26 protein-coding genes and 4 pseudogenes (1 of these 30 running past the window's edge) are annotated in these 57,671 nt (G+C 72.3%); 20 read left to right on the top strand and 10 right to left on the bottom strand.

Annotation, left to right across the window (positions count from 1 at the left end; genetic code table 11):
- The 4 genes and pseudogenes from ACTG9Q_RS27380 to ACTG9Q_RS27365 all read right to left on the bottom strand — a co-directional run.
- Positions 1-271 carry the beginning of a type I polyketide synthase gene (locus ACTG9Q_RS27380; protein ID WP_455575795.1) on the bottom strand. It extends 14,213 nt beyond the left edge of the window, so only the first 271 of its 14,484 coding nucleotides appear in the window; the start codon lies at positions 269-271; its stop codon lies off the left edge, out of view.
- A pseudogene (locus tag ACTG9Q_RS27375) lies at positions 268-14,121 on the bottom strand (type I polyketide synthase); the annotation flags it as partial. The pseudogene ACTG9Q_RS27375 and the gene ACTG9Q_RS27380, both read right to left, overlap by 4 nt.
- 14 nt (positions 14,122-14,135) lie before the next feature.
- Complete coding sequence (locus ACTG9Q_RS27370) at positions 14,136-21,965, bottom strand: type I polyketide synthase (RefSeq protein ID WP_455575794.1); 7,830 nt, start codon at positions 21,963-21,965, stop codon at positions 14,136-14,138.
- Positions 21,966-22,109: 144 nt separating this feature from the next.
- A pseudogene (locus ACTG9Q_RS27365) lies at positions 22,110-22,379 on the bottom strand (sensor histidine kinase); the annotation flags it as partial.
- Between the two features lie 336 nt (positions 22,380-22,715).
- Between ACTG9Q_RS27365 and ACTG9Q_RS27360 the strand changes: the two are divergent.
- Positions 22,716-22,868: pseudogene (locus ACTG9Q_RS27360) on the top strand (ROK family transcriptional regulator); the annotation flags it as partial.
- A gap of 45 nt (positions 22,869-22,913) precedes the next feature.
- On the opposite strand, the gene ACTG9Q_RS27355 reads toward ACTG9Q_RS27360, so the two are convergent.
- Together ACTG9Q_RS27355 and ACTG9Q_RS27350 are read right to left on the bottom strand one after the other, a co-directional pair.
- Positions 22,914-24,047: an ROK family protein gene (locus ACTG9Q_RS27355; RefSeq protein WP_455575793.1), complete on the bottom strand. Its 1,134-nt coding sequence runs from the start codon at positions 24,045-24,047 to the stop codon at positions 22,914-22,916.
- Between the two features lie 365 nt (positions 24,048-24,412).
- The gene (locus ACTG9Q_RS27350) at positions 24,413-25,825 is read right to left on the bottom strand and encodes a glycosyl hydrolase (protein ID WP_455575792.1); all 1,413 of its coding nucleotides are present in this window, start codon (positions 25,823-25,825) and stop codon (positions 24,413-24,415) included.
- A 484-nt stretch (positions 25,826-26,309) separates the two neighbouring features.
- On the opposite strand from ACTG9Q_RS27350, the gene ACTG9Q_RS27345 reads away from it, so the two are divergent.
- Positions 26,310-27,029, top strand: a complete 720-nt coding sequence (locus ACTG9Q_RS27345) for a Calx-beta domain-containing protein (protein WP_455575791.1) — start codon at positions 26,310-26,312, stop codon at positions 27,027-27,029.
- Positions 27,030-27,081: 52 nt separating this feature from the next.
- Here the strand turns inward: ACTG9Q_RS27345 and ACTG9Q_RS27340 are convergent, their stop codons facing one another.
- Positions 27,082-30,087 carry a BTAD domain-containing putative transcriptional regulator gene (locus ACTG9Q_RS27340; protein ID WP_455575790.1) on the bottom strand — a complete coding sequence of 1,002 codons (3,006 nt, stop codon included), beginning with the start codon at positions 30,085-30,087 and terminating at the stop codon, positions 27,082-27,084.
- A gap of 118 nt (positions 30,088-30,205) precedes the next feature.
- Between ACTG9Q_RS27340 and ACTG9Q_RS27335 the strand changes: the two genes are divergently transcribed.
- The 3 genes from ACTG9Q_RS27335 to ACTG9Q_RS27325 all read left to right on the top strand — a co-directional run bounded on the left by ACTG9Q_RS27335 (position 30,206) and on the right by ACTG9Q_RS27325 (position 33,205).
- Entirely contained in the window at positions 30,206-31,444 is a 1,239-nt protein-coding gene (locus tag ACTG9Q_RS27335) for a hypothetical protein (RefSeq protein ID WP_455575789.1), read from the top strand.
- A 178-nt stretch (positions 31,445-31,622) separates the two neighbouring features.
- Positions 31,623-32,246 carry a hypothetical protein gene (locus ACTG9Q_RS27330; protein WP_455575788.1) on the top strand — a complete coding sequence of 208 codons (624 nt, stop codon included), beginning with the start codon at positions 31,623-31,625 and terminating at the stop codon, positions 32,244-32,246.
- Positions 32,247-32,407: 161 nt separating this feature from the next.
- On the top strand, positions 32,408-33,205 hold the full coding sequence (locus ACTG9Q_RS27325; protein WP_455575787.1) for a hypothetical protein: 798 nt from the start codon (positions 32,408-32,410) through the stop codon (positions 33,203-33,205).
- 162 nt (positions 33,206-33,367) lie between these two features.
- Here ACTG9Q_RS27325 and ACTG9Q_RS27320 read toward each other — a convergent pair whose 3' ends face one another.
- Positions 33,368-36,736, bottom strand: a complete 3,369-nt coding sequence (locus tag ACTG9Q_RS27320; RefSeq protein ID WP_455575786.1) for a phosphodiester glycosidase family protein — start codon at positions 36,734-36,736, stop codon at positions 33,368-33,370.
- Between the two features lie 314 nt (positions 36,737-37,050).
- Between ACTG9Q_RS27320 and ACTG9Q_RS27315 the strand changes: the two are divergent.
- Positions 37,051-37,524: pseudogene (locus ACTG9Q_RS27315) on the top strand (PAS domain-containing protein); the annotation flags it as partial.
- 353 nt (positions 37,525-37,877) lie between these two features.
- Here ACTG9Q_RS27315 and ACTG9Q_RS27310 read toward each other — a convergent pair.
- Positions 37,878-38,969: a DNA glycosylase AlkZ-like family protein gene (locus tag ACTG9Q_RS27310; protein ID WP_455575785.1), complete on the bottom strand. Its 1,092-nt coding sequence runs from the start codon at positions 38,967-38,969 to the stop codon at positions 37,878-37,880.
- 214 nt (positions 38,970-39,183) lie between these two features.
- Here ACTG9Q_RS27310 and ACTG9Q_RS27305 point away from each other — a divergent pair, with 214 nt between their 5' ends.
- From ACTG9Q_RS27305 to ACTG9Q_RS27275, 7 genes are all read left to right on the top strand, one after another.
- Entirely contained in the window at positions 39,184-41,754 is a 2,571-nt protein-coding gene (locus ACTG9Q_RS27305) for a M14 family zinc carboxypeptidase (RefSeq protein ID WP_455575784.1), read from the top strand.
- A 48-nt stretch (positions 41,755-41,802) separates the two neighbouring features.
- Positions 41,803-43,380 (top strand): AAA family ATPase, encoded by a 1,578-nt coding sequence (locus tag ACTG9Q_RS27300; RefSeq protein WP_455575783.1) that lies wholly within the window; start codon positions 41,803-41,805, stop codon positions 43,378-43,380.
- Positions 43,381-43,627: 247 nt separating this feature from the next.
- Complete coding sequence (locus tag ACTG9Q_RS27295) at positions 43,628-44,884, top strand: MFS transporter (protein WP_455575888.1); 1,257 nt, start codon at positions 43,628-43,630, stop codon at positions 44,882-44,884.
- A gap of 37 nt (positions 44,885-44,921) precedes the next feature.
- Positions 44,922-46,187, top strand: coding sequence for a D-arabinono-1,4-lactone oxidase (locus ACTG9Q_RS27290; protein ID WP_455575782.1), 1,266 nt, complete (start codon positions 44,922-44,924; stop codon positions 46,185-46,187).
- A gap of 4 nt (positions 46,188-46,191) precedes the next feature.
- On the top strand, positions 46,192-46,908 hold the full coding sequence (locus ACTG9Q_RS27285; RefSeq protein ID WP_455575781.1) for a transaldolase: 717 nt from the start codon (positions 46,192-46,194) through the stop codon (positions 46,906-46,908).
- 57 nt (positions 46,909-46,965) lie between these two features.
- On the top strand, positions 46,966-47,625 hold the full coding sequence (gene hxpB, locus ACTG9Q_RS27280; protein WP_455575780.1) for a hexitol phosphatase HxpB: 660 nt from the start codon (positions 46,966-46,968) through the stop codon (positions 47,623-47,625).
- Between the two features lie 164 nt (positions 47,626-47,789).
- On the top strand, positions 47,790-49,463 hold the full coding sequence (locus tag ACTG9Q_RS27275) for a discoidin domain-containing protein (RefSeq protein WP_455575779.1): 1,674 nt from the start codon (positions 47,790-47,792) through the stop codon (positions 49,461-49,463).
- A gap of 226 nt (positions 49,464-49,689) precedes the next feature.
- Here ACTG9Q_RS27275 and ACTG9Q_RS27270 read toward each other — a convergent pair whose 3' ends face one another.
- Positions 49,690-50,787: a DUF3103 family protein gene (locus ACTG9Q_RS27270; RefSeq protein WP_455575778.1), complete on the bottom strand. Its 1,098-nt coding sequence runs from the start codon at positions 50,785-50,787 to the stop codon at positions 49,690-49,692.
- Positions 50,788-51,207: 420 nt separating this feature from the next.
- Here ACTG9Q_RS27270 and ACTG9Q_RS27265 point away from each other — a divergent pair, with 420 nt between their 5' ends.
- From ACTG9Q_RS27265 to ACTG9Q_RS27235, 7 genes are all read left to right on the top strand, one after another.
- Complete coding sequence (locus tag ACTG9Q_RS27265; protein ID WP_455575777.1) at positions 51,208-52,056, top strand: hypothetical protein; 849 nt, start codon at positions 51,208-51,210, stop codon at positions 52,054-52,056.
- Between the two features lie 220 nt (positions 52,057-52,276).
- Entirely contained in the window at positions 52,277-53,413 is a 1,137-nt protein-coding gene (locus tag ACTG9Q_RS27260; RefSeq protein ID WP_455575776.1) for an NAD(P)/FAD-dependent oxidoreductase, read from the top strand.
- A gap of 16 nt (positions 53,414-53,429) precedes the next feature.
- Positions 53,430-54,005, top strand: a complete 576-nt coding sequence (locus tag ACTG9Q_RS27255; protein ID WP_455575775.1) for a hypothetical protein — start codon at positions 53,430-53,432, stop codon at positions 54,003-54,005.
- 36 nt (positions 54,006-54,041) lie between these two features.
- Positions 54,042-54,125, top strand: a complete 84-nt coding sequence (locus ACTG9Q_RS27250; RefSeq protein WP_378248678.1) for a cittilin family RiPP precursor — start codon at positions 54,042-54,044, stop codon at positions 54,123-54,125.
- 71 nt (positions 54,126-54,196) lie between these two features.
- Positions 54,197-55,417: a cytochrome P450 gene (locus tag ACTG9Q_RS27245; protein WP_455575774.1), complete on the top strand. Its 1,221-nt coding sequence runs from the start codon at positions 54,197-54,199 to the stop codon at positions 55,415-55,417.
- Positions 55,414-56,571 (top strand): MFS transporter, encoded by a 1,158-nt coding sequence (locus tag ACTG9Q_RS27240; RefSeq protein WP_455575773.1) that lies wholly within the window; start codon positions 55,414-55,416, stop codon positions 56,569-56,571. The genes ACTG9Q_RS27245 and ACTG9Q_RS27240 overlap by 4 nt, the downstream gene beginning before the upstream one ends.
- A complete protein-coding gene (locus tag ACTG9Q_RS27235; RefSeq protein WP_455575772.1) occupies positions 56,568-57,554 on the top strand; it encodes a glycosyltransferase in 987 nt (328 codons plus the stop codon). The genes ACTG9Q_RS27240 and ACTG9Q_RS27235 overlap by 4 nt, the downstream gene beginning before the upstream one ends.
- The last annotated feature ends 117 nt before the right edge of the window (positions 57,555-57,671 follow it).

Below are 57,671 nucleotides of genomic sequence, written 5' to 3'. Positions count from 1 at the left end.
GGTCGTCGTCGAACAGCGCGTCGAGGTCCCAGCCCCGGTCGGCGGGGAAGTCCGAGAGCGCGTCGCCCCCGGAGGCGACCAGCCGCCACAGGTCGTCGGGCGTGCGCACGTCACCCGCGAAGCGGCACGCCATGCCGACGACGGCGATGGGTTCCCTGGCCGCCGTCTCGACCTCGTCCAGCCTGCGCCGCGCCTTGCGCAGGTCGGCGGTGACGCCCTTGAGGTAGTGGCGGAGCTTGTCCTCGTTGGCCATTGCCGCGTCCTTGGTCATGAGATGCCGAACTCCTTGCCGATGAGGTCGAACATCTCGTCGTCGGTGGCGTCGTCGAGGCTGTCGGTCCGCTCGTCGTCCGGCTCGGGACCGCCTTCCCCGAGGTTCCAGAGGATCTCCTGCAGGCGGGCGGCCATCCGGGTGCGCGCGGCGTCGGTCAGCGGGCCCGAGGTGATCAGCGCGTCGAGCCTGGCCAGCTCGGCGAAGCCCGCGTCGGCACCGCTGGGGTCCACGACCAGCTCCTGGAGCAGGTGGTCGGCGAGCGCGGCGGGGGTCGGGTGGTCGAACACGAGCGTGGCGGGCAGCGCGGCGCCGGTGGCCCTGGTGAGCCGGTTGCGCAGTTCCACCGCGGTCAGCGAGTCGAAGCCGAGGCCGCGGAACGCCTGGTCGTCCGGGACGGTGTCGGCCCCGGTGTGGCCGAGCACCGCGGCGGCGTGCGACCGGACCAGGTCGAGCACCAGGTCCCGCTGTTCGGGCCGGGGCACGGCGGCCAGCCGTCTCACCAGGTCGCCCGGCTCACCCTCGGTGCCGGGGTCCGTCCGGTCGGCGAGGTCGGCGAGCAGCGGGCTGGGGCGGGCGGAGGTGAACCCGGCGGCGAACCGCGTCCAGTCGACGTCGGCGACGGTCACGCAGGTCTCGCTCCCGGCGACGGCCCGGTGCACGGCGGTGACGGCCAGGGCCGGGTCCATGGCCGCGACGCCGGTCCGGGTGAGCCGCTGCTCCACCTGCGGGTCGGTGGCGAGCCCCGCGTCGGCCCACGCGCCCCAGGCGATGGACGTGGCGGGCAGACCGGCGTCCCGGCGACGGCGGGCCAAGGCGTCGAGGAAGGCGTTGGCCGCGGCGTAGTTGCCCTGCCCCGCGCTGCCGGTGACGCCCGCGAGCGAGGAGAACAGCACGAACGCGGACAGGTCGAGGTCGCGGGTCAGCTCGTGGAGGTTGACCGCGCCGGTGACCTTGGGGCGCAGCACCCGCGCCAGCCGGTCCGGGGTCAGCGACTCGACCACCCCGTCATCGAGGACGCCCGCCGCGTGCACGACCGCGGTCAGCGGGAACTCCTCGGGGATGCCCGCGAGCACGGCGGCCAGGGCGTCCCGGTCGGCGGCGTCGCAGGCGGCGACCGTGGTCTTGGTCCCCAGCTCGGAGAGGTCGGCGGCCAGCTCCTGGGCGCCGGTGGTCTCCAGCCCGCGCCTGCCGAGCAGCACGACGTGGGGCGCGCCGCGTTCGGCTGCCCACCGGGCGAACCGGGCGCCGAGCGCGCCGAGGCCGCCGGTGATCAGCACGGTTCCGCGCGACCACGGGCCGTCGCCGGGGGCGGTGGGCAGTGGGGCCCGGACGAGCCTGCGGGCGAGGGCCCCGGACGGCCGGATCGCGACCTGGTCCTCGGTCCCGGCCAGCACGCCCGCCAGTCGGGCCAGCAGGCGGGGGTCGAGCTGGGCGGGCAGGTCGACCAGCCCGCCCCACAGCCGCGGCTGTTCGAGCGCCACGACCCGTCCGAGGCCCCAGACCATCGGACCGGCGGCGCCGTCGACGGGGTCGCCGGGGGCGGTGGAGACGGCGTTGCGGGTGACCGACCACACGCGGGCGGTGGTGCCGCGCTCCAGCAGCGTCCGGACCAGTGCGAGGGTGTGCGTCACGCCCGCGGGGACATCGGGTTCGCCGTCGGTGGGCTCCTCGGCCAGGCCGAGCAGGGACACCACTCCCGCCAGCCCGGCCGGGTCGGCCTCGGCGGCGGTTCCGGTCAGGTGGACGTCGGCGCCGTGGTCGGTGAGGGCGGTGACCAGCTGGGACACCCACGGGTCGTCGGTGTGCCCGTCGGGGGCGACGACGAGCCACCGCCCGGACAGCGCCGGGGCGGGTGCCGCGGTCACCGGGTTCCAGGTGACGCGGTAGCTCCAGGAGTCCACCGCCGACTCGTCGCGGCGGTGCCGCCGCCAGGAGGACAGGACCGGCAGCACCGACTCCCACGTCGCGCCCTCGGCCACACCGAGGCTCGCGGCCAGGGCCGCGGTGTCCTGGCGCTCCACCAGGTCCCAGAACTCCCCGGTGTCCTGGTCCTCGCGCTTCGCGGGCTGGGCGCGGAGCCAGTACCGCTGGTGGTCGAACGCGTACGTGGGCAGGTCGAGCGGGTGCGCGGCGGGGATGACCTGGTGCCAGTCGACGGGGAGGCCGTGGACGTGCGCGTCGGCGAGGCAGCGCGACATCCGCTGGGGTCCATCCTCCCCCCGCCGCAGGGAAGCCACCGTTGCCACCGCGCCGATCTCCTCGACAGCGGGAAGCATGATCGGGTGCGGGCTGGCCTCCAGGAACGCGGCGTGACCATCACCGAGAAGGGCCTGGACCGCCTCCTCGAACCGCACGGTCTGCCGCAGGTTCTCCACCCAGTAGGCGGCGTCCATCGGCCGATCCAACAACCGGCCGGTCAACGTCGAATACACCGGAACCCGCCCAGACCCAGGAGAAACGTCGGCCAACAGCTCCAGCAACGGTTCGCGCAACAACTCCACCTGAGCTGAATGCGACGCGTAATCCACCGCGACCCGCTTCACCCGCACACCATCGGACTCACACGAAACGATCAACTCATCCAACGCGGCGTCCTCCCCCGACACCACCACCGAACCCGGACCGTTCACCGCGGCGACGGACAGACCCTCCCACCGCGACAGCCGGTCGGCGATGTCCTCGGCCCCCAGCGAGACCGACACCATGCCGCCCAGGCCGGACAGCCGTTCCCCGATGAGCTTGCTGCGCAACGCCACGACACGAGCGGCATCGCGCGGGGACAGCACGCCCGCGACGCAGGCCGCCGCGATTTCCCCTTGCGAATGGCCCACCACCGCGACCGGCTCGACACCGTGCGCGCGCCACCACTGCGCCAACGACACCATCACCGCCCACAACACAGGCTGCACCACATCAACCCGCTGAAGGGCTTCCTCATCAGCGAGAACGGACAGCAGGTCCCACTCCACGAACTCCGACAGCGCCGCACCGCACCGCGCCATCGACTCGGCGAAGGCAGAGGAGGACTCGATCAGCTCCAAACCCATGCCCACCCACTGCGAACCCTGCCCGGGGAACACGAACACCGCACCCGAGTTCGCGGCGGAGCCGGTGACGGCCGCCGCGTGGGGCTGGTCGCGCCACAGGGCGTCCAGTGCGTCCCGGTCACCGGCGAGGACGACGGCCCGGTGCTTGAAGGACGAGCGGGCCAGCAGTGACCGCGCCACCCCGGCCGCACCCGCTCCGGGGTGGGAGTCGAGGTAACCGGCCAGCCGGGCGGCCTGCGCCCGCAGGGCGGCCGGTGTCCTCGCCGAGAGCAGCCATGGCGCGGGGTCGGTTTCCTCGGACTCGGTGGCGTGATCAGGCCCCTGCTCCAGCACCACGTGGGCGTTGGTCCCACTCGCACCGAACGACGACACACCAGCCCGACGCGGCCGATCAGCCCGCCATTCCCGTGTCTCGGTCAGCAGCTCCACTCGACCAGCGGACCAGTCCACATGCGACGAGGGCTCATCCACGTGCAGGGTCCTCGGCAACACACCATGTCGCATCGCCTGCACCATCTTGATCACCCCGGCCACCCCGGCCGCAGCCTGTGTGTGCCCCAGATTCGACTTCACCGAACCAAGCCACAACGGAACATCCCGACCCTGCCCATACGTCGCCAACAACGCCTGCGCCTCGATCGGATCACCAAGCGTCGTCCCCGTCCCGTGCGCCTCCACAGCGTCCACATCGGACGCTGACAGCCCGGCGCTCGCCAGCGCTTGGCGGATCACCCGCTGCTGGGAGGGGCCGTTCGGCGCGGTCAAGCCGTTCGACGCGCCGTCCTGGTTGACGGCCGAACCGCGCACCACCGCCAGTACCCGGTGGCCGTTGCGCCGCGCATCGGACAACCGCTCCAGCACCACGACACCGACACCCTCGCCCCACCCCGTGCCGTCGGCGGCATCGGCGAACGCCTTGCACCGGCCGTCCGATGAGAGGCCGCGCTGGCGGGAGAACTCCACGAAGACCTGCGGGGTCGCCATCACGGTCACCCCACCGGCCAGTGCCAGCGAGCACTCGCCCGAGCGCAGGGAACCGGCGGCCATGTGGATCGCCACGAGCGATGAGGAGCACGCCGTGTCGACGGTGATGGCGGGACCCTCGAACCCGAAGGCGTAGGACACCCGCCCGGAGGCCGCGCTGCCCGCGTTGCCGGTGCCCAGCAGTCCTTCCAGCTCCTCAGGGACGCTCGGCAGACCCGCGGCGTAGTCGTGGTACATGACGCCCGCGAACACGCCGGTCCGGGAGCCCCGCAGCGCGGCCGGGTCGACCCCGGCGTGTTCGACCGCCTCCCACGAGGTTTCCAGCAGCAGCCGCTGCTGCGGGTCCATCGCCAACGCCTCGCGCGGGCTGATCCCGAAGAACCCGGCGTCGAACTCGCCCGCTCCGGAGAGGAACGCGCCCTGCCGGGTGTAGGACGTGCCGGGGTGGGCCGGGTCGGGGTGGTACAGCGCGTCGAGGTCCCAGCCGCGGTCCGCGGGGAAGGCGGACACGACGTCGGTACCCGCGGACACCAGGTCCCACAGGGCGGCCGGGGAGTCGACGCCACCCGGGTACCGGCACGCCATGCCGACAATGGCGATCGGGTCGTCGTCCACCGCGGGCGGGGCGGGCACCGGGTCCGCGGTCCCGGGTTCGGCGCCCGCGAGCAGATCCACCAGGTGCGCGGCCAGGTCCGCCGGGGTCGGGTGGTCGAACACCAGCGTGGCGGGCAGCCGCAGGCCGGTCGCGCCGGTGAGCTGGTTGCGCAGCCGCAGCGCGGTGAGCGAGTCGAAGCCCAACCGGGTGAAGGGCTGGTCGTCCCGGATCTCCCGGGCGTCGGCGTGGCCGAGGACGGCGGCGGCGTGCGACCGGACCAGCCCGGCCACCGCTCGGGCCTGGTCGGCGCGGGGAAGCGCGGCCAGGTCGGGTGATCCCGCTGCGGCGACCGAACGCCTGCCTGCGGATCGAACGAGCCCTCGCCACAGCGCGGGCACCGGCCCGGCCTGGCCGCGCAGCGCGGCCAGGTCCGGCCGCACGGGGACCACGACCGGACGGCCCGCCACGAGCGCGTCGTCGAACAGCCGCAGCCCTTGTGCCCTGGTCAGCGGTGCGATGCCCATGGCGGACATGCGGGCCACGTCGGCGGAGGACAGGTGCGCGGTCATCGCGCTGCGCTGCTCCCAGAAGCCCCACGCCAGCGACAGCGCGGGCGAGCCCGCCTCCCACCGCTGCCGCGCCAGCGCGTCGAGGAAGCCGTTGGCCGCCGCGTAGTTGCCCTGCCCCGCCGCCCCCAGCGTGCCCGCGGCTGAGGAGAACAGCACCAGCGGCGCGTCGGCCGGGATCAGCTCGTGCAGGGTGACCGCGCCGTCGACCTTGGGCCGGAACACCGCCGCCAGGCGCTGCGGGTCCAGTGAATCGACCAACCCGTCATCGAGCACGCCCGCCGCGTGGACAACCGCGGTCACCGACCTGGTGGCGAGCAGTTCGACGACCGCGGCCCGGTCCGCCACGTCACAGGCCACCACCTCGACGGTGGCACCCGCGCCGGTCAACTCGGCCGCCAGGTCGCCCGCCGGGTCGACACCCCGACGAGAGGCGAGCACGAGGTTCCGGACACCGTGCTCGGCCACCAGGTGCCGGGCGAACTCGGCGCCAAGCCCACCCGTCCCACCGGTGATCAGCACCGTGTCGTCCGCGCCGAAGCTGATCGGGGCCGCCAACCGGGCGAGCCCGGACTCCCCTGCCGGGACGGCCGGGTGGCGCTCGGCGCTGACGGCCGGGACGGGCTGGGCCTGCGGGGAATCCGCGTCAGTGCCGGGCTGGGCGGTGCGGACTCGGGCGAGTCTGGGCGCCCACGCCCTGCCTGCCCGGACCGCGAGCTGGGGTTCGTCCCCCGTGACCAGGCCGGGCAGCGCGTCCGCGGAGTCCGGGTGGCCGTCGACGTCGACCAGCACGACGCGGTTCGGGTGTTCGGCCTGGGCGGATCGAACCAGGCCGGCGGCGGTGGCCGCGGCGGGGTTGGTCAGCCGGTCGCCGTCGGCGGTGACCACAGCGCCGCGGGTCACCACCGCCAGCCGGGAGCCTGCGAAGCGGTCGTCGGCCAGCCAGGTTCGCAGCAGCGCGAGGACCTGCGCGGTGACGCCGAGCGGGTCGCCATCGGGTACGGGGGCCAGGACGACCTCCGGGATCTCCGGGAGGTCAAGGTCGAACCGGTGGGGGTCGAGGGTCGCCACGCCGCTCGGGGCGCGGGCCGGGACGGACAAGGGGGTCCAGACCTGCTCGAACAGGGCGTCGGGCGAGGCGGGCGCCAGGCTCGCGGGGGCGGGGCGGGTGATCAGGGACGCGATCTCGGCGACCGGGAGACCGGCTGGGTCGGTGATGCGGACCTGGAGACCGTCGGTGTCGAGGGGGGTTATCCGGACCCGCACCCGGGTGGCGCCGACGGCTCGCACGACCACGCCGGTCCAGGCGAACGGCAAGCGCGGCGCGGTGTCGCCGTCGGCTGCGGGGTGCAGGGCCGCGTCGAGCAGGGCGGGGTGCAGGCAGAAGCCCGCTGCCTCGGCGGGCAGTTCGACGTCGGCGAACAGCTCGTCCCCCGCGCGCCACACGGCCCGCACGCCGTGGAACACCGGGCCGTAGCCGTAGCCCGCCGCCGCGAAGCGGTCGTAGAGGCCGTCGACCGGGACGGGGGTCGCGCCGGACGGCGGCCAGGGCGTGGCGGGTGCCGAGGTCGCGTCGACGGGGGTGGCCGTGGTCAGGAGCCCGGTGGCGTGCCGCTGCCAACCCTGGCCGTCGGTGCGGGAGTGAATCTCGATCGGGTGGGCGCCGGTCTCGTCGGCGGGACCGACGGCCACCCGCAGGGCCACCGCGCCCGTGAGCACGAGCGGGTGTTCCAGGGTGAGTTCCTCGACGCGGTCGCAGCCGACCTCGTCACCAGCCCGGACCGCGAGCTCCACGAAACCCGTGCCGGGGAACAACACCGTGCCGTTCACCGCGTGATCGGCCAACCAGGGGTGCGACGACAGCGAGATCCTGCCGGTCAGCACGATCCCCCCATCGCCCGGCAGCTCCACCGCGGCGCCCAGCAGCGGGTGCCCGGCCGGGGTCTGGCCCGCGGCGGCCACGTCAGCGTCCCGCGAGGACGGCTCCGGCCAGTAGCGCCGGTGCTCGAACGGGTATCCCGGCAGCTCCACGCGGCCCGCGTCCGGAATGACCTGGTGCCAGTCGACGGTGAGGCCGTGGACGTGCGCGTCGGCAAGGCAGCGCAGCACCCGCTGGGGCCCGTCCTCCCCGCGCCGCAGGGAAGCGACCGTCGCCACCGCGCCGATCTCCTCCACCGCCGGGAGCATGATCGGGTGCGGGCTGGCCTCCAGGAACGCGGCGTGGCCGTCGCTGAGGAGCCCTCGGACCGCGTCCTCGAACCGGACAGTCTGCCGCAGGTTCTCCACCCAATAAGCCGCGTCCATCGGCCGGTCCAGCAGCCCCCCGGTCAACGTCGAATACACCGGAACCTGCCCAGGCCCGGAAGACACCTCGGCCAACAACTCCAACAACGGCTCGCGCAACAACTCCACCTGAGCAGAATGCGACGCGTAATCCACCGCGACCCGCTTCGCCCGCACACCATCGGACTCACAAGAAGCGATCAACTCATCCAACGCGGTGTCCTCTCCGGACACCACCACCGAGCCAGGGCCGTTCACCGCCGCCAGGGACACCCGGCCCGCCCAGCGGCCCAACCGCTCCACCGCATCGGCTGCGCCGAGCGAGACCGACACCATGCCGCCGAGACCCGACAACCGCTCCCCGATCAACCTGCTCCGCAACGCCACCACCCGCGCGGCATCACGCAGCGACAACACCCCAGCCACACAGGCGGCAGCGATCTCGCCCTGCGAATGGCCCACGACCGCCACCGGCTCCACACCATGCGCACGCCACCACTGCGCCAACGACACCATCACCGCCCACAACACAGGCTGCACCACATCAACCCGCCGAAGAGCTTCCTCATCACCCAGAACAGACAACAGATCCCACTCCACAAACTCCGACAAAGCCACACCACACCGCGCCATCGACTCAGCGAAGACCGGGGAAACCCCGACCAGCTCCAAACCCATGCCCACCCACTGCGAACCCTGCCCAGGGAACACGAACACCGCACCTGAATTCGCGGCGGAGCCGGTGGTCACACCCGCGTGCGGCTCTCCCCGGCCCAGTGCCGCCATCGCGTCGCCACCGAGCACCACGGCGCGGTGGTCGAAGAGCGAGCGGCCCAGCAGCGTCCGCGCGACCGCGGCGGCATCCAGGTCGGGGTGGGCGTCGAGGTGGTCCGCCAGGCGCGCCGCCTGCGCCCGCAGGGCGGTGTCCGTCTTGGCCGACAGCAGCCAGGGGATGGCTCCGCGCACCTGCTCAGCGCTCGTGTCGACCGGTGGCGCCTGTTCCAGCACCACGTGCGCGTTGGTGCCGCTCACCCCGAACGACGACACCCCAGCCCGACGCGGCCGATCACCCGACCACTCCCGTGCCTCGGTCAACAGCTCCACCCGACCCGCCGACCAGTCCACATGCGACGACGGCTCATCCACGTGCAACGTCCGCGGCAAAACACCATGCCGCATCGCCTGCACCATCTTGATCACACCAGCAACACCCGCAGCAGCCTGCGTATGACCGAGATTCGACTTCACCGAACCAAGCCACAACGGGATATCCCGACCCTGCCCATACGTCGCCAACAACGCCTGCGCCTCGATCGGGTCACCCAAGGTCGTCCCGGTCCCGTGCGCCTCAACGGCGTCCACATCGGACGCCGAGAGACCGGAGTTCGCCAGCGCCTGCTTGATGACCCGCTGCTGAGACGGCCCGTTCGGCGCGGTCAGGCCGTTCGACGCGCCGTCGGAGTTCACCGCGGAACCCCGCAGCACGGCGACGATCGGGTGACCGGCGCGCTGGGCGTCGGACAGCCGCTCCAGGACCAGCACGCCGACGCCCTCGCTCCAGCCGGTGCCGTCGGCGGCGTCGGCGAACGCCTTGCACCGGCCGTCCCCGGACAGGCCGCGCTGGCGGGAGAACTCGACGAAGATCTGCGGAGTCGCCATCACCGTCACCCCACCGGCCAGCGCCAGCGAGCACTCGCCGGAGCGCAGGGACTGGGCCGCCCAGTGCATGGCCACCAGCGACGACGAGCACGCCGTGTCGACCGTGACCGCGGGGCCCTCGAACCCGAAGGTGTACGACACCCGCCCCGACAGCACGCTGCTCGCGCTGCCGATCAGCACCGTGCCCTCCAGATCGGCGGACGACGCCCCGGCCAGCGGGGAGTAGTCCTGGCCGTTGGAGCCGACGAACACCCCGGTCCGGGTGCCCCGCAGCGCGGCCGGGTCGATCCCGCTGTGCTCCAGCGCCTCCCACGAGGTCTCCAGCAGCACCCGCTGCTGCGGGTCCATGCCGACGGCCTCGCGGGGGCTGATCCCGAAGAACGCGGCGTCGAAGCCCGTGGCCCCGGCGAGGAACCCGCCGCGGCGGGTGTAGCTGGTGCCGTGGTGGTCCGGGTCGTCGTCGAACAGCGCGCCGAGGTCCCAGCCCCGGTCGGCGGGGAACTCCGACAGGACGTCCCCGCCCTCGGCGACCACCCGCCACAGGTCCTCCGCCGAACCGATCCCGCCGGGGAACCGGCAGGCCATGCCCACGATGGCGATGGGCTCGTCGGCACCGGTGACGGCGGCGGCGGGCGCGTCGGTGACCGTGTCGGCACCGAGCAGTTCCGCGCCGAGCGCCGAGGCGAGCGCGGTCGGGGTGGGGTGGTCGAACACCAGCGTGGCGGGCAGCCGCAGCCCGGTGCGCGCGGCGAGGCGGTTCCGCAGCTCGATCGCGGTGAGCGAGTCGAACCCGAGCTGGGTGAACGCGTGGTCGGGATCGATCGCCTGGCCGCCGGTGTGGCCGAGGACCGAGGCGACCGCGCCGCGCACGAGGTCGACCAGCAGCCGGGCCCGCTCGGCCGCACCCGCACCGCGGAGCCGCCGCGGCAGGTCGCCCGTGCCGGTGTCGCCGGGCGTGCCGAAGCGGTCCCAGTCGACGTCGGCGACCACCACGCACGTCTCGCCGCCCTCGACGGCCTGGCGCATGGCGGCCAGCGCCCGGTCCGGGTCCATCGCGCCGATGCCCCGACGGCGCAGCTGCTCCTCGGCGACGCCCGCTGCCGCCATGCCGGTGTCGGCCCACGCCCCCCAGGCGATGGAGGTGGCGGGCAGCCCCTCCGCGCGCCGCTGGTGGGCGAGAGCGTCGAGGTAGGCGTTGGCCGCGGCGTAGTTGCCCTGCCCGGCGTTGCCGGTGACCCCGGTGATGGACGAGAACAGCACGAACGCGGCCGGGTCGAGGTCGCGGGTCAGCTCGTGCAGGGCGACGGCCGCGGCCACCTTGGGCCGCACCACCCGGGCCAGCCGCTCGGCGGTCAGCGAGGTGATCACGGCGTCGTCGAGCACGCCCGCCGCGTGCACCACGGCGCTGAGCGGGAACCGCTCCGGGATCGCGGCCAGCACGGCGGCCAGGGAGTCCCGGTCGGCCGCGTCGCAGGCGGCGACGGTCACCTCGGCCCCCAGGTCGGCCAGCTCGGCGACGAGTTCCGGCACACCCTCGGCGTCCGGCCCGCGCCTGCTGCACAGCACCAGGTGCGGCGCGCCCCGCTGGGCCGTCCACCGGGCGACGTGCCTGCCGAGGGCCCCGGTGCCACCGGTCACGAGGACGGTGCCGCGCAGCCACGCGCCGTCGCCCGCGGGCGGGGGCGCCGCTGGGCCGAGCCTGCGGCCGAACACGCCCCCGGGGCGCACCGCGACCTGCCGTTCGCCGCCTGCCAGGGCGCCGACCAGCCGGGCTCCCACCCGGTGCCCGGGGTCCGGGGGCAGGTCGACCAGCCCGCCCCACAGCTCGGGGTGCTCCAGGCCGACGACGCGGCCGAGGCCCCACACCATCGCGCCCGCCGGATCGCCGATCGGGTCGTCCTGGGCGATCGGCACCGCTCCCCTGGTCGCGCACCACAGCGGCGCGGTCACTCCCGCCTCTAGCAGCGCCCGCACGAGCGCCAGGCAGTCCTCGACGTCCACGAACGCCAGCACCCGGTCGACCGGGCCCACCGCCCGCAGCGCGTCGGGACCGGTGCCGCCGTCGGGCCGGACGACCTCGACGCCGTGCTCGGCGAGTTCGGCGACCACCGGGTCGTCGCCGACGACCAGCCACCGGCCGCCCCGCACCGGTCCGACGCCGACCGGCTGCCACGTGACCCGGTACCGCCAGGGCTCGGCCGTGGCCTCCTCGGCGTCGAGCCAGTACCGCTGCCGGTCGAAGGCGTAGGTGGGCAGGTCCACCGCCCGCGCGCCTGCCCCGGCGAACGCCGCTGCCCAGTCCACGTCGACCCCGGCGGTGTGCAGCGACGCCAGCGCGGTGAGCACAGCGGTCTCATCGTCCCGGTCCTTGCGCAGCATCGGGAACGACGGCGCCGACATCACCCCGGACAGCGCACCCGGCCCCAGCTCCAGGGCGACTGTGATGCCCTCGACGGCGTCCGCGAATCGCACGGTGTCACGGATATTCCGAACCCAACGCTCAGGATCGTCCGACACCGACGCCGCGACAGCCCGGAACTCCTCGACCATCGGGTCCATCAAGTACGAGTGGAAGGCGTGCGACACCCGCAACCGCGTCGACCGCCGCTCCCCCAACGCCGCCACAACCCCAGCGACCGCAGCGTCATCACCCGCGATCACCACCGAGTCACGAGCATTGACCGCAGCCAACGAAACCCGCTCAGTCAACAGGGGCGTGACCTCATCCTCGGTCGCCTGCACAGCAACCATCGACCCACCCGCAGGAAGCATCTCCATCAACGACGCCCGCGCCGACACCAAACGACACGCAGCCTCCAAACCCAACTCACCAATCACATGAGCAGCAGCAATCTCCCCCACCGAATGCCCCACCACAACATCCGGACGAACACCAAACGACTCCACCAAGCGGTAAAGGGCCACCTCAACGGCGAACAACGCGGGCTGCGCCCACCCAGTCCGGTCCAGCAAACCCTGATCCCCACCCCACATCACCTCACGAAGACCAGGGGCAAGGTACGCGCACACCTCATCAAAAGCCTTGGCAAACACCGGGAAACGCCCATACAACCCCCGACCCATACCCAACCGCTGCGCACCCTGACCCGGGAACACCACACCCAACCGACCCGACGACACCACACCCCGCGCCACCTCGACACCGTCCAACAACACCGCCCGGTGCGGGAAACACGGACGATTCGCCAACGCGGCCGCCACGTCGACCGGTGCGGCGTCCACTCCCCGGAGCCGCTCCAGCTGAGCGTCCAGGGATGGCTCCGACATCGCCGACACCACCCACGGCACCACCCCGCCGAACTCACCTGGGGCAGGCTCCTCATCCGGCGCCTGCTCCACGATCACGTGCGCGTTCGTCCCGCTGATCCCGAACGACGACACCCCCGCCCGGCGCGGCCGACCGGCGTCCACCCACGGCCGCGCCTCGGTCAGCAGCTCCACCTGGCCCGCCGACCAGTCCACGTGCGGTGACGGCTCGTCCACGTGCAGGGTCCGCGGCATCGTCGCGTGCCGCATCGCCTGCACCACTTTGATCACCCCGCCGACACCGGCCGCCGCCTGGCTGTGGCCGATATTCGACTTGAGCGAGCCCAGCCACAGCGGTTCGTCCCGGTCCTGGCCGTAGGTCGCCAGGATCGCCTCCGCCTCGATCGGGTCGCCGAGCGCCGTGCCGGTGCCGTGCGCCTCCACGAGGTCCACATCGGACGGGCGCAGTCCGGACGCCTCCAGCGCCTCCTCGATGACCCGCCGCTGCGCCGGGCCGCTCGGCGCGGTCAGGCCGTTGGTGGTGCCGTCCTGGTTCACCCCGCTGCCGCGCACCACGGCCAGCACCCGGTGGCCGTGGCGACGCGCGTCCGACAGCCGCTCCAGCAGCAGCACGCCCGCGCCCTCGGCCCACGCGGTGCCGTCGGCCGACGCGGCGAACGAGCGGCACCGGCCGTCCGGCGACAGCGCCCGCTGCCTGCTGAACTCCACGAAGCTGCGCGGGGTGGCCATCACGGTGACCCCGCCCGCGAGCGCCAGCGCGCTCTCCCCGCGCCGCAGCGACTGGCAGGCCAGGTGCAGCGCCACCAGCGACGACGAGCACGCCGTGTCGACGGTGACCGCCGGGCCCTCGAAGCCGAAGGTGTAGGCGATCCGGCCGGAGGCGACGCTGCCCGCGCTGCCGGTGGTGATGTACCCCTCGAACTCCTCCGGCACGACCCGCAGGCGGGTGCCGTAGTCGTCGTACATGACGCCCGCGAACACCCCGGTGCGGCGCGCGCCCGGCGCCCGCGGGTCCAGCCCGGCCCGTTCGAACGCCTCCCAGGCCGTCTCCAGCAGCAACCGCTGCTGCGGGTCCATCGCCTGCGCCTCGCGGGGCGCGATCCCGAAGAACGCCGGGTCGAACTCGGCGGCGTCGTGGAGGAACCCGGACTCGCGGGCGTAGCACGTGCCAGGCTCGTCCGGGTCGTCCGAGTGCAGCCGGTCCAGGTCCCAGCCCCGGTCGGTGGGGAACCCGGAGACCGCGTCCGTGCCGGAGCCGACCAGCTCCCACAGCTCCTCCGGGGAGGCCGCGCCACCGGGGTAGCGGCAGGCCATGCCGATGATCGCGATGGGCTCGCTCTCCCTGGCCCGCACCTCGCGCAGCTCCCGCTCGGCCCGTTTCAGGCCCGCGGTGGCGCGCTTGAGGTAGTCCCGCAGCTTGTCCTCAGTGGACTGGGGTGTCATGACGCACCGAGCTCCTTGTCGATGAACTCGAACAGGTCCTCGTCGGTGGCGGTGTCCAGCTCGTCGTCGTCCCCGCTGCCCGCGGGGACGGCGTGCAGGGCCGTCTCGCCCTGGCGCAGCAGCGCCCGCAGCCGCGCGACGACCGCCCTGCGGTCCGCGGCGCCCATGCCGGGCAGCGCGGCTTCCAGCTCATCCAGCCCGTGCGCGCCGATGCCTGCCGAGGGGCCGCGCAGCCGTCCCGCCAGGTGCTCGGCCAGCCGCCCGGGTGTGGGGTGGTCGAACACGAGCGTCACCGGCAGCCGCAGGCCGGTGGCGGACGCGAGCCGGTTGCGCAGCTCCACCGAGGTGAGGGAGTCGAACCCGAGCTCCTTGAAGGGGTTCGCCGCGCTGACCGCGGCCGGGTCGTCGTGGCCGAGCGCCTCGGCGGTCTGGGCGCGCACCACCTCCAGCAGCGCGCGACCCCGCTCGTCGTCGGACAGCCCGCCGAGGCGCGCGGCGAGCCCGGCGTCCTGGCGCGCGGCGGGGCGCTGGCCTCGGGTGCGGGGCAGGGTGAGGTCGGCGGGCACGAGCAGCGGGAGGTCGGTGGCCAGCGCCGCGTCGAAGAGCCGCAGGCCGTCCGCCGACGACATCGGGTTCATGCCCGAGCGGCGCATCCGCTCGACGTCGACGTCGGCGAGGCCGCCGGAGATGCCACCCGGCTCGGCCCACAGGCCCCAGGCCAGCGACTGGGCGGGCAGCCCCCGGGCCCGTCGGTGGACGGCCAGGGCGTCGAGGTAGGCGTTGGCGGCCGCGTAGCTCGCCTGGCCCGGACCGCCGGTGATGCCCATGATCGACGAGAACAGGACGAACGCGGTGAGGTCGTGGCTCGCGGTGAGCTCGTGCAGGTGCCAGGCGGCGTCCACCTTGGGGCGCAGCACGGTGTCCAGCCGGTCGGGGGTCAGCGACCGGACCACCCCGTCATCGAGCACGCCCGCCGCGTGGACCACCGCGCTGAGCCGTGCTCCGGCCAGCGCGCCGGCCAGCGCGGCGCGGTCGGACACGTCGACCGCGACCCCGGTCACCTCCGCGCCCAGGCCGGTCAGCTCCGCGGCCAGGTCGGGCGGACAGCCCCTCCTGCTCAGCAGCAGCAGCCTGCGCACACCGTGCTCGGTCACCAGGTGCCGGGCGAGCAGCCCGCCGAGCGCGCCGCTCGCGCCGGTGATCAGCACGCTGCCGCCGTCGAGGTCGGGGCGGGCGCCCGCGGCGGGGGCGAGCGCGGTCAGGCGGGGCGCGTAGGCGACACCCGCGCGCAGGGCGAGCTGCGGCTCCCCGCTGCCCAGCGCGGCGTCGACGACCGCGGCCGACTCGGTGGTGCCGTCGACGTCGAGCAGCACGAAGCGGCCCGGGTCCTCCGACTGCGCCGAGCGGACCAGCCCCCACACGGCGGCGGCGGCCGGGTCGTCGGCGCCCGGGCCGACCGCGCCGCGGGTGCGGACCACGAGCCGGGTGTCGTCGTCGGCCGCGCGCAGCACCGCCAGCGCGCGGTGGGTGAGCCGCCGGACCGCGTCCGGGTCGGCCGCGCCCGGGGACTCCAGGTCGAGCACGTCGTGGTCCGCCCCTGGCGCCCCGGTCAGGGCGACCTCCGCCCATTCGACGCCGAACAGCGACGCCGACGTGCCCAGCAGCTCGGCGGCCACCGGCCGCAGCGACAACTGCTCCACCCGCGCCACCGGACGGCCGTGCTCGTCCGTGGCCTGCAGGGCCATCGTGTCCGGCGCGGTGCGCGTCAGGCGCACCCGCAGCACCGAGGCCCCCGTGGTCAGGGCGGTCACCCCGGTCCAGGCGAACGGGAGCAGCAGCGGCGCCGCGTCGGGCAGACCCGGGTGCAGCGCGGCGTCGAGCAGCGCGGGGTGCAGCACGAACCCGGCCACGTCGGGCACCTCGACCTCGGCGAAGACCTCGGTGGCGGATTCGCCCGCGCCGTCCCCGCCACGCCGCCACCCCGCGCGCACGCCCTGGAACGCCGGGCCGTAGTGGTACCCGGCCGCGGCCAGCCGGTCGTACAGCTCGGCCGGGTCGACCGCGACCGCGCCCGGCGGTGGCCAGGACTCGTGCCGCTCGACCTCCACCGGCTCGCGGGTGGCGAGCACCCCGGCCGCGTGGCGGACCCGGTCCCCGCCCGAGCGGGAGTGCACGGCCAGCAGCCGCCTGCCGTGCTCGTCCGCCGCCGACACGCTCACCTGGAGCGCGACCGGATCGCCGTCGCCCAGCACCAGCGGCGCCTCGATGGTCAGCTCGTCGACCCGCCCGCAGCCCACCCGCTCCCCGGCGAACAGGGCCAGCTCCACGAACGCCGTGCCGGGCAGCACCGCGGTCCCGGCGACGGCGTGGTCGGCCAGCCACGGGTGCGTCCGGGTGCCGACGCGGCCGGTGAACACCCAGCCGTCGTCGGCCTGCGGGACGGCGGCCGCGAGCAGCGGGTGCTCGACCGGGTCGAGCCCGGCGGCGGCCACGCCCGCCGGGTGCCCGGCGTCCAGCCAGAACCGGCGGCGCTGGAACGGGTAGGTCGGCAGGTCGACGCGCCTGCCACCGGCCGCGAACGGCGACCAGTCCACGGCCGCGCCGTGCACGTACGCCTCGGCCAGGGAGCGCAGGAACCGGCGCGGGCCGGGCTCGTCGCGGCGCAGGGTGCCGATGACGACCACGTCGGCGCCCGCGGCCTCCGCGGTCTCCTCGACGGCGACGGTGAGCACGGGGTGCGGGCTGGTCTCCACGAAGACGGCGGGGCCATCGGCGAGCAGCCCGCCGACCGCGTCGGCGAAGCGCACCGGTTCGCGCAGGTGCCGGTACCAGTGCTCGGCGTCGAGGTCCGGGCCGTCGACGGGCTCGCCGGTGACCGTGGACACCAGCCGGACGCACGGCGTTCGCGGCGTGATCCCGGCCAGGGCGGCCAGCAGCGGTTCCCGGATGGCCTCGACCTGGTGGGAGTGGAAGGCGTGGTCGGTGGGGATGCGCCGGGCGCGGGCGCCGTCGCGGGCGCAGGCCGCCAGCAGTTCGTCCAGGGCGTCGAGGTCGCCGGAGACGACCGTGGTGCGCGGGCCGTTCACCGCGGCGACCGACAGCCGCCCGGCCCACCGGTCCAGGTCCAACTCGCCCTCGGGCAGCGCGACGGTGGCCATCCCGCCCCGGCCCGCCAGCGGCAGCAGCGCCTTGCCGCGCACCGCCACCACGCGGCAGGCGTCCTCAAGGGACAGTGCGCCTGCCACGCAGGCGGCCGCGACCTCGCCCTGCGAGTGGCCGACGACCGCGGCGGGTTCGACGCCGTGGGCGCGCCACAGCTCGGCCAGCGACACGAGCACCGCGAACAGGGCGGGCTGGGCGATGTCGACCCGCTCGGCGGCCGCGTCGTCGCGCAGCACGTCGAGCAGCGACCAGTCCACGACCGGCGACAGCGCCTCGGCGCACCGGGACATCGACGCGGCGAACACCGGCGACGAGTCGACCAGGTCCAGCACGGCCCGGCCTGACCAGCGCCCGCCCGCGCCGGGGAAGACGAACACCACCCGGCCATCGCGCGCCGCCCCGGTGACCAGGTCGTCGCCGAGCAGCACCGCCCGGTGCGGCAGCGCGGCCCGGGTGGTGAGCAGCGAGTAGGCGAGGTCCAGCGGGTGCGCGTCGAGCGCGCGGACCCGCCGGACCTGCTCGGCGAGCGCGGCGGGGTCCTTGGCGGACACCACGAGGGGCGGCGGCTCCGCGCGATCCGGTGGCCGCCGGTCGACCGGCGCGGCGGGCACCTCCTCGACGATCAGGTGCGCGTTGGTGCCGCTGATCCCGAACGACGAGACGCCGCCGCGGCGCGGGCGCCCGGGGTCGGGCAGCGGGACGGTCTCGGTCAGCAGCGACACCGACCCGGCCGACCAGTCCACGTGCGGGCTCGGCCGGTCGAGGTGCAGGGTGCGCGGGGCGACCCCGTGCCGCAGCGACTGCACCAGCTTGATCAGCCCGCCGACCCCGGCGGCGGCCTGCGCGTGCCCGATGTTGGACTTCATCGATCCCAGCAGCAGCGGCCGCTCCCGGTCCTGGCCGTAGGTGGCGATGATCGCCTGAGCCTCGACCGGGTCGCCGAGCGCGGTGCCGGTCCCGTGCGCCTCCACGACGTCCACATCGGACGAGCGCAGTCCGGCCGCGGCGAGCGCGGACCTGATCACCCGCCGCTGCGCGCCGCCGTTGGGCGCGGTCAGGCCGTTGGACGCGCCATCGGAGTTGATCGCCGAGCCACGCACGACCGCCAGGACGGGGTGGCCGGAGCGGCGCGCGTCGGACAACCGCTCCAGCAGCACCAGACCCGCGCCCTCGGCCCACGCCGTGCCGTCGGCGGCGGCGGCGAACGGCTTGCAGCGGCCGTCGGCGGCGAGCCCGCCCTGGCGCGCGAACTCGACGAACATGCCCGGCCGCGCCATCACCGCGACCCCGCCCGCCAACGCCATCGCGCACTCGCCGTGGCGCAGGGACGCGATCGCGGAGTGCACCGCGACCAAAGAGGACGAGCACGCGGTGTCCACGGTGAGCGCGGGCCCGGCGAGGCCGAAGGCGTAGGCCAGCCTGCCCGAGGCGACGCTGGGCGTGGTCCCGGTCAGCAGGTGGCCCTCCGCGGCCGACCCGGCGTCGGCCATCCGCCCGCCGTACTCCTGGGCGGTCGCGCCGATGAACACGCCGGTGCGGCTGCCGCGCACCGCGTCCGGGTCGATCCCGGCGCGCTCGAAGAGCTCCCACGCCGTCTCCAGCAGCACCCGTTGCTGGGGGTCCATGGCGGTGGCCTCGCGCGGCGGGATGCCGAAGAACGCCGCGTCGAAGCCCGCGATGTCGGCGAGGAAGCCGCCGCGCGCCCGCACGTCCCACCCGCGCTCGGCGGGCACCTCGGTGATCGCGTCGGTCCCGTCGGCGACCAGGCGCCACAACTCCTCCGGGGAGCCGACCCCGCCGGGGAACCGGCACGCCATGGCCACGATCGCCACCGGCTCGTCCGACCAGGCCGGGGCGGGCTCGTCCGCGCCCGCGCGCTCGCCCGCCCGCAGGTGGTCGGCGAGGCGGGCGGGGGTCGGGTGGTCGAACAGCGCGCTCGGCGGCACCGGCCGCCTGGTCGCCGCGGCGAGCGCGCCTGCCAGTTCCACGGCGGTGCGCGAGTCGAGCCCGAGTTCGGCGAAGGTGAGCCCCGGGTCGACCTCCGCCGGGTGCCGGTACTCCAGCACGGCGGCCACGTGCGCCCTGACGAGGTCCAGCTCCGCGCCGCCCGCCGCGACGGAGCCGACCGGCGGCGCGGGGGCGAGCGGTGCCGCGGGGGCTACCGGAGCCGCGGGGGCGGAGAACCAGTGCCGCTGCCGCTGGAAGGCGTAGGTGGGCAGGTCGACTCGCCGCCCGCCGGGGACCACGCGGCCCCAGTCGACGGGCACGCCCCGGACGTGCAGGCGGCCCAGCGCGGTGAGCAGCGACGCCGCGTCCTGGCGGTCCCGGCGCAGCGCGGGCACGACCACGGGACCGTCCTCGACCAAGGCGGTGAGCACGGCGTCCGGCCCGACCTCCAGGCAGGTGCGCACGCCGCGCGCGGTGAGCGCCTGGACCGCGTCGTGGAAGCGGACCTCGTGGCGGGCCTGCCGGACCCAGTACGCGGGGTCGGTGAGCTCGCCGGTCTGTGTCGTGATGACGGGGACGCGCGGTGGGTGGAAGGTGATGCCCCGCGCCACCTCGGCGAACTCGGCCAGCACCGGGTCGAGGTGCGCGGAGTGGAAGGCCCGGTCGACCCGCAGCCGGGTGTGCCGCCACCGGGCCGCGATCTCCAGCACCTCGGCCTCGTCGCCGGAGATCACCACCGAGCGCGGCCCGTTGACCGCCGCCACGCACGCCCCGCGCAGGTGCGGGCGCACCTCGTCCTCGCCCGCCCGCACGGCGACCATCGCGCCGCCCGGGGGCAGCCGCAGCATCAGCCTGCCGCGCGCCTGCACCAGGCGGCACGCGTCCGGCAGCGTCAGCACCCCGGCCACGTGCGCGGCGGCCAGCTCGCCGACCGAGTGCCCGACCAGCGCGTCCGGCCGCAGGCCCCACCCGGTCAGCAGCCGGTGCAGGGCGACCTCGACGGCGAACAGGCCCGCCTGGGTGAGGTCGGTGCGGTCGAGCAGGTCCCCCTCGCCCAGGACCGCCTCGCGCACCGGGAGGGCGAAACCCGCGCAGACCTCGTCGAACGCCTCGGCGTACGCGGCGAACGTCCCGTACAACCCGCGCCCCATGCCCGGGTGCTGGGAACCCTGGCCGGAGAACAGGAAAGCCAGCCCTCCGTCCACAACAGACCCGGTCACCGGACCGGGCGCGCCCTGTGCCAGCGCGTCCAGCCCCGCCCGGTCGAACACCACCGCGCGGTGCTCCAGCGCCGCACGGGTCTTCGCCAGCGAGTGGGCGACGTCCACCGGGTGCTCATCGGTGAGGAAGGACGCCAGCCTGCCCGCCTGCGCGCGCAGCGCCGGGGCGGAACGGGCGGAGAGCACCCACGGCACCGGCACCCCGGCGGGTGGGGGCTCGACCTCGTCGCGGCGCGCGGCCGGGGCCCGCTCCAGGACGACGTGGCAGTTGGTGCCGCCCATGCCCAGCGAGGTCACCCCGGCGACCAGCGGCTCGTCGGGCTCCGGCCACGGGCCCGCGCCGGTCGCGACGCGCAGGTTCAGCCGGTCGAGCGGGATCAGCGGGTGGGGGGTGGCGAAGTGCAGGCTCGGCGGGATCTCGCCGTGCTCGACGGCCAGCACGGTCTTGATCAGGCCGACGACGCCCGCGCCCGCCTCTAGGTGCCCGACGTTGGTCTTGGCCGAGCCGACCAGCAGCGGGGTTCCGCGGACCCGCCCGATCACCGCCCCGAGCGCGGCGGCCTCGACCGGGTCGCCCGCGCGGGTGGCCGTGCCGTGCAGCTCGACGTACTGGACCCGCGCCGGGTCGACGCCCGCCGACTCGTGGGCCAGCCGCAGCAGCCGCTCCTGGCCCGCGCGGTCCGGCGTGGTGAGCCCCGCGCGCCCGGCGTCCTGCGACACCGCGCTGCCGCGCAGGACGCAGCGCACCCTGTCCCCGTCGGCGAGGGCGTCGGCCAGCGGTTTCAGCACCACCACCCCGCCGCCCTCGCCGCGGACGTAGCCGTTGGCGCGCGCGTCGAAGGTGTGGCAGCGCCCGTCCGGGGAGAGCGCGCCGAACCCGGCGGCGGCGGCGGCGCTGTGCTCGGCGAGGTTGAGGTTCACGCCCGCCACCACGGCGAGGTCCGCCGCCCCCCGGCGCAGCTCCTCGGCGGCCAGGTGCACGGCGACCAGCGAGGACGACTGGCCGGTGTCGACGGTGAGGCTGGTGCCGCGCAGGCCGAGGGCGTAGGAGACCCGGTTGGCCAGCATCGAGCGGTTGACCCCGGTGAGGGTGTGCTCGTCGGGCCTGCCGTCGAGCAGCAGCGCGTAGTCGGCCGAGCTGGCGCCGACGTAGACCCCGACCCGCCCGCCCCTGACCGCGTCGGGGCTGATGCCCGCGTCCTCCAGCGCTTCCCAGCTCAGTTCGAGGAGCAGTCGCTGCTGCGGGTCCATGCCCGCGGCCTCGCGCGGTGAGACGCGGAAGAACCCGGCGTCGAAGAGGTCGACGCCCTCGATGAAACCGCCGCGCGCCGTCCGCTCGTCCACCGGCTCCCACCGCCCCGGCGGCACGGTCCCCACGGCGTCGACCCCGCCGCGCAGCAGCTCCCAGAACTCCCGGGGGTTCCCCGCGCCCGGCAGGCGGCAGGCCAGTCCGACAACGGCGATCGCGGCGCCGACGACCCCGTTCTCGTGCGCCATGCGCCTGCCCTTTCCCGGAAACGGCACGGGGAACGACGGACTCTGAGTCCCCCTGAACGAGTGGTCCGGAACCCACCCTGGCCCAGGGCGGCCGGAGCCGTCTTCTTCGCAGATGCGGTTCGCCGTCCACCACGAGCACGGTGGTCATGCCCGCACCCCTTGAGCCACGGGAAAGGACAGGACGATGGTCAAACCGCCGCCGGGGGTGTCCTCGGCGGTGATGGTGCCGCCCATGGCGTCGGTGAACCCCTTGGCCACGTTCAAACCCAGGCCGACACCGGGAATGTTGTCCCGGTCGCCCAAGCGTTGGAAGGGCGCGAAGACCGTGTCCGCGGTGTTCTTCGGCAGGCCGGGGCCGTGGTCGACCACGCGCAGCTCTACGTGGTCCCCGTGGGCGCTGGCGCGCAGGGCGATCTCGGGTTCGTCGGCGGTGACGCGGCCATCGTCGTCGACGTCCACCGCGCGGCGCGGGGTGAGCGCGACATGCCCAACCTCACGTCTCTTTTCCGGTGCCACGTGGCACTCCGACCGCACCGGGTGTGGTGGTGCTCCTCACCCGGCATCCGCGGGTCACCGCTCGGGATGGACCGATGACGGCGGGTGCCGCGAGCAGCTGCGGTGCCCGGTCCCGCCCTGCTCGGGCAGGGTGGGAGAGGAGGTTGGTGGAGGAGTCGCTGCCGGTGTGACGTTTCCAGGCGGACGAGGCGGTACACCACATTGTTAATCACACGATGAAACAAAGTCAATGATGTGCCGCAAGGTGCCGGATGTCGCCAACGCCGATTCCCTGGCCGGGAGGACGTGCCCCTCGCGGCAGCGGTCACCGGGGCGACCGGATTGCCCGTCGCCGTCGACAACGACGTGCAGGCGTTGACCTCCGCCGAGCACTGGTTCGGCGCAGGCGCCGGCGTGGACTCGATGGTGGTGATCACCGCACCGGCGGTGGGATCAGGTGGTGCCGTTGATCGTGTCTTTGATGGCGAGCGCGGCGGCGGCGCGTGCCCATTCGTTGAAGTCGAACGGTTGGACGTCGAGATCGATCAGGGCGGGGTCGTCCTCGTAGGTGTTTTCGATTCCATTGTGGACGTGCTCGGAGGCGATCTCGTAGAGGGGCAGGCCGTCCCCGGTGAGCAGGATCTTCTCAGGGTCGAGGAAGTTGGCCGTGTGGCCGATGAGGACGCCGAGCGCGTAGCCCGCCTCGGCGAAGACCCGGTTGGCCTCGGGGTCATCGGCCCGTGCCCGTTCGACCGCCTCGTCGTAGGTGGCGCAGCCGTCGAGTCGACGGAGCATGACGTGGCTCATCAGGTAGCTGGAGGCGCAGCCGCGGTGGCCGTAGCCGCACTGCGGGCCCGTGGGGTCGACGAGGAGGTGGGCGAACCGGCGCGGCAGGCCGTGTGCGCCTCGGACGAGCTTGCCGTCGATGATCAGGCCGGTGCCGACGCCCGCGCCGATGGTGATCACCACCATCGAGTCCACGCCCGCGCCTGCGCCGAACCAGTGCTCGGCGGAGGTCAACGCCTGCACGTCGTTGTCGACGGCGACGGGCAATCCGGTCGCCCCGGTGACCGCTGCCGCGAGTGGCACGTCCTCCCAACCGAGGAATCCGGCATTGGCGACCACGCCGTCGCGAACGACGCCGCCGAGCGTGACACCGACCGCGGTCACCCCTGGCAGGTCGGCAGCGACCTCGGCGATCTGGGCGGCGACCTGCTCGGGATCAGTGGAGCGCAGTGGTTGCTCTATGAGTCCGGTGACGACGGCGGTCAGGTCGGTGACGGCGGCATAGAGGCGGTCGGCGGTGAGCTTCACACCCAGGAACCGGTGCGCCTCACTACGGACGCGCAGGATTTCGGAGGGGCGTCCGGTGGAGGAGCGCAGCTCGGTGCCGCCCTCGACGAGTAGCCCTTCGCCGACCAGCGTCTTGGCGGCACGGGTGAGGGTGGACCGGGACAGGCGTAGGCGGGGTGCGATCTCGGACCGGGGCATGGGCCCGTGGATCAGCACCTCCAGCAGGACGTCACGAGCGACTTCGGTCAGGTCAGGCCACCTCGGCGTGGCACGAGTGCGGGTTGATGACGTCACGGTGCGACCATATCTCTCGCAACCACCCCGAATGGTGCCCAATGACGTTGCTGGGATTTCCGAAGAGCGGCCTGAGCACCGCGACCTGTCGACGCAGGCCCGAGCGCGGCGGGTTTCGACGGCCTGGGAGGTGTCCCGCTGGGCGGGCGTGCCGGTCGCCGACGTGTTGCGACTGGATCGGGGCGCCGCCGCGCTGGTGGATCACGGTCGTCGCCCTGGCTCGACGGTGGTCGAGCCAGGGTGACGACCGGGTTGGAGATTCGTGAGCGGGGAGACGTCCTCGCCTTTCGGCACTGACATGGCTATGTCGTCGGACAACGGTGATCGTTGTCAGGTGGCGGACTTGGTGGTGATCAGCGTGTCGTCTACCGGAAGTTGGGCAGTTCGTCGCGGGTGATGACGTAGCTGCTGGCGTACACCTTCTGGAGGTGGGCGATCGAGTTGTGCTGGGTCAGGTACTGCGAGTTCCAGGTCATGAACCACAGCCACCGGGTGTTGGTGGACTGCAGGCGGTCCGGGTCCGGGATCGGCCCGTTCTCGTGCAGCGCGACTGGGACCTGTGAGCCGACGGCGTTGCGCGCGGCGTTGTACATCGCGTTCTGCGGGTCGTAGTTGCCGCTGCCCGCGTAGGTGTCGGCGCCACCGATGTCGACGTATGACCTGCCGGGGTAGAAGGAGCTGTTGGGGCTGCCGTGCGTGCCGAACATCCATATCAGGTTGTTCAACCCCTTGGTGCGGGTCATGTAGTCGTACATGTAGCGCCAGAGCCGCACGTATTGGGCGCCACCTTCCTTGCTCCACCAGAACCAGGTGCCACCTGCCTCGTGGAACGGACGCCAGATCACCGCCGCGCCGATGTCCTCCAACCGCTGGAGGTTCGCGGCGGCGGCGTCCATGCGCTGGCGGAACGAGTTGTTCTCCGCCGTTCCGGAGGTGAGCACAGCGTTGATGGACACGGCCATCTGGCTGCCCTCGTAGGTGTCGGGCTTGGTGGGCGCGCCCATGTGGTAGGCCACCTCGGGGATGCCGCCGGAGTTCCACCACGTGATGGCGCGGCCGACGTAGTCGGTCGTGGCCTGGTCCATGCCCCGCAGCGCGGGGAGCTTTCCGGTGTTGCGCTGGATGTAACTCATCTCGTACTCGGGCCCACCGTTCCAGGTGGACTCCTCCTGGCCAGCGATGATGTGGTTGCCGTACTGCGAGTGCAGGTAGCACAGGACTTTGCGCACCGCGGTGTTGGAGTTGGGGTTGACCGGGTTGACCGAGCACGTCGGGCCGGGCCCCGGACCGGGATCGGTGCCCGCGCGCCACCGCTGGTTCGTCTGGCCGTTGCAGTTCCAGGTGTTGACCAGGGTGCCGTTGGCCGTCGCGGCCCCGACCACGTCCAGGCAGAGCCCGGATTGGGTCGCGGTCACGGAACCATCGGCGTTGAGCCGGAATTTCTGGTTGGGCTGCCCGGTGCATTCCCAGATCAGCAGCCTCGCGCCCGCGGTGGTGGAGCCGCTTTCCACGTCCAGGCAACGGGTGCCGCCGAAAGTGCGCAGGTCACCGGACGAGGCGAAGTCCCATGACTGGTTGGCCTGACCGTTGCAGTCCCAGATCGCGACCGGCGATCCGGGGGTGTTGCTGTTGCCCACCACGTCCAAGCACTTGTTCGATGCCACGCTGATCAGCGAAGCCGGTGCCGCGATCGCGGGGGCAGCGCTCAGTGCGGCCAGGCCAGGCACGGCCAGGGCGAGTGCCAGCAGCGCCCGCCCGATTCTTCCTATGGCGCGCACCGGATCTCCTTTGATCCATGGTGGCCGGGTACTACCGGACACCGGTATTTGGCTAGCGAAGGTGACGGTGCCGCACAAGGACGGCTGGCGGCATCGGATGCGAATCCGGTTACGACATCGGGTTGACATGGCCGATCGGCGACGTCCCTGCCGTCCGGGGTTCCGGACCGGTGAATCCTTGCGGGACAGCGGCAAGCGGGGCGCCGGACCGATCCGCGGGTGCGTTCCCCCACAACGTAACGGAGCGGGCCAACACAGGGCAAGGGGTTATGCTCAGTATGAAATTAACTCTGGGTGGTCTGGTGCCGAGGGCAACGTCATCGACGTTCCCGCCGGGGCTCGGGCAGCCGGTTCGACCTGGTGGCTCCCCCGGTGGCGCCGGCTCCACAACCGACTCACAACGGGGCCGGACTACTACTTGAGCAGCAGGTCAAAGACACCAGAGGGGAACACGAAGATCATGCGAAAGGCGATGTTGGGGGCTGTGGCGGTCATCCTGGGCCTGGGGGCGGCGTCCGGGACGGCGACCGCGGAGAGCGCGTGCGAGGTCGCGGTTCAGGACACGAAGATGTACGAGGGGAGCCTGGGCGGGGCCAAGATGGCCTTCACCGTGACGGCGTCGGCGGGCTGCGCCGGGACGGTCAAGTACCGGACGGTGGCGGGTCCGGCCGGGGAGGGCTGGGCGAGCACCCCCGAGGACTACGCGGCGGTCAGCGGTGTCCTGCAGGTCAGCGGTGGGGCGGCGCTGGCGGTGGCCGTGCCGGTCGTGCCGGACCACAAGGAGGAGCCCGACGAGGTGGTGCGGGTGGAGCTGTACGACGGCAACGGGGTCGTGATCACCCGGGCCCTGGCGGCGGGAACGGTCCTCGACGACGAGGGCGTGGTCCTCGGCTCCGACTCCGGGAAGATCTACTGGGACGAGGAGGACGACAGCGTCGACATCCCGGTCTTCGCGAGCGCCGCCCCGCGGGCCCCGATCACCGTGCACTTCCGGACCGTCAACGGCACCGCGTCCGCGGGGGACCACTACAGCTCGGTGCGCGGCGTCCTCACGCTGACGCCGGAGAACCCTTCGGCGGTCATCTCCGTGCCCCTGCTGGACGGCGCGGAGCGAGAGCCCGGCGCGTACTTCTTCGTCGAGCTGTTCAACCCGTCAGCGGGCACCGTCGAGACCGGGCGGGTCCAGGTCGGCGTCAGCCCCTAGGACCTGCCCTCAAAGCGGGACCGCGGGCCCGTCCGCCGAGGACGGGCCCGCGTCAGGGACCCAGCAGGGCCTCGGCTTCGGCGGTCGCGTTCGCCTGGGCGTACAGGCGGGCCGCGGTCCCGCGGTGGTGGCGGGCGGCGGCGGTGTCCCCGCGCCGCTCGGCCACCTCGGCGAGGTCGCGGTGCAGGTGGGCCTCCTCGAAGCGGTCGGGCACCCGCTCGCGGATCACCTGGGCCGCGTCGAGGTGCTCGCGGGCCGCGGTCAGCTCGCCCGCGAGCATGCGGGCCCGGCCCAGGTGGCCGAGGGCGCAGGACTCGCCGTGCCGGTCGCCGACCTCGCGGCTGATGGCCAGGGCCTCCTCGAAGCGCTCCATGGCCTCGCCGTGCCCGCCGCGGTCGAGGTGGGCGATGCCGATGTCGAGCAGGGTCTCCCACTCCAGCCAGCGGTCGCCGATCTCGCGGCAGATGCCCAGGGCCCGGTGGAAGTGCTCCAGGGCCCGCTCCTGCTCGCCGGTCTGCAGGCGCGCCTCGCCGAGGGCGTCGAGGGTGCCCGCCTCCAGCCTGCCGTGGCCCAGCTCGCGGAAGCTGGCCAGCGCCTCGTCCAGCGGGGCGAAGGCCGACTCGGCCCGGCCCATCTGGATGTAGGTGTGGCCCAGGTTGCGCTGCGACAGCGCCTTGCCCAGCGCGTGGCCCGCCGCGGTGCAGCGCTCGACGGCCAGCAGGTGGGCGGTGACGGCCTCGTCGAAGCGGCGCAGCTCGGCGTAGGTGTTGGCCATGTTGTTGTGGATGTGGCCCTGGCCCATCACGTCGTCGATGGTCTCGGCGACGCGCAGGGCCTGCTCGCTGGTGGCGAGGGCGTCGTGGAGCCTGCGGGTCATGGAGTAGGCCACGCCCAGGGCCCGCAGCATCTCCGCCTCCGCCGCGGGCTCGCCCAGCTCGGCCGCGGCCGCGGCGCCCTGCCTGCACAGCTCGACGCGCTCGTGCCAGTGGCCGGTGGCGTCGTAGAAGCTGGTGAGCAGGTAGGTCAGCTGCCAGGCCGCGGTCAGGTGGCCGCCCGCCCTGGCCTGCTGCACCACCGGCACCAGGTTGCCCCGCTCCGCCTCCAGGAAGGCCAGGGCGCCGTGCTTGTCGGTGAAGGGCAGCTCGGCCGGGGCGTGGCGCACGACCGGCGTGACCTGGTCGCGCTCGGGGTCGACCAGCCGGTTCGCCGCCTGCGCCACCGCCAGGTACCAGTCCAGCAGGCGCTCGGTGGGGTCGGGGAGGTCGGCGCACTGGCGGGCGAAGTCGCGGATGAGGTCGTGGAAGCGGTAGCGGTCGGCCCCGGCCCTGGTGACCAGGTGCGACGCGGCCAGCTCCCCCACGGCCCGCCTGCCGTCCGCGGGGCTCAGCCCGCCCAGCGCGGCGCCCAGGTGGGTGCTGAAGGTCGGCCCCGGGTGCAGGCCGAGCCTGCCGAACACCCGCGCTGACTCCGGGGCCAGGGGCTCGTAGGCGCTCGCCAGCACGGTGCGCACGGTGCGGGAGTCCCCGTCGACCACCAGGCCGTCGAGCCTGCGCGGCCCGGTCAGCTCGGCGGCGAACTCGGCGATCGGCAGCACCGGGTCGCCCACCAACCGGGCCGCGGCGATGCGCAGGGCCAGCGGCATGCCGCCGCAGAGCCGGGCCAGCCGGGCGGCGGAATCGGCCTCCCGGTCCACCCGGTCGCCGCCGACGACGTTGTCCAGCAGGGACACCGCCTCGTCGTGGCGCAGGGCGTCGACCACGACGACGCGGGTGGCGTGCCGGGCGGCCAGCGCGGCCATGCTGCGGCGGCTGGTGATCACCAGCAGGTTCCCGTCGCCGCCCGGCACCAGCCGGAGCACGTCCTCGACGCTGCCCGCGTTGTCGAGCACGACCAGGCACCGCCTGCCGTGCAGCAGCGAGCGGTACAGCGCGGCCCGCTCGTCGGGCTCGGCGGGGATGCGGTCGTCGGGCACGTCGAGCACCCGCAGCAGGTGGGCCAGGGCGTCCTGGGCGGGCACGGCGCGGCGCGGGTCCTGGCCGCGCAGGTCCACGAACAGCTGCCCGTCGGGGAAGCGGTCGACCACCCGGTGGCCCCACTGCACCGCCAGCGAGGTCTTGCCCATGCCCGCGGGGCCGGTGATCACCACGATCGGCGGCTCGTCCGCCGTGGCCAGCACCTCGTCCAGGGCGGCCAGCTCGTCGGCCCGGCCGGTGAAGTGCCCGACGCGCGCGGGCAGCTGCCGCGGCGGGACGGGCGCGGCGGGCGCCGCGGGCGGCGGCGGATCGAGCACCGGCTCGCGCCGCAGGATCGCGGTGTGCAGGGCGGCCACCTCGGGGCCCGGGTCGACCCCGAACTCCTCGTCGAGGGTGTGGCGCAGCCGCGCGTACACCTCCAGGGCGTCGGTGTGGCGCCCGCAGCGGTGCAGGGCCAGCATCTGCAGGCCGACCAGGCGCTCGCGGGTGGGGTCCTCGGCCACCAGCCGGGGCAGCTCCAGCGCGGCGGCCTCGTGCCCGCCGCAGCGGATCTCGGCCTCCCACAGGTCCTCCACCGCCGAGCGGCGCAGCTCCCGCAGCCGCTCCACCTCGTGCTCGCCCCACCCGACCAGGGCCGCGCCCGCGAACGGCTCGCCGCGCCACAGCCCCAGCGTCGCGCGCAGCCCCTGCGCCGCGCGCTCGGGCGCTCCCCCGGCCAGGTCGCGGCGCGCGGTGGCGACCAGCCCGGCGAAGCGGTGGGCGTCGACGCACCCGGCGGGCAGGTCGAGCAGGTAGCCGGACTCGCGGGTGCCGAGCACCGGCGGCACGCCGCACGCGGCCAGCGCCTGCCTGATCCGCGCGATGTGGCTGTGCAGCGTGCGCAGCGCCGTGCGCGGCGGGTCCTCGCCCCAGAGCACCTCCACCAACCGGTGGAAGGGCAGCACCTCGCCCGCGTGCAGCGCCAGCACCCCCAGCACGGCCCGCTGGCGGGTGCCCGAGAGCACCGCCTCCCCGTTCGGGCCGTGCGCGGACACCGGGCCGAGCACCCGGATCTCGCACAGTCCGCCCTGCTCGACGACGGTCATCGCGTTCTCCCCGAATCGGCCACAACAGCAGCACAACAGGCCGACAACGTCGCCTCCGTAGACCTATGAGTGCCCGGCGGGCGGTGCTCACCGGGTCAACCACACGAAAGGATCTCCGATGAAAACACATCTGCGTTCTCGCTCGTACTCCGCGTGGCGCTACGCCCTGCCCGCCGTGGCGGTGGCCGCGGCCATGACCGCGACCATGGTGCCCGCGAACGCGGCCCAGGCGCTCGCCGGCACCGCGGTGACCTCGGACAGCACCGAGTACCCGCCCGCCGAGGGGCCGGGTGACCTGCGCGAGCCCCAGATGCTGGTCATCGCCCAGGAGGCTGACCAGGCGTTCCGCCTGTCGCTCACCATCGCGACCGCCAACCCGGACCAGGTGTTCCCGGAGGGCTCGATCGAGGACATCCTCCAGGCGGGCGTGCGCTCGATGCCCGCCGAGCGGCAGGAGCGGAGCAGGCGCGCGGCCCAGACGCTGCTGGCCGACCCCGACACCCGGGTGGCCGAGTTCGGCCGCTACGGCCGCTACGACCCCGCGGTGTACGCCCGGCTGGGCTTCGACGGGGCCTTCCGCGACCTGCCGGTCGACTGGACGGCCCTGCGCCGCAGCCTCCAGGCCCAGGCGGACCAGGTGGAGGCCGAGTCGGCCGTCACCAACCAGCACGCGCTGGACGTCGCCGCGGCCGAGGGCATCGACCCGACGGCGGCGGGCTCGCTGCTCAAGGGGCTGAGCATGCAGATCACCTCCATCAAGGCGGTGAACTCCAACGAGTACTGGGGTGACGAGATCAAGCTGGGCGGCACCGCCACCGACCACAAGGGCGTGACCAAGAAGATCGCCCCGTTCACCGTGAAGAACGACTTCGACTCCGGCGAGGTCAAGACCTACAACCCGCCGCTGATGTTCTCCTACGCGAACCTGACCGGGGGCAGCCCGTCGGTGCCCGCGACCGCGTGCAACATCGCGATCATGGCCGACATCGACTTCGGCGGCTTCGCCGACGCCGTCAACGCCGCGTGGGAGCAGGTCAAGTCCAAGGTCCTCGGCGCGATCGAGCAGTTCGTCGGGACGGCGCTCAGCGCCTACCTGAGCAAGGTGATCGCGGGCCTCCTCGGCAAGGTCATCGCCTGGCTGGTCGACAAGCTCATCGGCTGGCTGATCAAGCTCTTCATGGACGACGTCTTCACCCCGGCCAAGGCCTGCATGACGGTCTCGACCCTCTACGCCCACATGTACGACAACGGCAAGACCGCGGGCTGGGACAACCTCCGCACCTCGACCAAGACCCTGACGTTCACGGGGCCGAGCACCCACTACCAGATGAACATCCACTGGAAGGCGCACGTCTGATCCACTCTGCTGGACCACGGCCGTGGACGGGGAACTCCCCCGCCCACGGCCTTTCCGCACGTGCGGCGCGAGTCCCCCGACGATGCGTCGCCGGTCGCGACGGCTACGGCGGGAACCCGCGCCGACGCCGTGCGTCTCTATGCCTGACAGGACAAGGCACAGGGAACGGTGGCAGGGCATGGACATCACGGGAGCGCGCAAAGCGGCCGGCCTGGCCGCGGGCATCCTCCTCGCGGCGGTGGGCGCGACCGGGTGCACCGCCTTGCAGGGCGGGCAGGGGCAACCCACGCAGGCCGGCGTCAGCACCGTCACCGTGACCGCACCCGTGAGCACGACCGCGGGGCCGGGCGCCTCCGCGTCCGCCAAGTCCGAGTCCGGCTCGCCGGAGGGCGGGGCGGGCAAGGCGGCCGAGTCGGCAGCGACCACCAGCCGCAAGCCCGCCACCACGACGACCACCACCACCAAGTCGCACGTGCGGGCCGGGCCGAAGGTCGAGAGCCTCACCGTGCTCAGCAAGCCGTCGTGCCCGGTGGTGGGGACCCCGGAAGCGCCGTTCTCCTCCCCCGGCCACGGCGTGATCATCGCGTGGAAGGTCAGTGACGCGGAAGGCGCGGCCATCTCGGTGGACAACCCCGGCATGTACGCCGCCTACGGCGACGACTACCCGGCGACAGGTCAGCTTGAGCTGGCCTTCCCGTGCGAGGCCGGCAACGGCGAGACCACGCACACCTACACGGTGTGGCCGAAGGGCGCCAAGGGCATCTCCAAGACCCTGACGATCAGCGCGCGCAACAATTCCTGACCGCTCCGGGCGGAGGAAGACTCGGTCAGTCGATCGCAAACACCGCAGGGTCCCACGTACGGTATCCACACGGCCGATACAGTCCGACCGATGGGACGGCTCCCCCGTGTCGCCCGTGCCCGCGCACGTCGGTCGACCGCCGGACGGGTCTGGAGGCAGAGATGACACGACTCGGTGTCGCGCCCTCGGTGGTGTCCGGGGTGTCCTTCAGCGCGGCCTCGGCGGCGGGGGTGCGCTGGGCGGCACGTCACGCCCTCCAGCGCGGCCTCGGCCTCCGGTTGGCACACGCGTGCCGGAACCCCGACGAGGTGGCCGCCGCCCGATGCCGCCTGGACGAGCTCGCCGCGCGGGTGCGGGAGGCCTTGCCGCTCCTGGACGTCTCGGTAAGCGTGATCCTCGCCTCCGCCGAGAGCGCCCTGATCGCCGAGTCCCACACCGCCGACATGATCGTCGTGGGCGGTCCCACCCCGGACGCGATCAGCGTGCTCGCCTCCACCGTGAGCGCGCGGTCCCGGTGCCCGGTCACCGCCGTCCCGGCGAAGGCCGGGACGAAGCGACCCCAACCGCCCGACCGGCCCATGGCCGTCGGCATCAGCGGCGACGCCCTGGCCGAACCCACGCTGCGCACCGCGTTCCTCATCGCCTCGGCCCTGAACACCGGTCTGCGAGTGGTGTGCTGCACGCTGGACGACCACTCCGCGGCGCCGGCCGCCGTCCCGGACATCGCCCAAGCCGCCCTCTCCGTCACCCGGTCCTGCGCCGAACACAACCCCTCTGTCCCCATGGAGGTGCGGATCGCCAGGTCACACCCCACCACCGGCCTGGCCCGCCATGCCAAGCTCGCCTCGATGCTGGTGATCGGCTCCAGCGCGACCGCCACGGACATCTCGACCAGCCACCGGTTGTTGCGCCGCGGAACGGGCCCGGTCGTGCTGGTGGGACCGCTGGCCGCCCCATAGTCGCGAGCGACCACCCCCGCACTCGGCAAAGCGACACCGGCGGCGTGGGTGCCCGGTGCCACTATTGCTTTGGCGAGTTGGCCGTCTTGGGCGATGACGGTGGCATGGGGATGCTGGATGCCGTCGCGGCACGGGCACCGACGTGCGGGCGTCGACGCGTGGTTAGGCCGCCGCGCGCTCGGTGATCTGGACGTGTTCCTGGTGGGTGACCCCGTTGACCGTCACCGCGATGACGATGGGCTCAGGGCGCAGGGTCGTGAGGACGCCCGTGGTCGGGTCGAGGTGGGCGGCGTGCCAGGGGCGGAGGTCGTCGGGGTGGCCGATGTGCAGGTTCAGCGATCCTGACCAGTCGGCGCTGACGGGGTAGGAGACGGGGACCGTCCGCGTGCCCTGCCGGACGGTCGCGGAGATCGGCGCGGATTGGCCCGCCGCCAGGGCGGGCGGGGCGTGCAGGGTCAGCGCGTCGACGTGCGGGCGCATCTCGGCGGTGATCCAGGACGGGCGCGGGCGGCGCGGCCAGGTGCGGTCCGGTTCGGCGGGGTCGACGCCGAGCATGGTCCAGCCGGTGAAGCCACCGGAACCGGCGTCGGTGGACGGCGCCTTGCCGCTGTTGCCGTTGATCAGGTAGGGCACGCCGTCGACGCGGGCGGCGTGGAAGCGGCCGACGTGGGCGCCGATGAAGGCCGCGCCTTTGCCGGTGTCGCGGCGGAAGTCGGCGAGCCAGCGCTCCAGCACGGCGGCTTCGCGGCGGTCCGACAGCTGGCTGGCCTGGGTCGGCGTCGGGTCGCGGGGCGGGTGGTGGTGCAGGACGACCACCGAGTGGACCGGGTCGACGGCGGCCCGGTCGAGTGCGTCACGCAGCATCCGGACCTGGTCGAACCCGCCGCCGCGCAGGGTGCCGGTGGAGGAGTCCAGCAGCACGAACCGCGTGCCCTTGTGGTCGAACGCGCGGCTGGTCGCACCGAACTCGCGGGCGAAGTTGGCGATCGTGCCCGGCCCCATGATCTCGTGATTGCCCGGCACGTAGTGCCACGGCAGCTCGTCGCCGAGTTCCTCGGTGAGGATGCGCCGGGCCAGGGCGAGGTCCTCGGGCGCGGCCTCGTCGACGAAGTCGCCGTTGATGACCACGAAGTCCGGGCGCGCGGCCTTGATCTCCCGCAGCGTGCGCCGAGCGTTGCGGACCAGCTCGCTGTCGGGATTGCGGGCGACGAACTGCGCGTCGGACATGACCGCGAACCGCCACTGCCTGCCCGCGACCGTTCCGTCCTGGATGACCACGTCGTCGGTGACCGGTGGCTCGGAGGGGATCTCCACCGGCGGGGGAACCTTCGCGACGATGTCGTCGATCAGGATTTCCCCGGTGTACTGCCGGTCCGCTTTGGTCTCGATGGCGTAGAACCGGTTGACCTTCAGCGGAAACGGCATCCCGGTCGGGACGGGGATCTCCAGGTACCTCCAGCCCGTCCACGTGATGTACGGGCCGTAAAGGGAGCGGCTGACCCCTTGGGCGTCGGTGACCGTGAACGCGGTCCACTCCCCCTTGCCATGGCCGTGGACCCACACGCCCAGCGCCAGCGGCTGGCCCTCGACCTCGATGGGGCGCGGCGGGATGGCGTAGGCGGTGCGGGTTCCGGTGGACTTGCTGAAGTCGTAGGAAAGGCGCAGGCCCTGCCCGGTGCGGCCGGGAACGGGCGCGACGGCCCCGGTGCCCCGGGCCGAACCGAACGTCCAGGACGCGGCGTCGTCGAACGTCGCGTGAGTCCGCGTCTGCAGGCCGACTGTCACCGCGACCCGGGTGGTCTTGTCGCCGACGCGGGCGGTGACGACGGCCGAGCCCTCCGCGCCGACGGCCTCGACGCGCAGGCGCCCGTCGGCGGTGGGCGCCACGGACAGCAGGGAGCGGTCGTATTCGAGGTCCACATCGGACGTTTCGACGGGCGCGGTGGCGCCGGTGTCGTCGTAGCCGACGATGCCGACGGTCCCGTCCGCGCCCTGGCCGAGCAGGCTCAGCCGAGTGGCGGTGGGGCTGATGCGGGCGAGTGGCCCCAGCACGGTCAGGGCGATCCGGCCGACGACGTCACCGCGACGGACGGTCACCTCGGCGACTCCGGTGCGCTGGGCGTGGAAGACGCCGTCCGCGGTGACGCGCCCCTGCGGCCCGGGCACGTGCCACGACCGCGGTCCGGCTTCGGCCGGGCCATACGTCTCGTCGTACCCGTGGGCGACCAGTTTCCGACTCAAGCCGGGGAACACCCGGTCCGGGTGGCCGCCGGGGACCGTGTCGGCGCCCGGCGCGCGGGCGGGCTCCATCGCGGTGCGCACCCAGAACCCGGTCAGCTCGCCGCTGCCCGCGGGGGCGTACAGGGCAAGGCCGTTGGGGACAGGGCGTTCACCCCCGTCCGACGGCTGGTTCTCCAACCGGAGTTCGGTCGTGCCGGGTTCCCGGGCGAGCATGGTCGACGAGCCGCCGCCGTCGAGGTTGAGGGCGTTGTGCGCGCCCATCTCCTTGAGCATCGACGCCATGTCGCGGAGGTTGAGGCCGAGCAGGTACGCCTGCCTGCCGTCGACGCTGAGCAGGAACATCTTCTTGCCGTCAGCGGAGAAGCCGATGGCGGTGCGCGGGTGCAGCGGGTCGGCGGGGGCGACGATCTCGCCGTCCTCGATGAGCAATTGGTTGCCGCCAATCGCGGTGCGCGGCACACTTCCATCGCTGGTGCGCGACCGGTAGGACACCTCAACGCCCGCGCCGACCGGCAGGGCCGCCAGGGTGTCCGCGCCCGCGTCCCGACCGACCAGGACGAGGCCGTCGGTCGGGATGGGGTCGCTGCCCGCGCTTCGCCGGATCTCGGCGACGGCACCGCCGCGGACGACCACCTCGGTCACCCGGGGCGCGCCTTGGACGGCGCGGGCGCGCGAGTACCCGCCCCACAACGGGGTGAACACGCCGATGCCGTTGGCGTCGATGCGGGCGGAGTTGAGCTGGGTGAGGCGGATCGCGCGGCCGTCGACGGTCACCGTGCCCTCGAAGAACACCTCCATCACCCGCCCGATCCCGGCCGCGTCCACGCCCACCGCGCGGTGGTGGCCGGTGTTGGGCGACTTGACCAGCTCGCCGTGCCGGATGCCGACGCCTTCCGGGGCGTTGGAGTTGTTGATGTCGAAGAAGTCCCCGTTGACGGCGGCGACCGCACGGGTAGCCTGGGACGACAGCGGCGCCGCGGCCGCGACGGCGCCGGGATCGACGTAGCCGACCGTGGCGCCCGCGGTCAGATCGGCGGTCAGCACGTCGCCGCGGACCCAGCCGCCCGCAGCCCCCGCTTCGTACCAGTCGAAGGAGTCCAGCGTCACGCCGGGCGCGACCGGCCGACTCGTCCGAGCGGTCTCGATCCGCTGCTGAGGGTCGACCGATACCGCCGCACCACCGGGGATGTCCTCCACCTGCGCCACAGCGGTAGGCGCGAACAGCACCACGACCGCCACGACGACCGATCCAGCACGCCACGGCACGGCAACCCCCAGGCGAGTCGACACCTAACAAACTGGCACCTTATTCCGTGAACCGCTTACATCGACACCGCCATCCGATGCACGTCTGATGAACCCGGTGACGCGGTCCCCCCACTCTCGAGGGCAGGGGCGTTCTACGCAGGCATGGCCGACGGCGGCCTTCCGCTGACCGAGCTCCTCACCTGCGGCCGGTTGTGCGTCGCGGCGACGGCGAGCCTGTACTGGGCCGCACACCGAACCGGAGGAATACGGCCAGATGACGGCGATACCGACTGCGCAAACGCACCTACGCGGGTGTGTTGGCCGATGCCGATTCCGCCGTGTGGCTCGCGCAGGTCATGCACCACCTCCCCGCGGCCGTGGCCGTGCGGGACCGGTTGAGCCGCACGGTGTGGGCCTCACCCCGCTACCTGCGCATGGTCGGTCGCGACCTCGCGTCGGTCGTCGGTCTCACCGAGACCGAACTGCGCCGCGGCGCGGGGGCGCCCAACGGGCCCGCGGCGGACACGCTCGTCCTGGCCACCGGGCAGGCGACGACCACCCGCGGCGCGTGGCTCGACGAGGACGGATCGGTCCGGGAGAGCGACGAGATCCGCTTCCCGCTGACCGGCCCGGGCGGGGAGCCCCTGGTCGGTCACCTCACGTTGGACGTCAGCGAGCGCGAGGCCGAGCGCAGGCGGGCCGAGGAGGCCGAGCGGCGGTTCACGGCGTTCATGGACCACGCGCCCTTCGGGGCGTGGATCAAGGACCACGACCACCGCTACCTGTGGGCGAACCGCGCGCACCTGCGCATGCTCGGCGATGTCGACCTCGCCGAGCTGATCGATCGGAGCGCGGCGGAGATCGGCGCTCCCTGGCACGACGACGAATGCGACCGTCACGCGGACGAGGCCGTGCGCAGCGGGAATCCATCGCGATCAACGCCGAGTTCGAAGTGGGATCGTGACGGAGGCGTACTCCAACTCAGGCATCTGCGGCCCGTACCTCTACTACCGCATCGTCCGGGTCGGCTGACAGCTGACCGCGCGGGTGCAGCCATGATGTCGGAGCCGACGCGCGGACCCGCGCGTCGGCTCCGACGCCTGCGCGATCGCCACCTGCCACCAGGCAGGGCTCGCCGTCCCCAACCGCCCAGCAGACGGATGGCGGTTCCTGACCGTTTCGGTCAGTCGACCGCGAAGCGCAGGTCGCGGCCCAACGCGCTCGACAGCCGTCGCGCAGCGGCGGCCACGGATGACGACTCGGCAGCCCCGGTGCGATCGAGCCACCGGGCCCGGATCGCGGCGCGCTCGATCGTCCGCGTCCCGCGGACCCTTCCCCCGATCAGGATGAGATTCGCCCCGCGGGTCGCGAGAGGTCGGTGTGCGGCGGGTACGACGTTGCTGTCCGCCGTGCCTGCGCCGAGGACCCACTGGTCGAATCCGGGCAGGAACACGACCTGACCGGACTCCGGCGTGCGGGCGATGTCATCGGCGTGCTCGGCCAGGCACAGCGCTGAGGCACCCTCGATCGAGACGGTGGTCAGTTCGTCGCCCATCCGCTCGATCCAGCCGGTGACGCGTTGTCGGCCCGCGCTCAACCCCGCCGCCAGCCAGTAGAGGACTCGGTCAAGGGTCGCAGGTCCGTAGGCCGAGAGGTATGCCCGAATCGCCAGCGGACCGGCCTCCTCGATCCTCGCCAGTCCAGCCCAGCCGGGGATGGCTTCGAGCAGCCGGAACGTGGGCACGTCCGCGGATGGCCCGAAGCACAGGTCACCTTGCCATCCGAAAGGCTTGAGGAACGTGTGCGACTTGTCGTCGAAGGCGGATCTCAGATGACGGTAGGCCGGGTCTTTCGCGACCGCGTGAGCCAACTCGTGCTGGGTGAGAGGGCCGCTGCTCAGCGCGTCCCGCACGGTCGCCCTCAGTCGTGGCCATTGCTCGGGCTCCAGCCGGTAGTGCTGGCACCAGCTTGGGCGTTCCCACTGCCGACTCGCGCTGCGCAGGGCGAGGTGGACTGCTGCCGAGGACGGCGTCATGAAGTGCGTCGCACCGCAGAACGCGTAAGTGGCGAAGATCCGGCCTGCCGCGGTCGCGGCTGCCAGGTCCCCCTCATCAGGACGGGCCAGCCGCAAGCGAATCGCGGTGCCCGCGTCCCCGGACCACGACGGCACCGCGACAAGCCGATCGACGACAGCCTCGACCGAACCAGCACGCCCATGCTCAAGGAAATGACGTCGCAGCCGCCAGCCGAGTGCCGCAGCCCAGGTCACAGCCATGACACGAACCTATGCCTCGCGCGGCGGCGCCAACAACACCAGCACCGATGCCGATTGGCACCGGCCACTGATCGGCGACGGCCACGGCGGACACCCGGACCGGCACTGGTCGCGACCCAAGAACCGCACGTGGGGCCCGTCTCTGGATCATGCCCGTTGACCAGCGGCTTTGAGACGACTAGAGAAGGACACCTTGCTTGCAACGGAGGTATCGATGCCCGCTATGCGCCCCAGATCGGGGTCGGCCACGCTCGCGGTCCTGTTCCTGACCGCCTGCACCGCCTTCACCGGCCTCCCGGCCACCGCCGACCCGGTCGGACCGGCCAAGGCCCCCACCCGCAACGAGCACCCGGCCAACGGCGCCGAGCGCAACCAGGTCGCCGCGCTCGACACGCCCGCGGCCCGGTCCGCGCTGGTGCCCGGCGGCGCGAACCGCGCGCGGCCCCACCAGGGCTATCCGCGCCAGACGTCGCTGCGGGTCTACCCCGAGGACGCGAACGACAAATCGATCAAGCTCGGGCTGTACCCGTACCACGCGCTGGCGCCGAAGCTGAACGAGCTGCAGAACCGCAGCGACCGGATCTCGGTGGAGGTCGTCGGGCAGTCCACCCTCGGCCGTGACCTGTACCTGGTCACCGTGACCGCGCCGGAGTCCGCGCGGGAGACCCGCGAGCAGCAGCGGTGGAAGGAGCTGATCGAGGACGACCCGGCGCGCGCGGCGCGCGACCGCGGGCTGCGCCGCGAGTACAAGGCCCCGATCTGGATCAACAGCAACATCCACGGCGACGAGTGGGAGGGCACCGACGGCGCCATGCGCCTGATCGAGCACTTCGCCACCACGTCCGACCGGGCGACGCTGGAGCTGTTGCGCCGCAACCGTGTCTACTTCAACGTCACGGCCAACCCGGACGGCCGCAACGCGGGCACCCGGCCGAACGCGGCCGGGTTCGATCTCAACCGCGACTTCGCCACCGCCTCCCAGCCCGAGACCCGCGTGATGCGCGACATCGGCCTGCTCACGCAGCCGCTGGTGATGCTGGACGAGCACGGGTACACCGGCGACACGCTGATCGAGCCCGCCACCGCGCCGCACGGGCAGAACTACGAGTACGACCTGTACATCAAGCACGCCTACGCCAACGCGCTCGGCATGGAGGCCGCGGTCAAGGCGCTCGGCCACGCCGAGACCGAGTCGGTGACCATCCCGTTCCGCGACCTGCCGCCGGGCGACTGGGACGACTGGCCGCCGATCTTCACGCCGATGAACGTGATGTACCACGGCGCGGTCGGGCACACCGTGGAGATCCCGCTGCGGGTCAACCGCGCGAACTACACCGACCTGCCGGTGTCGGAACTGCGCAGGCGCTCGGCGATCAACACCGACGTGGCCGCCGCGACCATCAGGGCCGCGATCATCTACACCGACACCAACCGCGACTCGCTGATCGCCGACCAGATCGAGTTGTTCCGCCGCGGTCGGGCGGGCGAGGCGCAGCGCGTCATCCCGGACGGCTTCGTGCCCGGCTTCGGCCCCGAGGACCGGTACTCCACGACCTTCGCCCGCGCCTGGGTCATCCCGACCGGCCCGGCGCAGCGCTCCGAGGTCGCGGCCGCGCGGCTGGTGGACATGCTGGTGGACAACGACATCCGGGTGACCCGCGCCCAGCGCGGGTTCGAGCTGGGCGGGCGCGCGTACCCGGCCGGGTCCTACGTGGTGGACATGCACCAGCCCAAGCGCGGCCTGGTGGGCGCGCTGCTGGAGGCAGGCGCGGACGTCTCGCAGAAGGTGCCGCAGATGTACGACATCTCCGGCTGGAGCCTCGGCCTGCTGTGGGGTGCGACCGTCGACCGCGTGGCGAGCGGACCGGTCCGCGTGCCCGGCCGCCCGGTCGTGGTCGCCGCGCCGACCGGTGGCGTGGACGCGGGCCCCGGCCAGGACCTGGCGATCACGGTGCGCGACGGCAAGGACGTGCGGGCGGTCAACGACCTGCTCGGGCGCGGCCTGGCCCTGCGCCGCGGCGCCGACGGCTCGGTCATCGCCCCGGCCGCGACCCGCGCCGAGGTGCTGGAGGTCGCGGGTCGCCACGGCGTCCGGTTCACCGCGGCGCCCGCGGGCACGTCCGGCACGCCGATGCGCCCCCAGGTCATCGCGGGCGCGGTCGCGGGCGACGAGCTCAAAGCCCTGCGCGACATGGGCTTCGAGGTCCGGCCGGTCAACGCCGCGATCCTCAACGGCGGATTCGACTGGTCCCGGGTGGACACCCTGTACGTGTCCTCCGGCCTGCGCCACGCCGACCTCAACGCGGCGGCCGTCGCGGCGCTGAACACGTTCCTCGGCCGGGGCGGCGTGATCACCCGAGGAGCCACCGGCGCCCGCTTCAACGCTGACGCCGGTCTGCTGGCGGCCCGCGCGGTCGCCGGGCGCGAGGACGCCAACGGCGTGGTCAACGTGGTCAACGGCACTGGCCTGACCTCGGGAGCCCTGCCGCACTCGTTCGTCTACTCCCCGCTCTGGTTCACCGACCTCGGCGCGGGCGTCACCGCGGAGCAGCGCTACGCCGCCGACCCGCTGGTGGCGGGTCACTGGCTGCCCCGCGCGGACGGCACCGGCGGCCCAGCCGACGCCGCGGGCCAGGCTTCCGTCGTGTCCGGAACCGACGAACGCGGCGCCCGGGTGGTCCTCTTCGGCAGCGAACCGATGTTCCGCGACCACCCCAAGGGCCTCTACGCCCAAACCGCCAACGCCCTGTACTGGACCGCGACGGTCCCCGTCCTGTCGAGGTAGCCACCCGATGGCCCGCGCCCTTCTCGGGCGCGGGCCATCGGTTGCGCCATGACCGCCCAACTCCCCGCCGCGCTCCAACGGCGCTGGGGAGCGTCAGCCGACGCTCCTACAGGAACAGAACAGCTCGGCGAGTTTGGTAGATTCTACCTACCTAGATTGCGCCTACCGAGCGTGGAGGAGTCCATGGCCAGTTTCCTCGGTCGAGCTGTGGAGCTGGGACTGCTGCGCAAACGCCTGGACCGTGTCAGCTCGTCCGGTGAAGGACTGGCCGTTGCCATCCGCGGACGCAGGCAGGTGGGCAAGTCCCGCCTGGTGCAGGAGTTCTGCAACCGAGCCGGTGTCCCCTACTTGTTCTTCACCGCCACGAAGGGCGCTTCCTCGGTGGAAGCGCTCGGCGCTTTCCTGGCCGAACTCGCCGAATCCAACCTCCCCACCCATCCCGAACTCCTCCCAGCGCGAGCACCAGCGGACTGGCCGGACGCCTTCCGCGTCCTGACCGCCGCACTGCCTGACCGACCAGCGATCGTCGTGGTGGACGAACTGCCCTGGCTGGCAGAACAAGACGACCTCCTCGACGGCGCCCTGCAGACCGCGTGGGACCGACTCCTCGCCCCACGGCCTGTACTTCTGCTCCTGCTGGGCAGCGACCTCCACATGATGGAACGCCTCACCGCCTACGACCGGCCCTTCTACGGCCGCGCCGACAACATGACCCTCGGCCCGCTCAACCCCGCCGAAACCGGCCACGCACTCGGCCTCGACGCCGCCGACGCCATCGACGCCCACCTCATCACCGGCGGGCTCCCCGGCATCATCCGCACCTGGCCACCCGCCACCCCACCGCTCACCTACCTCGAAACCGAACTCACCGACCCCGCCGCCCCCCTGTACAGCATCCCCGAATCGGCTCTCCTCTCCGAGTTCGCCGTCCCCGACCAAGCCCGCCGCGTCATCGAAGCCATCGGCGCAGGCGACCGCACCCACGCCACCATCGCCGCCACCGCGGGCAGCCGCCAAGGCGCCATCCCCTCCGGCTCCCTCTCCCCCCTCCTTCGCCAACTCGCCGACGAGAAACGCGTCCTCGCCGTCGACCACCCCCTCTCCACCCGACCAGGTAAACCCGCCCTCTACCGCGTCGCCGACACCAACCTCCGCCTCTACCTCGCCTTCGGCCGCCTCGCCCAGGAACAAGTCCGCCGAGGACGTCCCGAAGCCGCCATCACCCTCCTCCACCGCCGCTGGAGCACCTGGCGCGGCAGAGCCGTCGAACCCCTCATCCGCGAAGCCCTCGAACTGGCCGCCCTCGCCGGAGCCCTCCCCTGGCCCGACGTCACCGCCGTCGGCGGATGGTGGAACCGCCAATTCAACCCAGAAATCGACCTCGTCGGCGCCGACAGAAGCCCCGTAGCCACCACCATCCACTTCACCGGCTCCATCAAATGGCTCAACAGCCCTTTCGACAACCACGACCTCAACGCGCTCCGACACGCCACGACCCAACTCCCCGGAACCACACCGGACACGCCACCTCTGATCGCCACACTCTCCGGAACCAACGACATCGATCCGGCAATTCCCGCTTGGGGGCCTACGCGCATCCTCCAAGCATGGAGTGCACTCATATAGCGAGTGGCTCGCGATATGCCCGGGGCGAGCTGGCCGGACCGCCGTGTCCATGATCGTCGGCCTGTCAGGGCATTACACCACGCACGCACCGGATCGAGCCAGAGGGAACCAGTGCGACGACTTCTGCGTAGTGTGTTTTTAGGCAAATAATTTTCCGAACATCATCGAGGGCAGGTTGATGTTGTGGGCGTCACGGTAACCATGGTCGCTGACGTGGGTCGATGCAGGGCCCTCTCCAGATCTGGTGATGACTCCAGGTTGGGTGTCGAGCACCGAGAGTCTTGGGCCTGCGGCTCGGAAATTTACTTTCTTCGTCGAACTTCCTTATGGATCGCGTCGCCATGACCGCCTCATGACTCGGCCCGTTCGTATGGTCCGTGACCGTGTGACGCTTGTGTGTTACGCCCAGTTCGCGCTCTGCATGTACTTTTTGTTCAGCTTCGGTCTGACGGTGCCGCTAATGAGTGACGAGCTCGGCTTGAGTCGCACGGTTGCGAGTCTTCATGGATCGGCTGTGGCGATCGGGGCGATTGTCAGCGGAGTGGCTGTGCCGCGGCTGGTCCGGCGGTTCGGCCGGGTTCGTATGTCGTTCTTGGCGTCTGCAGCGCTGTCCGGGGCAGCGGGTGTGCTGTGCTTCGCGTCAAACCTGGCAGGCACATTGCCTGCGACCGCTCTTGCCGCGACGGCGGGTACTGCAGTTGCCGCATGCGCGATTGCCGGTCTCAGCAGCCACCATGGCCAGGCCGCGCCTGCCGCGATCACCGAGGCAAGTGCAGTGGGTTCCGGCATCGCGCTGCTGGCGCCGCTGGTCCTTGGTGCGGGTGTGGCGATCGGGGCCGGGTGGCGTGCGGGTACAGCGGTCACCATTGTGCTGGCCGCGGCGATCGCCGTCGTGGCCCGAGGGACCGCCGAGCCCCCACGGTCCCTGGAGGCTGCGCCCGCACCTTCAGGGTGCGGGCGACTGCCAGGGCGGTACTGGTTGGCCTGGGCGGTGCTTCTGCTGTGTCTGAGCGTCGAGACGTGTCTGGCGATGTGGATGACCGATGAGCTGCGCGCTGATGCTGCCATGTCGACGAGTGCCGCGACGGCGAGTGCTTCGGCGTTGATGGGGGGAGTGTTCTTCGGGCGCCTTGCCGGCAGTCGTCTCACCTTGCGCCATGACGCGAGGTCGATGTTGCTCTGGGCGTTGGCGCTGGCGGCGGCGGGATTCACGGTCTTCTGGACGCCAGCGACACCGTGGCTGTCTGTCACGGGCCTGTGGCTCACCGGCATAGGCATCGCACTGCACCATCCCCTGGCCCTGGCGCTCGCGATCCGTGCTTCTGCCGGACAGTCGGATCTTGCGGCAGCCCGGACCTTGTATGCCGAAGCACTCGCCTACAGCGCCGCCCCACTGATCCTCGCCATGGGTGCCGACCGCTTCGGCCCGCACTACGCATTCCTTCTCGTGCCGGCTCTGCTGGCACTGGCCGCCATCGGCGTAGCCCGACTCCGCGCCCCATGACGCGACACCGCGAAAGAAGTTGATCATCTTGTCGACCATGAACACGCCTGTCACCAACTGGGCAGGCAACCTCACGTTCAACGCCACCCGCGTGCACAGGCCCGAGTCCGTCGAGGAAATGTGCCGGATCGTCAAAAACTGCGATCAGGCCAAGGCCATCGGCAGCGGCCACTCTTTCAGCCCCGTCGCCGACACGACCGGCGATCTGATCCGCTTGGACGGCTTGCCGTCGACGGTCGAGATCGATCCGGTGAACTCGACGGCCAAGGTCGCAGCCGGCATGAGATACGCCGACGTCGCGCCCAGACTGCACCGAGCCGGCTTCGCGTTGCCCAACCTGGCGGCACTGCCACACCTCTCCCTCGCCGGCGCATGCGCGACGGGAACACACGGCTCGGGCGACCACCAACGCGTCCTCGCCGCCCACATCTCGGGGCTGCAGTGGGTCGGCCCCGACGGCGACCTCCACGAACTGAACAGAGCCACCCACCCCGATATCTTCGCCGGCACGGTGGTCGCCTTGGGTGCGCTCGGCGTCGTCACCGAGATGACCCTCGACCTCGTGCCCGCCTTCGAACTGAACCAGTGGGTACGACAAGGAATTCCCCTCACCCACGTAGCCGCCCACTTCGACGAGATGTTCGCCGCCGCCTACAGCGTCAGCGCCTTCACCGACTGGCAGAGCGACACCGCGACGGTATGGCTGAAGCAACACACCGGCCCAACGCCCGTGGCCTTGCAGGTGGGGGAACCCGCCTCTCACCCAATCCACCCGACGCCCGGGATATCACCGCAATCCTGCACCGAACAGCTGGGTGCTGCGGGCCCATGGCACGAGCGCCTCCCGCACTTTCACGCCGACGCGCCCATGTGGGCGGGTGATGAGCTGCAATCCGAGTATTTTCTGCCCCGACACCAGGCGGAAGCCGCCTTCACTGCGGTGCGCGAGATCGCCTACACAGTGGCGTCCGTCCTGCTCGTCTCCGAGGTGCGCACGGTCCGATCGGACGACCTGTGGCTGAGCCCGGCATACGACCAGGATTCCGTCACGTTCCATTTCACCTGGGTCAAAGATGCCGAGAAGGTGCTACCGGTCACCCGACAACTGGAAGAGCGACTCGCCCCGCTGGGCGCACGCCCGCACTGGGGAAAGATCACCACCATGGCTCCCCTGGATGTGATGGCCCAGTATCCGCGATCAGACGACTTCCGGAAACTTCTACTCAAGTACGACCCTGAAGGGAAGTTCCGCAACCAGTTCACCGACAGCTATTTCCTGCTCGCACACACCCGTGAGGAGTAAGACGGTGACCGTCACGTCCCTGAAGCACGTGGAGATCTACGCCGACGGCGCCGACCTCCAGAACATCGTCTCCCTGTCGGCGAGGCCTGAAATATCCGGCTTCACGACCAACCTCACCCTCATGCACAAGTCCGGAGTGACCGACTACGAGGTCTTCGCTCGAAAGGTCCTCCAGGTGATCCGCGAACGCCCCGTGTCGTTCGAGGTCCTCGCGGAGGACGCAGCCGGGATGATCCGCCAAGCCCACCTCATCTCTTCCTGGGCACCGAACGTATTTGTCAAGGTTCCGGTGATCGACACCTGGGGACAGTCCACCTCGTCGATCATCAGGCACCTCACCGCCGACGGCGTTCAGATCAACGTCACCGCCGTCCTGACGGCGGCCCAGGTGGAGGAAGCCACAGCCGCTCTGGAAGGAACACGCGGAGCAGTCGTCTCGGTCTTCGCCGGCCGCATCGCCGACACCGGCCGCGACCCGATACCAGCTATGGCATCCGCCCTCGCCATCACATCCATACAGCGCAACGTGCGCCTTCTCTGGGCAAGTCCGCGCGAAGTCCTCAACGTCAGGCAGGCCGACGACCTCGGCGTCGACATCATCACACTGACCCATGACATGCTCGCAAAAATGAGCCTATTCGGAAAGCCACTCGACCAGTACTCACTCGACACGGTGCGCATGTTCCACCACGATGCGCAGGCCGCAGGGCTCACCCTGTAAAAGGGTTCCACAGGCGATTCAATAAGGGCATGAATATTATGCCAGGAGGAACTGCCCGTGATCAAAGCAGTGATTTTCGACATGGATGGACTGCTGATAGACAGCGAACCGCTCTGGGAAATAACCAAGATGAAGGTGTTCCCAAAAGTCGGAGTGCCCATGACCCGTGAACTCAGCGCGCAGATGCTCGGCCTCCGATCCGACGAGGCCGTACGCTTCCTGCACGACAGGTTTCCCTGGAGCGCCCCCTCGCAGGCGGAGGTCGAGGAGGACCTGTTGGACACGATGGCAGGCCTACTCCACCAGCGCACTCCGACACTCCCCGGGGCCTTGGACGTGCTCAAGACGCTCAAAGAGGCGAACATTCCGATGGCCATTGCTTCTTCGTCGCCACAGCGAATCATTGATATCGTCCTGAAGGAATTTGATTTCATCGACTACATAAGCGTGGCACATTCCGCAGAACATGAATCGCATGGCAAACCGCACCCAGCGGTATACTTGACCACAGCGCAACGATTGGGCTTCAGGCCGGAAGAGTGCCTGGCTTTCGAAGACTCCGGGAACGGCGTACTCTCGGCCAAATCCGCAAAAATGTCGTGCATCGCAGTACCGTCACAAGATGGAAGGACTGGCAAGCTGATCGGCATCGCCGACAGAGTGTTATCATCCTTGTCAGAATTCAAAATATCGATTCTGACGGATCTCGAAAGTTAGAGCCTGCTTGAGTCTCCTCAAAAACTTACCGCACGTCGTGGAGGGTTATGGAATATCACCGGCTAGGCCGTTCGGGCCTCCGAGCGTCGATCGCTAGTCGAAGTCTTGCTTGACTCTGTCAAGTTCTTGCATGCTGGTGTCGTCTCTCCAACGAAGGAGTCGCGATGCCCCTGTCCCGCAGGACGTTGTTGACGTCGGCGCTCGCGGTGCCCGCCGCTGGTGCCACGGTGGGGTTGACGAGTGGGGTCGCGCAGGCGGGGAGTCCGCCGGGGGACGTGGTCGGCAAGATCACCGTCGGGTACCAGGGCTGGTTCGCCGCCCGGGGTGACGGCTCGCCGTTGGACGGGTGGTGGCACTGGAGCGACAACTGGAGCCAGCCGCCCTCGCCGTCCAACCATGCCCTCATGTCCTGGCCCGACATGACCGACTACCCCGCCAAGTACGCCACGTCGTTCGCCAACCTCGGCAGCGGCCAGCAGGCGACGGTGTTCTCCAACCACGACTACAGCACCACCGACATCCATTTCCGCTGGATGAGGCAGTACGGCTGCGACACCGCCGCGCTCCAGCGCTTCAACCCCACCGGCGGCGAGGGGCCGATCCGGGACGCGGTGACCGCGCACGTGCGGCGGGCGGCCGAGGCGCACGGCGTGAAGTTCTACATCATGTACGACGTCACGAACTGGACGAACTTCCAGTCGGAGATCAAGGCCGACTGGCTGAACAAGATGCGCGCTTACACCTCCTCGCCCATGTACGCCCGGCAGAACGGCAAGCCGGTCGTCTGCGTCTGGGGCTTCGGGTTCAACGACCCGGGCCGCCCGTTCACCCCGGCCCAGTGCCAGGAGGTCGTCGACTGGTTCAAGGCTCAGGGCGTCTACCTGATCGGCGGCGTCCCGACGCACTGGCGCCGCGAGGTCGAGGACTCCCGGCCCGGCTTCGGCGGCGTCTACCGCAGCTTCCACATGATCTCGCCGTGGATGGTCGGCCGAATCGGCAACGTCGCCGACGCCGACCACTTTTACACCAACATCAACACCCCTGACCAGCAGGAATGCAACCGCCTCGGCATCGACTACCAGCCGTGCGTGCTGCCCGGGGACCTCTCCCGCCGCCACCGCGCGCACGGGGACTTCATGTGGCGGCAGTTCTACAACATGACCCGCCTCGGCGTGCAGGGCATCTACATCAGCATGTTCGACGAGTACAACGAGGCCAACCAGATCGCCAAGACCCCGGAGACCCAGGCGGGCATCCCGGTGGGCTCGGGCTTCCTCGCCCTGGACGAGGACGGCACCCGCTGCTCGTCCGACTACTACCTGCGCCTGACCGGCGACGGCGGCCGGATGCTCAAGGGCCTCATCGCCCTCACCCCGATCCGCCCCACCCGCCCCATGCTCACCGACGAACCCCCACCGGTCCGCGACCTGGCCGCGGGCCGCCCGACGAGCCAAAGCAGCCAGACCCAGCACTACGGCAGCCACCACACCGTCGACAGCGACCCGCACAGCTACTGGGAGAGCGCCAACAACGCCTTCCCCCAATGGGTCCAGGTGGACCTCGGCTCGACGGCGACCCTCCTCCGCCTGGAACTGTCGCTACCGCCGAACCCCGCATGGGCCCGCCGCAGCCAGACGATCGCCGTGGAGGTGAGCGAGAACGGCTCCACGTACACCACCGCCCGCCCCGCCACCGCCCACACCTTCGACCCGGCCACCGCGAACACCGCCGTCATCCCCCTCGCCACGAACACCCGGGCCCGCTACGTCCGGCTCCGCTTCACCGCCAACACCGGCTGGCCCGCGGGCCAGCTGTCGGGCTTCAAGGTCTTCGGCTGACGGGTCATCCCCTGCACGCGGTCAACAACGGTCTGGTCGCGAAACAACCCACGAGGCGTGGCGCTCCGGGTCCCGGAACCGGCACCTCGTCCCGGGGCAGTCGAGATCGGCTCCGGTGTCGACAGGTGAACTGCGTTCACTCCCCCGTCCGACATCAGCTACCGCTGGACCGACAAGGGGGCGAGGCCGCGACCACCGCGGCCTCGCCCCCGTCTGTCGGCAGGCGCTACAGCGGGGCCACCCAGTAGGGGGCCACGGTCATGGTGCCGTTGCCCGCGGCGCCGGTGCGGGTGCCGCTGCTGGTGGTGGACAGGGTGTACCAGGAGTCGACGTAGTCGGGGTCGTCGGTCCACCAGGAGTCCGGGATGGCGTTGAGGATGGCGTTGACCAGCGGGATGTAGGTGCCGCCGTCGATGATCGTCAGGAGTGCCTGGGTGAGGGCGAGCGCCAGGTCGCGGTAGTTGGTGCCGCCGTCCTCCTCCATCATCACGATGTCGGCCAGGTTGTACTTGTAGGCCGAGAAGTGCACGAGCAGCTGGCCGGGGTGGTACGTGGTGCCGTCGTGGTCGAGGTAGGGCAGCTGGACGGTGTCGACGGCGACCTTGCCGTCCAGGCCGAAGCCCGCGGTGATGGCGAAGATCTCGGCGCCACCCTTGTGCCACGGCTCGTGGTCGTCGTTGAGGCGGATGGACGTGACCTGGGTGGCCCAGTAGCCCGCCGCGGGGGCGAGCGCGGCGCGGGCCGCCTCGGCGGAGAGGCCGCGCGCGGACAGGGCCGAGCGCAGGACGCCCATGCCCTTGGACAGCGCCTTCCCGCTGTCCACCTCGACCAGGTACACCGGCCGCGCCGGGACCCGGTCGGCGGGCAGCAGGACCTGGCGCCCCCGGTGGTCGTAGGCCGTCACGGCGGTGGCCGTGTCGTCGCTGGGGGACGTCGCGACCAGCGGCGCGACGCCGCGGTCCAGCGCGGCGGCCATGCCCGCGTCCGCGAGCCGGACGGTGAGCAGCGAGGTGCCGTCCTGCGGCAGCCCCTTGGCGGCCAGGACGGCCCGGTTGGCCTCCCGGACGGCCCGGCCGAGCGCGGTGCCCGCGGGCGCGCGCGCCAGGTCCACCGCGCCTGCCGCCGTGCCCGGGAACAGCCCGAGCCTCCTGGCATCGTCGGCGAACTCTCCCGCCAGCCGCCCGGCGAGGCGGTCGGTGACCGCCCCCACCGTGCCTGCCGCGGCGGGGGCCGCCTGCTGGGCCTGTGCCGGTGCGGCGAGCACGCCGACGGCGACCGCGAGGGCGCCGAGCGACGAGACCGCGACCCGGACTGATCGTGACAACGACACGGGTTGTGCCTCCCTTGACTCTCCGTGCAGGGGTGAGCGCGAATCGTGGGAATCGAAAGAAGTAGACGAATTCTCGACATTGGCTGTCAATGGGGAACGGCCAAGGTTGCGCCCAGCGGACGGACGCCTTGCCGCCGATCAGCCTCTCAATCCACCTCGGGAGACCGGCCACACCACTCGTACAGGTGATTGCACCTCGCGTTCGGGCGACGCGGCGTTCGGGTGATTCCCAGGTCGGGCGTAACCCCCGGGGTGGCCGGAGCGATGTCCGCGTTACAGGTAAGTTCATGATCATCTTAATGGCGGCGCCGCCCCGACGCGACCGACGCGTCACCGCGGAACCATCCATACAGGACACCCTGAGAGCAGTGACCACCCTTCCCGCGGCGCGCCGCGCAATCCACTGGAGGAACCATGCCGCTGAACCCGCTCGACGCCCAGTCCAAGCCGGGACGGCTGCCGGATGCCGAGGCGGGCTCGCTTCGGGCCCTCCTGCTGGCCAACGGCTTCACCGGCGCCGACGTCACGAAGGCCCGCAGCGCCGCCGCGGACGACACCGACCTCCAGCGGCGGTTCACGAAGGTGACGGCGGTGGAGGCCAAGTTCACCATCGGCTCCAACGTGACCCCCCAGAAGCGCCGCGAGTTCCGCATCGAACTGGAGACCGAGTACGGCAGGCTCCTCGACGCAGCGCAGCGCTACCGCGACGACGCCGACGACTCCCTGGAGACCGCCCTCACCGACGCGGTCGCCAGGATTCACACCAATTCGCCGGTCAACCAGCTCTTCAAGGGCAACGGCCCGTGGAAGGAGAAGGAGGAGCTGCTGACCCTGCTCGACGCCCGCTTCCAGAGCATCCTCACGCTCGATGAATTCCGCACCCAGGTCTTCAAGCGCTACAACGCGACCTACAAGGTGGGTGGTGCGGCGCAGGGGCCGCCGCCGCTCACGGCCTTGGAGCAGCAGGCGATCACCGCGGAGAAGACGAACGTCAACACACAACTCGCCGCCTGGGCCACCATGTCCGCGAACGCCCAGGGCTGCAACATCAACGGCACCTGGGGCACCTGCGCGACGGGCTCGGTCGTCTTCCACCCGACCCAGGTCACCCCGCGGGTGTGGGCGGCGCTCAAGAAGTGGTGGCAAACCAAGCCAGGCGCCTACGTCACCCCCAGCGACACCACCACCGTCTCAATGAAGATGTACCGCGACGTCGACGTGAACACCAGCGCGACCTTCAACTACCACATCAACGTCCAATAAGGACGACGAGGCCGCACTCACAGGGAGCGGAGCCGGGCCGGTCGAGAGCATGCAAGTCGCGTGAATCGGCGGACCCGCCGCACACAATCGGCTTCCGCGTCCACTGAGGACATCGAACAGGATTCGGCGGGGCATGTCCCCCGTTCGGAGCTAGCTTTTATTGCTCCACAACAAGAAAGGTGGGATGTCCGGACCGGGGGACGGAGGCGGCGTGGAGTCGGTGGGCACACTCGTGGTCGGCGGCGGGCTCGTCGGCTTGGCTTCCGCATGGCACCTGGCGCGCGAGGGCCTCGACGTCGCCGTCTTGGCGCCCCGGCACCCCGGGATGGCGAGCAGCGCGGCGGCGGGAATGCTCACGCCCGGCTGCGAGTGGAACGGCTGGATGCCGCGGCACTTCCTGGACTTCATGATCGCCGGGCGCGACCACTACCCCGAGTTCCTCGCCGCGCTGACCGGCGGGGACGCCGCCGACGGGTACCGGGTCGGATACCGGCCCACCGACTTCCTCTACCTCGATTCACGCGAGCGCGACGAGCAGATGGAGCGCCACCACGCCGCGCTCAGCGGCGCCGGGCTGGCCGTCACCCACCTGGACCTGCGCGAGACGCTGCGCCGGGAGCCCGGCCTCAACCTCGACGTGATCCGCGGGTCGCTGCGCGTGGAGGGCGACGCCGTGGTCGACCCGCGCGCGGTGCTCGGTGAGCTGCGCGCCCGGCTGGCCGACACCGTCATCGAGGACGGCGTGGAGGGCATCACCGACCACGGCGACCGCTTCACCGTGCGCACCGCGCGCGGCGATCACGTGGTGGCCGAGCGTCTGGTGCTGGCGGCAGGGGCGTGGACGCAGGAACTGGCCGGGCTGCTGGGGCTCGACGTGCCGGTGGCGCCTATCCGCGGCCAGATCATCGAGCTGCAGGGACCGCCCGGCGCGGTGCGGTCCGTGCTCTACGTCGCCACCGGGGCATGCGGCAGCGTCGTCGAGCGGTACCCGGGCACCTACGTGGTGGGCACCAGCGAGGAGGGCACATCGGCGACGGTGGCGAACACGCCGGTGGTGGTCGCCGCGGTGCTGGCCAGGGTGTCGTCGCTGGTGCCCGCGCTCGGCACGATGTCGATCACCGACATGTGGTCGGGTTTCCGGCCGACGACGCCCGACGAGATGCCCATCATCGGCGCGGTCGACGGCGGGCGGGTCGTGCTCGCCACCGGCCACTACCGCAACGGCGTCCTCATGGGACCGCTGACCGGGCGCCTGGTGCGCGACATCGTCGTGGGCGAGACGCCCGCGCTGGACCTGGACCCGTACCGGCCGGACCGGACTCACGGCAAGCAGTACCGCTTGGCCGCGCGCTACTGAGCCGCTGGAGGCACTGGTGAACGCCCTGTTCGAGGTCGTCGAGGAGTCGCTGTCCGGGGTCGAGGAGGCGCTGGCCTGGCAGACGGAGAACTTCCCGTCGGTGTGGCAGTGGACCACCGACCGGGACCTCGTGCCGCCGCAGCGCCTGGTCGCCGACAACCAGCTGCGCCACCGCGGCCTGCTGCCCGCCGAACGGCCGGTCGGGTCCGGTGTGGACAGCAGGTTCCCGAAGGCGGTGGTGGACCAGCTCTCCGCGGACTGCGCGGTGCACCTGCACGCCGCGTCGATGGTGGCCGACCGCGCGCCGATCCGGCTCGTCGGGGTGCCGTCGCTGCTGTGCTCGCTCTACGTCAACGAGACTCGGGAGCTGTTCCTGCCGGGCTGGCTGGACGCGGAGGCGCTGACGGTGCTGTTCCCGCCCGGCGGCTCGTTTCCGGCGGCGCGATCGGTGTGCCTGACCTGGCTGGTGCTCGACGCCGCGGTGCGCCGCGAGCCGGGCCGCGAGTTCGCCACGTTCGCGTTCTTCTTCACCCGAGAGGGCACTGACCCCGGCGCGCGCTGGCACTGGCGGGCCAACTCGGGCCGCGACTGACCGGAGAACCATCGGAACAGGGGGGAGGTGGAACGAATGCGCAAGGCGCTGCTGTCGGTGGCGGTCTTCGTGGGTATCGCCCGCAAGGACCGGCTCACGGCCCCGTACGTCTACTACTGATCGGCGCTGTTCAGCGCCGTGGGGTCGCCCCGGCACCGGGGCGGCCCCAGCCCATCCCCTCGGGAGGACTCATGCCCGGCCCGCCTGGTCCGGTCGGCGACCGCGCCACCGGCAACCTGGCCGCGTTCACCGCCGACCCGTTGGGTTTCCTGACCGCGTGCGCGCGTGAGCACGGCGACGTCGTGTCGATCGCCTCGCGCAACGTCCTGTTGTGCGATCCCGCCGACATCGAGCGGGTGCTGGTGGATCGGGCGGGCGACTTCGCCAAGACGGGCGGCAAGACCCGCGGCCGGGAGCAGGGCTTCCCCGAGGCGATGATGAACAGCGACGGCGCGGTGTGGCGTCGCAAGCGCGACCGCGTCGGCCCGGCCTTCACCCGCGACCTCGTGGCCCGCGCGGCCGAGCTGGCGGGCGCGGAGGCGGCCGCGGTGACCTGGGAGCCCGGCCCCGCGTTAGACCCGGCGCCCGCGGTGTCCCGGCTGGCCCTGCGCTCGGTGACCCGCCTGCTGTTCGGCGCGGCCCTGTCCGACGCGGACATCGCCGCCGTGGGTCGGCTGGTCCGCGAGATCATGGCGTTGTCGCTGTCCCCCTACGCGCTGCCTTCCTGGCTGCCTACCCCGGGCACGCTGCGGATGCGCCGCGCCCTGCGCGAGATGGACGGCGTGGTCGGCCGCATCGGCAGCGGCAGCTCCCCCGTCCTGTCCGCACTGGAGGGCGCGAGCCCGCAGGAGCTGCGCGACGAGCTGGCGACCCTGGTGCTCTCCGGCTTCGAGACCACCAAGAACGCCGTGCTGTGGACCTGCCACCACCTCTCCGAGAACCCGGATGCCGCGGCCCGCGTCGCCGTCGAAGCGGGCGGTCCCACCCCGTACACCGACGCCGTGGTCCGCGAATCCCTGCGCCTGCACCCACCCGCCTGGCTGACCAGCCGCGAATCCCGGCGCGACACCGAGTTCGGCGGCCACACCATCCCGGCGGGCACCACGGTGACCGTCAGCCAGTGGGTCACCCACCGCGATCCCCGCTGGTTCCCCGACTCCGCCGAGTTCCGCCCGGACCGCTGGCTGACCGATCCGCACCATCCCCGCGGCGCCTACTTCCCCTTCGGACTGGGCCCTCGGGCCTGCATCGGCGCCGCCATCGCCACCGCCGAGACCACCGCCGCCGTGGCCGCCCTGACCGCTCGCCACCACTTCCACCCCACCACCTCCATCACGCCCCGCCCTGCCCTCTCCCTCCAACCCGACGGCCTGCGCCTGCGCGTCTCCGCCCGGGCCACCACGCCCGGATGAGCGCCGTCGGATGGGCGACTCCGTTGCGGGTGCCGGAGTTCCGGGTGATCCTGGCCGCGCACGGGATCTCACTGCTCGGCGGGGCGGTCGCGCAGGTGGCGCTGGGAGTGCTGGTCTACACCAGGACCGGGTCGCCGTTGTTGACGGCGTTGGTGTTCGCGGTGGGGCTGCTGCCGAGCCTGCTCGCCGCGACGCTGGTGTCGGCGGTGGCCGACCGGTTCCCGGCGCGGCGGGTGCTGATCGGGTGCCAGGTGGTCAGCGGGGTGGTCGTGGCGGGGTTGGCGGTTCCCGGTCTGCCGACGGCGGCGGCGCTGCTGCTGGTGTTCGTGCTCGGGGCGGCCGGGTCGGTGTTCGTCGGGGTGCGGGCGGCGGTGCTGCCCGAGGTGCTGCCCGCCGAGGTGTTCGCGCTGGGGCGCGGGCTGCTGCGGGTGGTGGCCAACGCGTTGCAGGTCGGCGGCTACCTGGTGGGCGGTGCCGCGCTGGTCGTGCTGTCCCCGCAGGCGGCGCTGCTGGTCGACGCCGCCGCGTTCGGCGTGGCCGCACTCCTGCTGCGCCGCACCGCGGACCGGCCCGCCGCGGTGGGTGAGCGCGGGGTGGTCCGCCGGTCGTTGTCCGGGGCGCGCGAGGCGTGGCGGGACCGGCGCGTGCGCCGCCTGCTCCTGCTGCTGTGGCTGCCCCCGGCGTGCGCCGTCGTCCCCGAGGCGGTGGCGGTGGTGTACGCGGCCGAGAACGGCATCGGCACGGCGGGCCTCGGCCTGTTGCTCACCGGCACCCTGCTCGGCGCGGTGCTCGGCGAACTGGCCCTGGGCCAGTGGCTGGGCGACTCCCCGCGCCTGGTCGGCCCCTTGCTGTTCCTGGTCGCGTTGCCGTTGCTGGGTTTCCTGGCGCGGCCGGGCGTCCTGGTGGCGACCCTGCTGCTCGTCGCCTCCGGCGCGGGCCTGGGCTACGCCTTGGGCGTCGACCGCCTGCTGCTGGCCGCCGCCCCTCCCCCGCTGCGCAGTCGGGTGCTCGGGATGGCCACCACGCTGCCGATCGCCGCGCAGGGCGCGGCCATCGCCGCGGCGGGCGCGCTCGCCGAACTCCTGCCCGCGCACGCGGTGGTCGCCGTCGCCGGGGCGTTCGTCCTGGTGCTCGCCGTGGTGGTGCCCCGATGAGAATCCTGGTGACCGCGTGCCCGGCGGCGAGCCACTTCCAGCCGCTGGTCCCACTGGCGAGAGCGGCCCAGGCGGCCGGGCACGAGGTGGTGGTGGCCATCGGCGGGGGCTTCGCGGCGCGAGCCGCGGCGACGGGGCTCGACGTGCGGCCGGTGGGCGGGGATGTCGACCTCATGTCGGTGCCGGGCGGGCCGGGTCGGTCCGGGTGGGCGCGGATGGTGGCGTTGACCGAGCGGACCGTCGTCGAGGTGCTCGACCTGGCGCGGCGGTGGCGGCCGGACTTCGTGCTGCGGACGCCGCCGGAGTTCGCGGGCGCGCTGGCCGCGCGGGAGGTGGGGGCGGCGCTGGTGGAGCTCTCCTTCGGGATGGTGATGCCGCGCGACCGGCTGATCGCCGCGGAGCGGGAGCTGGCGGGCCTGCGTGAGCCGGGCGGCTGGCTCGCCGACCCGGACGTCCTGCTCGACCTGTGCCCGCCTTCCCTGCGTCCCAGCCACCTTCCCGAGGGCACCCTGTTGCGTTACGAGCCCTATGACGGGGAGTCGGTCGACACCGACGAGATCGACGTGTGCCTGACGCTGGGGACGATCCTGCCCGGCCTTGGCCGCACGGAGGTCGTCCAACCCGTCCTCCGGGCCGCCGCCGACCTCGGCCTGCGCGTCATGACGCTCGGGCTCGAACCGTCCGACCGCTGGACCCCGCTGTCGGCGGTGCTGCGCCGCTGCCGCGTCCTGGCCCACCACGGCGGTGCGGGCACCACGTTCAGCGCCCTCGCGGCGGGCGTCCCGCAGTTGTTGATGCCCCACATGACCGAGCAGCCCGATGTCGGCGTCACCCTGCCTCCCGCCGAGGTCACCCGCGACTCCGCCCGCCGGGCGCTGGCCCACCTGCTGGCCCCTGAGGCCCGCGCCGCCGCCCACCGGGTCCGCGACGAGATCGCCGCGATGCCGTCCCCCGCGGACGTGGTCGGGCGGCTGTTCGGCTAAAGGTTGTCCCGTAATGGTCGAGAGTTTGGCGAGGCAAGGGAGTGATAGCGGTGTCGCCTGCGGCCGGTGGTCGTTCAAGCCGTCATGGCCAGGTTGCGCATCTGGGCGACGCCTCGG

Source organism: Actinokineospora lacus (assembly GCF_053813445.1).
This window is presented reverse-complemented; position numbering and strand designations above follow the sequence as displayed.

Excerpts from the sequence above, each read along its gene's own strand:
- ACTG9Q_RS27370 (WP_455575794.1), bottom strand. The coding sequence starts at position 21,965 with ATGGCGCACGAGAACGGGGTCGTCGGCGCCGCGATCGCCGTTGTCGGA.
- ACTG9Q_RS27340 (WP_455575790.1), bottom strand. The coding sequence starts at position 30,087 with ATGACCGTCGTCGAGCAGGGCGGACTGTGCGAGATCCGGGTGCTCGGC.
- ACTG9Q_RS27335 (WP_455575789.1), top strand. The coding sequence starts at position 30,206 with ATGAAAACACATCTGCGTTCTCGCTCGTACTCCGCGTGGCGCTACGCC.
- ACTG9Q_RS27330 (WP_455575788.1), top strand. The coding sequence starts at position 31,623 with ATGGACATCACGGGAGCGCGCAAAGCGGCCGGCCTGGCCGCGGGCATC.
- ACTG9Q_RS27325 (WP_455575787.1), top strand. The coding sequence starts at position 32,408 with ATGACACGACTCGGTGTCGCGCCCTCGGTGGTGTCCGGGGTGTCCTTC.
- ACTG9Q_RS27310 (WP_455575785.1), bottom strand. The coding sequence starts at position 38,969 with ATGGCTGTGACCTGGGCTGCGGCACTCGGCTGGCGGCTGCGACGTCAT.
- ACTG9Q_RS27305 (WP_455575784.1), top strand. The coding sequence starts at position 39,184 with ATGCCCGCTATGCGCCCCAGATCGGGGTCGGCCACGCTCGCGGTCCTG.
- ACTG9Q_RS27300 (WP_455575783.1), top strand. The coding sequence starts at position 41,803 with ATGACCGCCCAACTCCCCGCCGCGCTCCAACGGCGCTGGGGAGCGTCA.
- ACTG9Q_RS27295 (WP_455575888.1), top strand. The coding sequence starts at position 43,628 with ATGACTCCAGGTTGGGTGTCGAGCACCGAGAGTCTTGGGCCTGCGGCT.
- ACTG9Q_RS27290 (WP_455575782.1), top strand. The coding sequence starts at position 44,922 with ATGAACACGCCTGTCACCAACTGGGCAGGCAACCTCACGTTCAACGCC.
- ACTG9Q_RS27275 (WP_455575779.1), top strand. The coding sequence starts at position 47,790 with ATGCCCCTGTCCCGCAGGACGTTGTTGACGTCGGCGCTCGCGGTGCCC.
- ACTG9Q_RS27265 (WP_455575777.1), top strand. The coding sequence starts at position 51,208 with ATGCCGCTGAACCCGCTCGACGCCCAGTCCAAGCCGGGACGGCTGCCG.
- ACTG9Q_RS27250 (WP_378248678.1), top strand. The coding sequence starts at position 54,042 with ATGCGCAAGGCGCTGCTGTCGGTGGCGGTCTTCGTGGGTATCGCCCGC.
- ACTG9Q_RS27245 (WP_455575774.1), top strand. The coding sequence starts at position 54,197 with ATGCCCGGCCCGCCTGGTCCGGTCGGCGACCGCGCCACCGGCAACCTG.
- ACTG9Q_RS27240 (WP_455575773.1), top strand. The coding sequence starts at position 55,414 with ATGAGCGCCGTCGGATGGGCGACTCCGTTGCGGGTGCCGGAGTTCCGG.
- ACTG9Q_RS27235 (WP_455575772.1), top strand. The coding sequence starts at position 56,568 with ATGAGAATCCTGGTGACCGCGTGCCCGGCGGCGAGCCACTTCCAGCCG.